The 50,191-nt window shown below is 71.1% G+C and carries 43 protein-coding genes, 1 tRNA gene and 1 pseudogene; 26 read left to right on the top strand and 19 right to left on the bottom strand.

Features of this window, described 5'->3' with window-relative positions; genetic code table 11:
• Positions 1–73: 73 nt before the first annotated feature.
• Positions 74–856, bottom strand: coding sequence for a trypsin-like peptidase domain-containing protein (locus ACPXBU_RS32155; RefSeq protein ID WP_425761071.1), 783 nt, complete (start codon positions 854–856; stop codon positions 74–76).
• A 224-nt stretch (positions 857–1,080) separates the two neighbouring features.
• Entirely contained in the window at positions 1,081–2,604 is a 1,524-nt protein-coding gene (locus ACPXBU_RS32150) for a hypothetical protein (RefSeq protein ID WP_425761070.1), read from the bottom strand.
• Between the two features lie 381 nt (positions 2,605–2,985).
• Here ACPXBU_RS32150 and ACPXBU_RS32145 point away from each other — a divergent pair, with 381 nt between their 5' ends.
• A complete protein-coding gene (locus ACPXBU_RS32145) occupies positions 2,986–3,159 on the top strand; it encodes a hypothetical protein (protein ID WP_425761069.1) in 174 nt (57 codons plus the stop codon).
• On the opposite strand, the gene ACPXBU_RS32140 is transcribed toward ACPXBU_RS32145, so the two are convergent.
• The gene (locus ACPXBU_RS32140; RefSeq protein WP_425761068.1) at positions 3,156–3,602 is read right to left on the bottom strand and encodes a nitroreductase family deazaflavin-dependent oxidoreductase; all 447 of its coding nucleotides are present in this window, start codon (positions 3,600–3,602) and stop codon (positions 3,156–3,158) included. The genes ACPXBU_RS32145 and ACPXBU_RS32140 overlap by 4 nt on opposite strands.
• Before the next feature lie 56 nt (positions 3,603–3,658).
• Complete coding sequence (map, locus tag ACPXBU_RS32135) at positions 3,659–4,477, bottom strand: type I methionyl aminopeptidase (protein WP_425761067.1); 819 nt, start codon at positions 4,475–4,477, stop codon at positions 3,659–3,661.
• 100 nt (positions 4,478–4,577) lie between these two features.
• Between map and ACPXBU_RS32130 the strand changes: the two genes are divergently transcribed.
• Positions 4,578–4,844 carry a helix-turn-helix domain-containing protein gene (locus ACPXBU_RS32130; protein ID WP_357374410.1) on the top strand — a complete coding sequence of 89 codons (267 nt, stop codon included), beginning with the start codon at positions 4,578–4,580 and terminating at the stop codon, positions 4,842–4,844.
• Positions 4,845–4,953: 109 nt separating this feature from the next.
• Here ACPXBU_RS32130 and ACPXBU_RS32125 read toward each other — a convergent pair whose 3' ends face one another.
• On the bottom strand, positions 4,954–5,943 hold the full coding sequence (locus ACPXBU_RS32125; protein WP_425761066.1) for an SEC-C domain-containing protein: 990 nt from the start codon (positions 5,941–5,943) through the stop codon (positions 4,954–4,956).
• A 108-nt stretch (positions 5,944–6,051) separates the two neighbouring features.
• On the bottom strand, positions 6,052–7,518 hold the full coding sequence (locus tag ACPXBU_RS32120) for an MFS transporter (protein WP_425761065.1): 1,467 nt from the start codon (positions 7,516–7,518) through the stop codon (positions 6,052–6,054).
• 206 nt (positions 7,519–7,724) lie between these two features.
• Between ACPXBU_RS32120 and ACPXBU_RS32115 the strand changes: the two genes are divergently transcribed.
• On the top strand, positions 7,725–8,300 hold the full coding sequence (locus ACPXBU_RS32115) for a TetR/AcrR family transcriptional regulator (protein ID WP_425761064.1): 576 nt from the start codon (positions 7,725–7,727) through the stop codon (positions 8,298–8,300).
• A gap of 111 nt (positions 8,301–8,411) precedes the next feature.
• Here ACPXBU_RS32115 and ACPXBU_RS32110 read toward each other — a convergent pair whose 3' ends face one another.
• Positions 8,412–9,770 (bottom strand): pentapeptide repeat-containing protein, encoded by a 1,359-nt coding sequence (locus ACPXBU_RS32110; RefSeq protein ID WP_425761063.1) that lies wholly within the window; start codon positions 9,768–9,770, stop codon positions 8,412–8,414.
• Between the two features lie 163 nt (positions 9,771–9,933).
• Here ACPXBU_RS32110 and ACPXBU_RS32105 point away from each other — a divergent pair, with 163 nt between their 5' ends.
• Entirely contained in the window at positions 9,934–12,138 is a 2,205-nt protein-coding gene (locus ACPXBU_RS32105) for a M48 family metalloprotease (RefSeq protein ID WP_425761062.1), read from the top strand.
• 12 nt (positions 12,139–12,150) lie between these two features.
• Positions 12,151–12,543, top strand: a complete 393-nt coding sequence (locus tag ACPXBU_RS32100) for an effector-associated constant component EACC1 (RefSeq protein WP_425761061.1) — start codon at positions 12,151–12,153, stop codon at positions 12,541–12,543.
• A 27-nt stretch (positions 12,544–12,570) separates the two neighbouring features.
• Here the strand turns inward: ACPXBU_RS32100 and ACPXBU_RS32095 are convergent, their stop codons facing one another.
• Positions 12,571–13,443: an aldo/keto reductase gene (locus ACPXBU_RS32095; protein WP_425761060.1), complete on the bottom strand. Its 873-nt coding sequence runs from the start codon at positions 13,441–13,443 to the stop codon at positions 12,571–12,573.
• A gap of 173 nt (positions 13,444–13,616) precedes the next feature.
• Between ACPXBU_RS32095 and ACPXBU_RS32090 the strand changes: the two genes are divergently transcribed.
• The 4 genes from ACPXBU_RS32090 (at position 13,617) to ACPXBU_RS32075 (ending at position 18,027) form a co-directional block, all read left to right on the top strand.
• Positions 13,617–13,982, top strand: a complete 366-nt coding sequence (locus ACPXBU_RS32090) for a YciI family protein (RefSeq protein ID WP_425761059.1) — start codon at positions 13,617–13,619, stop codon at positions 13,980–13,982.
• A 133-nt stretch (positions 13,983–14,115) separates the two neighbouring features.
• Complete coding sequence (locus ACPXBU_RS32085; RefSeq protein ID WP_425761058.1) at positions 14,116–15,498, top strand: FAD-binding oxidoreductase; 1,383 nt, start codon at positions 14,116–14,118, stop codon at positions 15,496–15,498.
• Between the two features lie 199 nt (positions 15,499–15,697).
• Positions 15,698–17,146, top strand: coding sequence for a pyruvate kinase (pyk, locus tag ACPXBU_RS32080; protein ID WP_425761057.1), 1,449 nt, complete (start codon positions 15,698–15,700; stop codon positions 17,144–17,146).
• Positions 17,143–18,027 carry an acyl-CoA thioesterase gene (locus tag ACPXBU_RS32075; RefSeq protein ID WP_393363162.1) on the top strand — a complete coding sequence of 295 codons (885 nt, stop codon included), beginning with the start codon at positions 17,143–17,145 and terminating at the stop codon, positions 18,025–18,027. Before pyk ends, ACPXBU_RS32075 begins: the two co-directional genes overlap by 4 nt.
• A gap of 101 nt (positions 18,028–18,128) precedes the next feature.
• Here the strand turns inward: ACPXBU_RS32075 and ACPXBU_RS32070 are convergent, their stop codons facing one another.
• Complete coding sequence (locus ACPXBU_RS32070; protein WP_393363159.1) at positions 18,129–18,797, bottom strand: YceI family protein; 669 nt, start codon at positions 18,795–18,797, stop codon at positions 18,129–18,131.
• 257 nt (positions 18,798–19,054) lie between these two features.
• Between ACPXBU_RS32070 and ACPXBU_RS32065 the strand changes: the two genes are divergently transcribed.
• The 3 genes from ACPXBU_RS32065 (at position 19,055) to ACPXBU_RS32055 (ending at position 23,374) form a co-directional block, all read left to right on the top strand.
• A complete protein-coding gene (locus ACPXBU_RS32065) occupies positions 19,055–19,519 on the top strand; it encodes an RrF2 family transcriptional regulator (RefSeq protein ID WP_357410768.1) in 465 nt (154 codons plus the stop codon).
• 254 nt (positions 19,520–19,773) lie between these two features.
• Positions 19,774–20,778: a sulfite exporter TauE/SafE family protein gene (locus ACPXBU_RS32060; RefSeq protein WP_425761056.1), complete on the top strand. Its 1,005-nt coding sequence runs from the start codon at positions 19,774–19,776 to the stop codon at positions 20,776–20,778.
• 310 nt (positions 20,779–21,088) lie between these two features.
• Entirely contained in the window at positions 21,089–23,374 is a 2,286-nt protein-coding gene (locus tag ACPXBU_RS32055) for a cellulose binding domain-containing protein (protein WP_425761055.1), read from the top strand.
• Positions 23,375–23,574: 200 nt separating this feature from the next.
• Here the strand turns inward: ACPXBU_RS32055 and ACPXBU_RS32050 are convergent, their stop codons facing one another.
• On the bottom strand, positions 23,575–24,597 hold the full coding sequence (locus ACPXBU_RS32050) for an LLM class flavin-dependent oxidoreductase (protein WP_425761054.1): 1,023 nt from the start codon (positions 24,595–24,597) through the stop codon (positions 23,575–23,577).
• A 60-nt stretch (positions 24,598–24,657) separates the two neighbouring features.
• Positions 24,658–25,137, bottom strand: coding sequence for an Lrp/AsnC family transcriptional regulator (locus ACPXBU_RS32045; protein WP_393363145.1), 480 nt, complete (start codon positions 25,135–25,137; stop codon positions 24,658–24,660).
• 102 nt (positions 25,138–25,239) lie between these two features.
• On the opposite strand from ACPXBU_RS32045, the gene ACPXBU_RS32040 reads away from it, so the two are divergent.
• Positions 25,240–26,400 (top strand): trans-sulfuration enzyme family protein, encoded by a 1,161-nt coding sequence (locus ACPXBU_RS32040; protein ID WP_425761053.1) that lies wholly within the window; start codon positions 25,240–25,242, stop codon positions 26,398–26,400.
• An 11-nt stretch (positions 26,401–26,411) separates the two neighbouring features.
• On the opposite strand, the gene ACPXBU_RS32035 is transcribed toward ACPXBU_RS32040, so the two are convergent.
• From ACPXBU_RS32035 to ACPXBU_RS32025, 3 genes are all read right to left on the bottom strand, one after another.
• Positions 26,412–27,062 carry an NAD-dependent epimerase/dehydratase family protein gene (locus tag ACPXBU_RS32035; protein ID WP_425761052.1) on the bottom strand — a complete coding sequence of 217 codons (651 nt, stop codon included), beginning with the start codon at positions 27,060–27,062 and terminating at the stop codon, positions 26,412–26,414.
• Between the two features lie 94 nt (positions 27,063–27,156).
• Positions 27,157–27,906, bottom strand: coding sequence for a transcriptional regulator (locus ACPXBU_RS32030; RefSeq protein ID WP_425761051.1), 750 nt, complete (start codon positions 27,904–27,906; stop codon positions 27,157–27,159).
• A 31-nt stretch (positions 27,907–27,937) separates the two neighbouring features.
• Positions 27,938–28,020: transfer RNA gene (locus tag ACPXBU_RS32025), tRNA-Leu, on the bottom strand.
• An 81-nt stretch (positions 28,021–28,101) separates the two neighbouring features.
• Here ACPXBU_RS32025 and ACPXBU_RS32020 point away from each other — a divergent pair.
• From ACPXBU_RS32020 to polA, 8 genes are all read left to right on the top strand, one after another.
• Complete coding sequence (locus tag ACPXBU_RS32020) at positions 28,102–28,725, top strand: ANTAR domain-containing response regulator (RefSeq protein ID WP_088991522.1); 624 nt, start codon at positions 28,102–28,104, stop codon at positions 28,723–28,725.
• 68 nt (positions 28,726–28,793) lie between these two features.
• Positions 28,794–29,981: a hypothetical protein gene (locus ACPXBU_RS32015; protein WP_425761050.1), complete on the top strand. Its 1,188-nt coding sequence runs from the start codon at positions 28,794–28,796 to the stop codon at positions 29,979–29,981.
• 365 nt (positions 29,982–30,346) lie between these two features.
• On the top strand, positions 30,347–31,498 hold the full coding sequence (locus ACPXBU_RS32010; RefSeq protein ID WP_393363131.1) for a branched-chain amino acid ABC transporter substrate-binding protein: 1,152 nt from the start codon (positions 30,347–30,349) through the stop codon (positions 31,496–31,498).
• A 66-nt stretch (positions 31,499–31,564) separates the two neighbouring features.
• Complete coding sequence (locus ACPXBU_RS32005; RefSeq protein WP_393363128.1) at positions 31,565–32,548, top strand: branched-chain amino acid ABC transporter permease; 984 nt, start codon at positions 31,565–31,567, stop codon at positions 32,546–32,548.
• Entirely contained in the window at positions 32,545–33,702 is a 1,158-nt protein-coding gene (locus tag ACPXBU_RS32000; protein ID WP_393363125.1) for a branched-chain amino acid ABC transporter permease, read from the top strand. Before ACPXBU_RS32005 ends, ACPXBU_RS32000 begins: the two co-directional genes overlap by 4 nt.
• Positions 33,695–34,636, top strand: a complete 942-nt coding sequence (locus tag ACPXBU_RS31995; protein ID WP_425761049.1) for an ABC transporter ATP-binding protein — start codon at positions 33,695–33,697, stop codon at positions 34,634–34,636. The genes ACPXBU_RS32000 and ACPXBU_RS31995 overlap by 8 nt, the downstream gene beginning before the upstream one ends.
• On the top strand, positions 34,623–35,336 hold the full coding sequence (locus tag ACPXBU_RS31990; protein ID WP_393363119.1) for an ABC transporter ATP-binding protein: 714 nt from the start codon (positions 34,623–34,625) through the stop codon (positions 35,334–35,336). Before ACPXBU_RS31995 ends, ACPXBU_RS31990 begins: the two co-directional genes overlap by 14 nt.
• 163 nt (positions 35,337–35,499) lie before the next feature.
• A complete protein-coding gene (gene polA, locus ACPXBU_RS31985; protein ID WP_393363116.1) occupies positions 35,500–38,199 on the top strand; it encodes a DNA polymerase I in 2,700 nt (899 codons plus the stop codon).
• Between the two features lie 389 nt (positions 38,200–38,588).
• Here the strand turns inward: polA and ACPXBU_RS31980 are convergent.
• The 4 genes and pseudogenes from ACPXBU_RS31980 to ACPXBU_RS31965 form a co-directional block, all read right to left on the bottom strand.
• Positions 38,589–38,933, bottom strand: a pseudogene (locus ACPXBU_RS31980) (DUF3140 domain-containing protein); the annotation flags it as partial.
• Entirely contained in the window at positions 38,920–39,138 is a 219-nt protein-coding gene (locus ACPXBU_RS31975; protein ID WP_393363113.1) for a DUF2945 domain-containing protein, read from the bottom strand. The gene ACPXBU_RS31975 and the pseudogene ACPXBU_RS31980, both read right to left, overlap by 14 nt.
• A 52-nt stretch (positions 39,139–39,190) precedes the next feature.
• Complete coding sequence (locus tag ACPXBU_RS31970) at positions 39,191–39,793, bottom strand: Uma2 family endonuclease (RefSeq protein ID WP_425761048.1); 603 nt, start codon at positions 39,791–39,793, stop codon at positions 39,191–39,193.
• A 56-nt stretch (positions 39,794–39,849) separates the two neighbouring features.
• Positions 39,850–40,656, bottom strand: a complete 807-nt coding sequence (locus tag ACPXBU_RS31965) for a class I SAM-dependent methyltransferase (RefSeq protein WP_425761047.1) — start codon at positions 40,654–40,656, stop codon at positions 39,850–39,852.
• 458 nt (positions 40,657–41,114) lie between these two features.
• Here ACPXBU_RS31965 and rpsA point away from each other — a divergent pair, with 458 nt between their 5' ends.
• Positions 41,115–42,626: a 30S ribosomal protein S1 gene (gene rpsA, locus ACPXBU_RS31960; RefSeq protein WP_357069728.1), complete on the top strand. Its 1,512-nt coding sequence runs from the start codon at positions 41,115–41,117 to the stop codon at positions 42,624–42,626.
• Positions 42,627–43,236: 610 nt separating this feature from the next.
• On the top strand, positions 43,237–44,418 hold the full coding sequence (gene coaE, locus ACPXBU_RS31955; protein ID WP_425761046.1) for a dephospho-CoA kinase: 1,182 nt from the start codon (positions 43,237–43,239) through the stop codon (positions 44,416–44,418).
• Positions 44,419–44,427: 9 nt separating this feature from the next.
• Here coaE and ACPXBU_RS31950 read toward each other — a convergent pair whose 3' ends face one another.
• Positions 44,428–46,194 (bottom strand): hypothetical protein, encoded by a 1,767-nt coding sequence (locus tag ACPXBU_RS31950; protein ID WP_425761045.1) that lies wholly within the window; start codon positions 46,192–46,194, stop codon positions 44,428–44,430.
• Positions 46,195–46,494: 300 nt separating this feature from the next.
• Here ACPXBU_RS31950 and uvrB point away from each other — a divergent pair, with 300 nt between their 5' ends.
• From uvrB to ACPXBU_RS31935, 3 genes are all read left to right on the top strand, one after another.
• Positions 46,495–48,603 carry an excinuclease ABC subunit UvrB gene (gene uvrB / locus ACPXBU_RS31945; protein ID WP_393363097.1) on the top strand — a complete coding sequence of 703 codons (2,109 nt, stop codon included), beginning with the start codon at positions 46,495–46,497 and terminating at the stop codon, positions 48,601–48,603.
• Between the two features lie 74 nt (positions 48,604–48,677).
• A complete protein-coding gene (locus ACPXBU_RS31940) occupies positions 48,678–49,613 on the top strand; it encodes a helix-turn-helix domain-containing protein (protein ID WP_425761044.1) in 936 nt (311 codons plus the stop codon).
• A 111-nt stretch (positions 49,614–49,724) separates the two neighbouring features.
• Positions 49,725–50,093 carry a VOC family protein gene (locus tag ACPXBU_RS31935; protein WP_425761043.1) on the top strand — a complete coding sequence of 123 codons (369 nt, stop codon included), beginning with the start codon at positions 49,725–49,727 and terminating at the stop codon, positions 50,091–50,093.
• The last annotated feature ends 98 nt before the right edge of the window (positions 50,094–50,191 follow it).

The following is a 50,191-nucleotide window of genomic DNA, read 5'->3' as shown; positions in this document are numbered from 1 at the left end:
GTCGGTCGTCACAAACTGATCCTCAACACCCTTCGTCTATCTCCACCACCCAGGGCCGTTAGGACTTACTCGTCTAGAGGGGCTTGACCGGCATCGGTGTGGAGTTGACCGGGACCGGTGGCCCGCTGCGCTCACTCACCACAACGGACTCGACCGCCTTGCCGCTGGCCCCGAACACCGGCAGCCAGGCTCCGAACCGGTTGAGGACGTTCTCGATGGGCTTGAAACACATACCGCTTCCGTCCTCTGGCCCGGCAATCACGATCCCGATCGCCATCACTCCGTTGCCGTCCAGTCTCCACACCGGCCCTCCGCTGTCGCCCGGTGCCGCCGGGACGGTCGAGCACAGGAGGTATTCCCGTGCACCGTTGTACGTCACCTGCTGCCAGCTCGTCACGCGGCCTTCGGTCCAACCAGTTCTCCGGCCCATTTTGCCGATGACAAAGCCCTGGCTCAGAGCGCTGTTGCGGTAGTAACCCATGACCCGTCCGCTACCTGGTGACCTGCCGCTGAGCGGGTCGACAACGATCTGCTGGGCATCGTTGCCCGCGTCGAGCTTGACCAAAGCACTGTCAAAACTGTTGTGGGTAATCCAGTCGCCGACGTAATCATTTCTGATCATGGTGCCGTAGCGGCTGTCCGTGCCGTAGACAACGCGCTGATCCGCCTGCGGCATGCCGAAACCGAAGCAGTGACCTGCGGTCACGACGAACATGCCGGACGTGCCCCGAACGGCGTAGCCGCCGGTGCAGATCCCTGGACCGTTGGGTCCTCCGAGGAACATCGGGTGTCCTGGCTTGAACATGTAGCCGGCGGCAGCCGCAGGTGACGAGACCGAGACCAGGAGCAGGGTCACGACCGCCGCGGACAGGGCGATGAGTCGCCTTAACATGCGAACCTCCAGAGGTAATACGACGAGATGATCTGTTCCAAGGCCGAGAAATTTCTTTTCCTCGGCCCACGTTGCGTCGCTGACCCTCCTTTCGGGCAGGCTTCACCACAGCCGGAGGATGCCGGCCGAGAGAGATGTGAGGCGGCACGACCGAGGCCCCCGCCGCGGTCAGCCGGTGGACAGACTCGCTACGCCGCCGTTAGTGCGGCGTCGAGCGCGTTGATGAGAATCTGCTCCACCCCGTCGGGAGAACTCGCAGTCGGCTTTCCTCTGAAATGCCCGAGCCAGCCGTAGACCGTCATCGAACCACCGGCGATGCCCGGAAAGTCGCTGTCGATGCCGCCGGCGTACGTTGCGGGCCTGCGAAGCAGTTCATCACTGGGCAGGTACGCGGGTACCTCGTTCGCGTACCCGGCGAAAAGCAGCCGACTCGACGTGCCGTATCGCGCCCGGAAGTAGGCGGCGTACCCGGAAACGATCTCGCCACCGGCCAGCAGCAGCCGCAGACTTGGGGTGCCGGCGAACGTCCAGGACTGGATGGGGAGGGGGATCGACGTAGCGAACGTGCCGGCCTCAACCTGCGAGATCATCTGTTGTGCGTGCCGCCGGTAGTAGCCCGGCAGGCCAGCGTTGGCCATCCGCGCGGCGTAGACCGCTGACAACTGCCGAAGGTTGTCCGGGGTCGGTGTCACGTCCAACGGCAGGCTCACCTCGCGGTAGTGGGTCGTTGTCGGGCCGGTGAGCGGACTGCCGGGCCGGGCGACTGCGCTCGTGACGGACTGCGCGAGTTCACCTCCCCGCCTGCTTCGCTCTGCCCAGCCTCGTGTACCGGACGGGTCTTGGTCGCCGGCCGGTCCCAGCAGGAACTGTGCGAAGGCGCCGGTCGCAGCCTCAACCCGGGTGACCGCGTCGCCGGGGTAGTCCGGGTCGAACAGAGCCTGCCTCCCTGCCGCCACGGGGTGGCACCCGTAGCTGAACAGCACGGCCAGGGGTGCGCCGCCGGACGAACGGGCAGTCAGGATGGGCACGTCCGACTCCACGTACGGCAGCCCCTCCCGGTTGTACGAGAAGTGCTGGCTGACGGTCTGGTAGTCGAGGGTGCAGGGCGTCCGCCGACCACGGAGTGTGTCCCGGACGAGTTGCACGATCCGGGTCGCCAGTCCGTCGCTGTAGGTGCGCACCTGTGCCTGCTGGGCGGTGTTCATCGCGTACGCGATGAACGGGTCCAATTTGTCGCTCAGCACGGGGCCGTTGTGCGTGTGGGTCGCGGTCAGCGCGAAGTTTGCCGAGGCCACGCCAAGGTTGAGCACCTGGCTGCGGATCGACCGGTGCATGCCGCGCGCGAAGCCCAGGACGTCCACACTGACGATGACGTGTGGCACAGCCGCGTACCACCAGATGGTGCACCGCGCGAACAGCGCGGCCGCGGTTCCGGTCGACCTGCGTGGCGCGTCCACGCTGTAACCGGCCAGATAGGTGCCTGCCGCCGGGGTGATGTCAATCTTTCCGGTCGAAAGTTCGGTGCTCGCCGCCCCCCGCGCGGAGCTTCCGACGAGGCCTTGGCCCAAGACCGACGCGGCAACGAGGGAACCGCCGGTGATTATGCGGCGCCGGCTGACGGGCCGGTCATGCGGATCGTCAAGATTATTGACAGGGGATGCTTTCGGCAGGGAGTTGGGTGGGTTGACGGCATCCATCGCGGACGTGGTCATTTGGCAACGATCTCCCCCGTTGGGCGCTGACGTACGGCTAGCCGCAGGTCTGTTTATGCATGACAGCCAGGCATAAATCTCAGTTGAACGAATCGTGGCGCAGATTGCGGCTGCGGTCAATGCCTAAACCTGGGCGCGTCTGTCGCGGGTCCGGCCGGGCCGTCGATCATCGGTCTCCACGAATCGCTGCAACAAGGGTCGTCCCCTGTCTGAACAGCAGGCATGTCACGTCGGGCGCCGGTCGGCGAGGAGCCGTGGAGACAAAACTCTGCCCAGACGAGGACCGCGCCGTGCGGGTCGCCGCCATCGCGGACGCCTCGTCATCGCGTGCCACCCAGCAGACGGATACCTGAGCGGACACCTGAGGGCATCGGAAGTGAGGTGGCCGCGCGCGAGGACTGGCAGGAGTTGGCGTACTGGCGCGTGGTCACCGGTCGAGTTGACCTAGCCGCTGCCGTGACGGCTGTCCTGGAGCACGACGCCTCGGTGCTGACCAGCGAGGTCAAGGCGTACGGCGATGGCGGTGACCTGCCGGTCATCCAGTTCCCTGGCTAGGGCGCACGCTCGATGACGACCACGGGGATCTCTCGGACGGTGCCCTTCTGATAGCGGGCGTACGTCGGGAAGACCTTCGTCATGACCGGCCACAGCCGGGCCCGCTCCTCGCCCGTCGCCGTCCGGGCCCGCCCGGTGAACCGTTCCGCGCCCACCTGCACCTCGACCGTCGGATCGGCGCTCAGGTTCAGATACCAGGCCGGGTGCGTGTTGGCGCCCCCGTTGGACGCCACCAGCAGGTGGTTGTCGCCGTCGCGGCCGTACATCAGTGCGGTGCGGCGGAGTTTGCCCGTTCGGCGTCCGCGGGTGGTGAGCAGCAGCGACGGTACGCCGTAGAAGGTGTCGCCGTCGGCGCCGTCGGTCGTCACGTAGCGCCGGATGTGCTCGGCGACCCACCCGACCGGGCTGTCCTCGATCGTCTCGTGCTGCTCCTGCGCCGTCACGGCATTGTCTCCTTCGTCGGGCCAGGTCGGAGGTAGGCCGGGTGAAGCCGAGCCGGTCAAGACGTCGCGGTGGACTGTCCGCTGCGGTTGGCCGGGCGGGTGCCCTGCCCGGGGCGGGTGGTCAGCACCTGGGGGCCGGCCTCGGTGATCGCGACGGTGTGCTCGGAGTGGGCGGTGCGTGAGCCGTCCGCGGACCGGATCGTCCACCCGTCCTTGTCAAACTTGATCTTGTCGGTGCTGCGGCAGAACCACGGCTCGATCGCGATCGTCAGGCCGGGCTTGAGCTTCATGCCCCGGCCGGGCCGGCCGCTGTTGGCGACGTGCGGGGCCTCGTGCATGGTGCGACCGATGCCGTGCCCGCCGAACTCGTTGTTGACCTGGTAGCCGTAGCGGTGGGCGACCTCGCCGATCGCGGCGGAGACGTCGCCGAGTTGGTTGCCGGGCTGCGCGGCGTCGATCGCGGCGGTCAGCGCCACCTCGGTGGCCTCGATGAGCTTGAGGTCCTCCGGGGTGGGGGTGCCGACGATGACGGACAGCGCGGAGTCGGCGACCCAGCCGTCGATCCCGACCGCCATGTCGATGCTCAGCAGGTCACCGTCGCGCAGGACGTAGTCGTGCGGCAGACCGTGCAGCACGGCGTCGTTGACCGAGAGACACAGGACGTTGCGGAACGGGCCGCGGCCGAACGACGGCGCGTAGTCCCAGTAGCAGGACTCGGCGCCCCGCTCCTTGATCCGACGGCGCGCGTGGCGCTCAAGGTCCATCAGGTTGACCCCGACGGCGGCGACCTCACGCAGCTCCGCCAGCAACTCGCCGACGAATTGGCCGGTCACGGCCATCCGTTGGATCTCCTCGGGGGACTTCAGCTCGATCACGACCAACCCTCCCTGTCCGTAGCGGTATATTTATACCACGCCTCGGCGCGCCCGCCCGGATGGCGTTGCCGCTCCGCCGAGGCAGATCTATCCTGCTCACATGGTTCGCCCACCGCTCACCCCCGCGCAGATCGCCGCGGGTCAACGTCTCGGTGCGGCGCTTCGGGTCGCGCGAGGTGGCCGTCCCCTCGTCGAGGTGGCCCTGGCGGCCGGCATCTCGCCGGAGACGCTCCGCAAGATCGAGGTGGGTCGGCTCCCGGCGCCCGCGTTCGGCACGGTGGTCTGCCTCAGTGAGGTCCTCGGCGTCCAGCTCAGCGACCTGGCCGAGGTGTGGCTGGCCGACCTGCGGGTCCGCGAAGCCTCCTGAACGACCGCCTGCGACGGCACCCGGAACGAACCGCGGCACCACGAACCGCGGCACCACGAACGAACCACTGCGACGGCGCCCCGGGGAGCGCCCGCAGCGTCCGGGCCGGTCAGACGCGTGAGCGCGGCAGGCAGCACTTCTTGTACTTGGCGCCCGAGCCGCACCAGCACGCGTCGTTGCGGCCGGGCGGCCAGGCCCGCAGGTCGTCGGGGCCGGTCAGCGAGTCGGCGTACGCGTCCTGGGTCTCCTCGTCGGTGGGGTCGATGCCCTCGCGTTCGGCGAAGGCCGCCAGCCCGGCGACCGTGCCGACTGCCACACCCAGGTCCGTGCCGCCCATCTCGGAGGTGACGACGAGTCCGCGTTCGGTCTGGGCGCGGTGCTCGTCCCAGGTGGCGGGGTAGCTGTCGACGAGGGCGGGCCAGCGCAGCAGCAGCGCGGTGAGCTCCGTCGGCGGCCAGAACAGCAGCGTCGCCGGGCCGTCGTCGAGGGCGTCGAGCGCGTGGTTGCTCGCGGCGTGCAGCCGGTCGGCGAGGTTGTCGTACTCGTCGTGGGGTAGGCCCTGCTTCTCGCGCAGGTCGTGTCGGTGCTGGGCCAGGCCGAAGATCATGGCGGCGGCCGCGTCCTGGGCGTCCTCGGACGCGTGCTGCTGGGCGCGGGTCCGTTCCAGGATGGCGTCCAGCGCCCCGGTGAGCCATTCCACAGCCGTGTCGGCGTGGCCGGACTCGGCCAGCTCGTCGATCAGGTACATGGAGTCGGGGTCGGTTTCCAGCAGCGGACGCAGGGCGGTCAGTTCGGCCATGCCCTCGTCGGTACGCCCGAGGCGCAGCAGCAGGCCGCCGCGTACCCCTCGCGCGTACGTGTTGTCGTCGGGCTGTTCGGCGATGGCGCGGGTGGCCAGCGTGAGCGCGTCGGCCAGGTCGCCGGCCTGCTCCAGGATGTCCACGGCGACCAGCAGGGCGTACCCGGTGTCGTCGGGGTCGGCGACCCGCCCCTCGTCGACGGCGCTCACCAGCTCGGCGACGAGCGCGGCCGGGTCGGGGCTCTTCGAGCCCAGATTGTCGATCTCGTCGATGCGGTCGGCGGTCAGCAACTCGGACATGGGCGCATCCTGAAAGACGACGGGCGGTGGGTGGGGGAGCGGCCAGCCTACTCCCGGACACGGCGCGGCCCGGGCGGTGAACCGCCCGGGCCGCGCCACGTTGTTCCCTCAGCGGGTCGCGGGCATGGTGGCGAACTCGCCGGCTAGCTCCGACTCGACGATCGTCGCGGTGGTCGGCCGGCGACCGGCCGACGCCCGCCGGGCGGACGGGACGGCGAGGGCCGCGAGCGCGGCGGCCAGGGCGATGGCCGTGAGGACGAGAAACCCGGTCGTGAAGCCGGCCTCCCGGGGCAGGCCGTTGGCCTGCGGGTGGGCGGTGATCACGCCGCTGACCACGGCGGCGCCGATCGCGCCTCCGATGGTGCGGATGTTGGCGTTCATGCCTGTCGCCACGCCGGTCTGGCTGGCCGGGACGCTGGCGACGATCAGGTTGGCCATCGACGCGAAGGCCAGACCGATGCCGAGGCCGACCAGGCCGCCGGCGATGGCGACCTCCCAGCGGGTGTCGTGCGCGGCGGCGAGCATCGCCGAGGCGGCCACGTTGAACGCGGCACCGGTGGCGAGCTGTGCCTTGGCGCTGAACACGGCCTGGAGCCGGCCGGCGACGAGACCGGCGACGAACATCGCGACGAGCATCGGCAGCATGAGCAGACCGGCCTGGCTGATGCTCGCCCCGAAGCCGTAACCGGCGGCGGTCGGGGTCTGCACGAACTGCGGGAGGAACGCGTACACGGAGAACATCGACGCGCCGTAGAGCAGGGCGACCAGGTTCGTGGTCCAGACTCCGGGCAGCCGCATCATCCGCATGTCGATGAGTGGGTTCTTCGACCGCAGTTCGGCGACCAGCCAGCCGGTCAGCAGCACCACGGCGAGCGCCAGCAGCGCGAGCACCCGGGTGGAGGTCCAGCCCCAGGTCGCGCCCTGGCTGATCGGCAACAGCAGCGCCACCAGCCAGCCGGAGAGCAGCAGGGTGGCGCGCCAGTCGATGCGCCCGGGGGTGCGGACCGGCGACTCGGCGACGAACAGGTGGGCGGCCACGGCGGTCAGCCCGACCACGACCATCGGGATCCAGAACAGCCAGCGGTAGTCGAGCGTGGTGACGATCGGGCCGGCCAGCACGATGCCCAGGCCACCGCCGACGGCGACGATCGCCGAGATGGCGGCCACGGCCGTGGAGACCCGCGCGGCGGGGAACTCGTCGCGGATGATGCCGAACGACAGCGGGAAGACCGCGCCGCCGATGCCCTGCACGACCCGGGCGAGGATGAGGACGCCGATGTTCGGCGCGATGGCGGCCAGCAGGCAGCCGAGCGCGAGCGCGGCGAGCGAGACGACGAGCATCCGCTCCTTGCCGACCATGTCGCCGACCCGTCCGAGGATCGGCGTGAAGATCGACGCGGAGAGCAGGTAGGCGGTCAGGACCCAGGTCACGGTGTTCTGGGAGGTGTGCAGATCCTGCTGGATGGTCGGTAGCACCGGGGTGATCAGCGACTGGAGCATCGCGAAGAACCCGGCGCCGGCCGCGAGCACGGTGAAGGTGAGCCGGCGCGAGCTGCGCCGGGAGGTTACTGCCACGAGAGAAAACTCCCTGAGTACGTGCTGAGCCCGTCGCATGCGACGGGCAGGGCTGTCGGTCCGGGCGATCGGGTGGCCAGGCGGCGATCGGGCGGATCCCGAGGTAAGCTAACCGGAGGCAGGCCTCCGGCGTTTCCGGAGGGGTGCCTCCACTAAGCTAGCGGAGGGTTGCCTCCGGATGCAACCGGTTTGAGGTGACGCACGTCATGACCAGTGCGGGGCAGGCGCCCGAGGTCTTCGCCCAGCGGCCCAAGCGGGCCGATGCGCGGCGTAACTACGACGCTTTGGTCGCGGCGGCGCGCGAGGCGTTCGCCGAGAACGGCGCCGCCGCCTCCCTGGAGGACGTGGCCCGACGCGCCGGCGTGGGCATCGGCACGCTCTACCGCAACTTCCCCAGCCGACGGCACCTCTTCGAGGCCGTCTACGTCGAGGAGGTCCGGGCGCTGAGCCGCTCGGCCGAGGACCTCGCCGAGCTGCCCCCGTGGGATGCGCTCGTCGCCTGGCTGCACCGTTTCGTCGCGTACGTCGCCACCAAGCGGGCGCTCGCCGAACAGCTGTTGCACGACTCGGAGATCTTCGCGAGCTGCCGGACGGAGATCTACGCCGCCGGCGAGCCGCTGATGCGCCGCGCCCAGGAGGCCAGCGTGGTCCGTGCCGACGTCAGCTTCGACGACGTGATACGCCTGATCAGCGGCCTGACCATGGCCCAGTTCGCGTCGCCCGAGCAGCGTGACCTGGTGCTCGGCGTCGCCCTGGACGGCCTACACGCCCCCGCCCGCTGACCAGCGCCCCACCCGCCGCCCAGAGCACCCTCGCCTGCTGACCGGCGCGGCCCCGCCCCGCTGACCAGCGGCCCGCCCCGTCGACAAGCGCCCCCGCCCGCTGACCCGCCGTCAGCGGTCGACCAGCAGCAGCCACTCGTCGTCGAGCCGTTCCACCACCGTGCCCGCCGGCCAGCGGTGACCGAGATCGACGATCGCCCGGGCCTGGTCGACCTGCGGTGGCCGGCTGAACTGTGCGTCGCGGAAGCTGGCCATGCTGTGGAACCGGGCCCGGCCGAAGTTCGCGGCGTCGGTGAAGCGGGCCCGGTCGAACAACGCCTCCGCGCCGAACACGGTCCACCGGAACAGCGCCATGCTCCGGAAGCGAACGGAGTGGAAGTCGGCCGACCGGCCGAACTCGGTGTGTTCCATCGACAGGGAGGCGTCGAAGACAGCCTCCCGGAACGTGGCGGCGTCCTCGAAGCGGGTCGCGTCGAAGCTGGTCGGCTGACCGAACGTCGCCCGGCGGAACGAGGTCAGGCCGGCGAAGGCGGACCGCCGACAGGACAGGCCACCTGTGAACGCCGCCCCGTCGAAGCTGACCAGACCCCCGACGCGAGCGCCGTCCAGCATGACCTCACCGTCGGCCGTGAGACCCTCGAAGGCCACGTCGCCGAAGGTCGCCGCCCCGAGCAGGAGCCGCCCCCGGGTCGTCGCGCCCGCGAAGGTGGTCGTGCCGGTGAACGCCGCCGCCGTGAAGGTCGCGTCGACCAGCGTGCAGCCCGCGGCGTCGAAGTCGACGAGAGTGGCACCGGTCAGGTCGAGCGTCAGCTCCGGCCAGTGGGTCGCGTCGTCCGCGCGCAGATGTCGGGTGAGCACGCGCTGCGCGGTGCGCCGGACCTCCGTCTCGCGCGGCTCGCCGTCCGGCGCCGGCATCCGCAGGTACGCGCAGAGCACCGCGGCGATCGTCGCGCGCTGCCGAGGGTTGTCCTGACCGAGGCGTTCCAGGGCGTGCAGGCCGCCGAGGCGTACCGCCCCGCTGTCGTTGCCGAGCAGCTCGACGGCCCGGGTGTAGAGCTCGGTCAGCCGGCGCTCCGCCGCGTCGTGCTCGGCCGCTGCGGACTGCCGGTCCTGCTGGCGTTGGGCCGCCTCGGCCACCGACTCGGCGTGCGCCTGCACCCGGTCGCGGTGGGCCTGGTCGCGGGCGGCGACGCTCTCCTGGTGCCGTTGCGCGCGTTCGGCGATCCACTGGCGTCGGGCGGCCAGCAGCAGGGCCAACCCTCCGCCGGTGCCGGCGACCACGGTCAGGCCGGTGCGGATCGCGTCGATGCGCAGCGTGGCGCGGGTGTCCGGCTGGCTGGCCCGGTCGGCCTCGGCGAGCAGCAGGCCCAACACCAGCCAGCCCAGGGCGGCGGCGACCAGCAGGCCGACAAGCACCAGCCACCACGGCATCACCCGTAACTGGCGCTCGGGGGGTTCGTCGGCGACCACGGCCACAGCATGCCATTCGCACTCACCACCCCGGGGGTGCGCGACGGTGAATGTCGGGTGGGCGACGTTCCTGGGAAAGGGGGTGCCGGACATCAGACGTGCTCGATAACCTGCTGCCGCTGTCCAATCGCGACAGACGTGACGTCCCAGAGGAGCAGCGCGCATGACCGAGCCGCACACCGTGCCGCCGGAGGGCACGCCGCCGACCGTGCCGCAGCTCGACGTCCGGGCGGCCGAGCCACCGACCACCGCCGCCCCACCGACCACCGGCGGCTTCGCCGACCGGCCGCCCGGCTATCCGAGTGCGCTGGTCTGGCTGCGCGCCGGGATCCTGCGGGACTGGCGGGGCGTGCTCGGCGCGTTCGTCGCCACCTGGTTCTACCTGCCGCTCGCGTTGCTCCTGGCGTTCTGGGGCGGTCTCACCTTTGCCGTCACCGGGCTCTTCGCCGGCGCGTTGGGCGCCGACGACCAGGTGCCCCAGGTGCTGCGCGACGCCCCGGTGATCGGCTCCCTGGTGGAGGCGTTCCTGACCCGCTCCGGCGGGGTGCTCGGCGGCGTGACCGGTTTCGTCGTCGGGTTCCTGATCGGCTTCCTCTCCGTGCTGGTGGTGCCCTGGCTGGGCACCACCGACGGGCCCATCGCGCTGGCCACCGGCCTGGTCGGCACGGTGGCCGCGGCGGCGCTGATCGGGGTGCTCTACACCCTCTACCGGGTGCTGCTGGAACCGCGCCTGCTCGTGGTCTCCGGCGCCCGCCAGCCCAGCCGCCGGGAGTACGCGCGGCTGCGCCCCGTGCTGGACGAGTGCGCCCGGCGGCTCGGCCTGACCAGCGTGCCCCGGCTGCTGATGGAGGACGACCCGGTCCTGAGCAACGCCCGCACGTACGCGCGGCACGTCGTGGTCACGACCGCCGTGCTGACCGAGCCGGACGACGAGGTCGCCGCGCTGCTCAGCCACGAGCTGGTGCACTGGCGCACCGGCGACGAGATCACCAGCGCCTTCGTCCGTGGTGTCGGCCTGCCGCTGACCCTCGCGCACGCCCTGCCGACCTGGCTGATGCGGACGTTCCCGCACCCGGGCACCAACTTCGTGGTCTTCCTGTTCTTCTGGCCGGTGCTGCTCACCATGCGCTACGTGGTGCTGCCACTGCACGCCCGCGACGTGCGGGCGGCCGAGTACCGGGCCGACCTCGGCGCCGTGCTCACCGGGCACGTCGACGGGATGCGGCGCGTCCTGGAGCGGCGGCTGTCCTTCGAGACCGGCCGCAGCGGCTGGGACGAGGCGGTCTGCGCCACCCACCCGCCGCACGAGCTGCGGCTTGACGCGCTGGATCGGGCGTCGGTGGCGGGGGTGCCCGCCGGCGCGGACGAGCCCGTCACCGTCGAGCGGCTGTTCGGCCACTCCGGCCCGGTCGGCACCCGTCGCACCTGGCTGCTGGTCGGCGTCCTCGTGCTGGCGGCCTGCGTCGGCACCGGCGGGCTCGGCGTGGTGCAGTGGGCGTTCTTCCGACCGCAGGCGGCCGTCGACGGATACTTCTCCGCGCTCGCCGACCGGGACAGCGACGCCGCGCTCGACTTCCTGAGCGGGCAGGGCGGTGTCACCGACCGCAAGCTGCTCGCCCAACTGCTGCGCGCCAAGGGCTACCGACCACCGACCGACGTCAAGATCACCAAACTGGACCGGGACGGCGACAGCGCCACCGCCACCGTGGCGTACCGGTTGGCCGGTGAGCGGCGCACCACGGAAGTCGCCCTTCGCCGCGACGACGAGACCACCCTCGGGCTCTTCCACGGCTGGCAGGTGAGCGGCGGGCTGACCCCGCTCGACACCCCGATCGCCGGCCCCGGGGCGCAACTCAACGGGGTGGCGCTGCCGGGCGCCGCCGAGGGCCCCGCGCTGGTGCTGCTGCCCGGCGAGTACACCGCGACCGGCCCGGCCAGCGCGCTCAGCGAGACGCCGAGCGAGACCGTGGCGGTCGGCCCGGGGCAGAGCGCGGCGACCCTCCAACTGGCCCCGGTGCTCAAGCCGACGGCCGGCGAGGCCGTCGAGGCCCAGGTACGCGCCTGGCTGGACGAGTGCGCCAAGCAGACGATCGCCGCGCCGCCGGGCTGCCCGTTCCGCTACTACGGCGGCGCCGCGCAGAAGGTCACCTGGAAGATCCTGGAATACCCGAAGATCGCCGTCGAACTGACCGGCCCGGCCAGCGCGCAGGTCACCACCCCGAGCGAGACCCGGGGCAGGGTGCAGGTCAGCGGCACCACCACGTACTTCGGCACCAGCACACCGTTCACCGACGAGGACACGGTGACCGTCGGGGGCGTCGCCACCGCCGACGGGGACACCATCGCCTTCCGCCCCGCCACCGACTGACCGGGAGCAACAGTGACCGACAGTGACACCGCCGCGCGGCAGCCGGTCCGGCTGACCATCAGTCCGCGGCACCGGCAGGCGCCACCTGTCGCCCTGCTCGACTGGATCCAGCGCAACCCGCAGTACCGGCCTGTCGTCCGGCAGGCCGGCGGCGGCGGTGGACGGCCGGGCTTCACCGACGCGGTGATCATCGCGGTGCTGGCGCAGGGGCTGCTCCCGGGCCTGTTCAACCTGCTGCAGTCCTGGGTCGACCAGCAGCGCACCGAGGCCAGCGTGCGGATCCAGGCCGGGGACACCGAGGTGGAACTACAGGTGAGTGGACGCACCGACTCGGCTCGCCTGCTGGCCCAGGCGACCGAGGCGCTGCGGGCCGCCCGGGAGCCCGGTCCGGACGCCGCCGACTGACACCGGCGGCGTCCGCGCCGCAGACCCTTAGCTCGCCTTGGCCAACGACTCGAACTCGTCGTCGGTGAGCCGTACGTCGGCCGCGCCCACGTTCTCCTCCAGGTGCGCCACCGAGGACGTGCCGGGGATCGGCAGCATCACCGGCGACCGGCGCAGCAGCCAGGCCAACGCGAGCTGCGCGGGCGACGCGCCGTGCGCGGTGGAGATGGCGTCCAGCGGGCCGCCGGGGCGGGCCAGCTCACCGGTGGCGATCGGGAACCACGGGATGAACGCCAGGTCGTTGCGCTCGCAGTACTCCAGCACGTCCTCCGCGCTGCGGTTGGCGAGGTTGTACAGGTTCTGCACCGACGCGATCGTGGTGATCGCGCGCGACTCCTCGATCTGCGCCACGCTCACCTCGGACAGCCCGATGTGTCGGATCTTGCCCTCCTGCCGCAACAGCGCCAGCTCGCCCAACTGGTCGGCGAGCGGCACCTTCGCGTCGATCCGGTGCAGCTGGTAGAGCGGGATCGTGTCCAGGCCGAGGTGGCGCAGGCTCAGCTCACACTGCTGGCGCAGATACTCCGGGCGGCCCACCGGACGCCAGTCGCCCGGGCCGGAACGGGTCAGCCCGGCCTTGGTCGCGATGACCAGGTCGTCGGCGTACGGGTGCAGGGCCTCGCGGATCAGCAACTCCGAGACGAACGGCCCGTACGAGTCGGCGGTGTCGATGAACGTCACGCCCAGCTCGACGGCCCGGCGCAGCACCCGGACCGCCTCCGCCGGGTCCTTCGGGTCACCCCAGACACCGGGGCCGGTGATCTGCATCGCCCCGTAACCGAGCCGGTTGACGGTGACGTCCCCGCCGATCCGGTACGTGCCGGACGCCTTCGCGGGCTGCTCACTGATGTTTGTCGCCATCGGTAGATCATCCCCCGGAATTCGGCCGGTATGCCGGGCGTCACCCGACTGTGTGCGCGGACACGTCACCCGGCCGCCGGGGCCAGATGACGGCAAGCGCCCGGTACGACAGGGACGTCCGTGCGACGCTGGCGGGGCCGGTGCCGTTCGGCGCGACGGCGGAGGGAGCACCCATGGCGGGAGTGCCGCAGGTCAACTTCGCGCTCGACACGTACGAGTGCATCGTGATCTATCCCGGCGCGGCCGGACGGGCGCTGCCCGCCGAGACCGTGCAGCGGTTGCAGGCCGAGCACGCCGAGCACATGCAGGCGCTCCAGCGAGGCGGCATCATCCTGGTCGCCGGTTCGGTGGACGGGCCGGCCCGCGAGCCGGAGCCACCGATCGGCTTCGGGCTGGCCCGCACCGGCAGCGTCGACGACGTCCGCAGCGTGTTGGAGGCCGACCCGGCGGTGCAGGCCGGGCTCTACCGGGTGGACGTGCTGACCTTCCTCTGCCCGGCCGGGTCGCTGGAGTTCCCCCTGGTCAAGACCGAGAGCTGAGCTGTCGGTCAATCGGCGGTTGTCGTGATGACGACGGCGCTCGGCGCTGTGTCGGTGTTACGGTCGCGCCCTGCGAGGGCCGCCACCGGGGCGTACCCGGAAGCGTGGGGGCGGCCCCGGTCGAGGAGTCGCAATGATCTCCGCCGCCACCCCCGATGTCGCGAGGGCCACCGCCCGGCTGCGTGCCCTGCTCGGCCACCGGCTGTACGAGCCGGGTGATCCCGCGTACGCCACCACCACCCGGCTCTGGAACGGCGCGGTGCACCGCACGCCCGCCCTGGTGGCCCACTGTCGGGACGCCGACGAGGTGGCCCACGCGGTCCGCATCGCCGCCCGCTGTCACCTGCCCCTGTCGGTCCGCTCCGGCGGGCACGACTGGGCCGGTCGGGCACTGCGCGACGGCGGCCTGGTGCTCGACCTGACCGGGCTGAACGCCGTCCGGATCGACCCGGACGCGGCCACGGTGACCGTCGGCGGTGGCGCCACGACGGCCGAGCTGCTCGCCGCCGCCCGCCCGTACGACCTGGTGGTGCCCACCGGCGTGGTCCGCGACGTGGGCGTGGCCGGGCTCGCCCTCGCCGGAGGGTACGGCCCGCTCTGCGGCCGGTTCGGTCTGACGCTCGACAATCTGCTCGGCGCGGAGGTGGTCCTCGCCGACGGCCGCCGGGTCACCGCCGATCCCCGGCACGACGCCGAGCTGTACTGGGCGCTGCGCGGCGGCGGCGGGAACGTCGGCGTGGTCACCGAGCTGCGCTTCCGCGCGCATCGCCTGCCCGGCGTGCTGGCCGGCATGATCATGTTCGCACTGGCCGAGGCGCCGGCCGTGCTGCGCGGCTACGGGGCGATCATCGCCGAGGCCCCGGACGAGCTGACCGTCATGACCGGCTTCCTGCCCGGCCCCGCCGGCGAGCCGATGATCTTCGTCTGCCCGTTCTACAGCGGGCCGGACCTGGACGCCGGGTTGCCGTGGATGGACCGGCTGCGCGACCTGGGCACCCCGCTCGTCGACCAGATCGCCCCGATGCCGTACGCGGACGCGCTGCGGATGTTCGACGGCGGCATGGTCGACGGCAACCACTACCTGTTGCGGACGCGCTGGCTGCCCGCTCGCACCGACGGTGTGGCCGACGTGCTCGTCGACGCGGCCCACCAGGTCAGCTCGCCGTTCTCGGCGCTGGCCGTGCACCACTTCCACGGCGCGGCCACCCGGGTCCGACTCGCCGACACGGCGTTCGGCCTGCGCGGCGAGCACCTGCTCACCGAGATCATCGCGGTCTGGGCGCCGGGCGAGCAGTCCGGGCCGCACCGCGAGTGGGCCGAGCGCACCTCGACGGCGCTCGCCCCGCACGCCCTGCCCGGTGGCTACCCCAACCTGCTCGCCCCCGAGGAGACCGACCGGGTCCGGCTCGCCTACGGCGCGAACTGGGCGCGGCTACGCCGGGCGAAACACCGCTACGACCCCCGTGACCTGCTGACCGCGGTGCCCACCCTGCCCCCGTCGGCGCACCCACGGTGAGCCTTCCTCGGGAGCACCCCGACAGCGCACCCCGACGGAGGCGTACGATTCCCGGCGCGCGGTCGCCGTTGCCCGTCGCCACAACGTTCCCGGTGCGGTTCCGCCCGCCGGCCCGACGCGCGCCGCGCGTCGTTGGACACCTGTTCCGCTGCCTGCAAGGGGTCGGCCACGAGTCCGACCTGAAGGAGAGACTAGCCTGATGGGCGTGACACGCCGCGTAAAGATCGTCTGCACTCTGGGTCCCGCCACCTCGTCCCCGGAGCGCATCCGGGGTCTTGTCGAGGCCGGCATGAACGTGGCGAGGCTCAACTTCAGCCACGGCAGCCACGCCGACCACGAGGCGGTCTATCGACTCGTCCGGGAGGCGTCCGAGGCGGCAGGTAAGCCGGTGGCCGTCCTCGCCGACCTGCAGGGCCCCAAGATCCGGCTCGGTAAGTTCGCCGACGGCCCGCACGAGTGGCGTACCGGCGACTCGGTCGTGATCACCGGCGATGACATCCTCGGCACCAAGGAGCGGGTCTCCTGCACCTACACCAAGCTGCCGCACGAGGTGAAGCCCGGTGACCGGCTGCTGATCGACGACGGCCGCGTCGCCGTCGAGGTCACCGACGTCACCGGCAACGACATCCGCTGCCTGGTCACCGAGGGCGGCCCGGTCTCCAACAACAAGGGCGTCTCGCTGCCCAACGTGGCGGTCAGCGTGCCCGCCATGTCGGAGAAGGACGCCGAGGACCTGCGCTTCTCCCTCGGCCTGGGCGTCGACCTGGTCGCGCTGTCCTTCGTCCGCTCGGCCGAGGACATCAAGCTCGTCCACAACATCATGGCCGAGGAGGGCGTCTACCGCCCGGTGCTGGCCAAGGTCGAGAAGCCGGAGGCGGTGGAGCACCTCGAGGCCATCGTGTCGGCCTTCGACGGCGTGATGGTCGCCCGCGGTGACCTCGGTGTCGAGATGCCGCTGGACCAGGTGCCCCTGGTGCAGAAGCGGGCCGTGCAACTGTGCCGGGAGAACGCCAAGCCGGTCATCGTGGCCACCCAGATGCTCGACTCCATGATCGAGAATTCCCGCCCCACCCGGGCGGAGGCCTCCGACGTCGCCAACGCGGTGCTCGACGGCGCGGACGCGGTCATGCTCTCCGGCGAGACAAGCGTCGGCAAGTACCCGGTGCTGACCGTCAGCACCATGGCCAAGATCGTGACGACCACCGAGTCCGGCTCGATCGGGGTGCCCCGGCTGCAGCACGACCCGCGTACCCACGGTGGCGCCCTCACCGTCGCCGCCTCGTCGATCGCGCGCGCCATCAACGCCAAGGCCCTGGTCGCCTTCTCGCAGACCGGTGACACCGTCCGACGGCTGTCCCGCCTGCACTGCGACCTGCCGCTGCTGGCGTTCACGCCGGTCCCCGAGGTGCGCGACCAGCTCGCCCTCACCTGGGGCGTGGAGACCTTCCTGATGCCGTTCGTGCAGCACACCGACGACATGTTCCGTCAGGTCGACCAGGCGCTGCTCGGCCTCGACCGGGCCAACCCCGGTGACTACGTGGTGATCGTGGCGGGCAGCCCGCCCGGCACCCCCGGCTCGACGAACACGCTGCGCGTACACCAGCTCGGCTCGCTCGTCGACGCCGCGTCGGCGCGGGCGCTGCAGTGAGCGACGGTCGGGTCGCGGTCGGCCAGGCGGCTGTCGACCAGCTGCTGGAAGTGCTGGACCTCGACCCGACCGGGGACATGGCCTTCCGGGGGATGAGCCCCCCGGTCGGCCCACAACGGGTGTACGGCGGCCAGGTCGCCGGTCAGGCCCTGGTCGCCGCCGGCCGCACCGTCGACCCGGAGCGGTTCGTGCACTCGCTGCACGGCTACTTCGTCCGCCCCGGCGACCCGGCCGAGCCGATCGCGTTCCAGGTGGAGAACATCCGCGACGGCAGGTCCTTCTCGGTCCGCCGCGCGGTCGCCCTCCAGCACGACAAGCCGATCTTCTTCATGTCGGCGTCGTTCCAGCGGGCCGAGGAGGGCCTGGACCACCAGGTCACGGCTCCCCTGGACGTGCCGCCGCCGCAGGACGTCCCGACGATGTCCGACCGGCTCTCCCGTTACCCGGAGCGGCTGGGCATGTGGGGTCAGATCCCGCGGCCGATGGACGTGCGGTACGTCGGCGAGCCCGGTTGGGTCCGTCCCGGCGACCGGCCGGCCGACCCGCACCAGCGCGTCTGGATGCGCATCGACGGCAAACTGCCGGACGATCCGCTGCTGCACGCCTGCGCGCTCACCTACGCCTCGGACCTCACCCTGCTGGACTCGGTGCTCTCCGCGCACGGCGAGGTGTGGGGGCCGGGCGGGTTGGTCGGCGCGAGCCTGGACCACGCGCTCTGGTTCCACCGGCCGTTCCGCGCCGACGAGTGGTTCCTCTACGACTGCCTGAGCCCGTCGGCGTCCGGCGCTCGTGGGCTGGCCACCGGCCGGATGTTCACCACGGACGGCCAGCAGATCGCCAGCGCCGTCCAGGAGGGCCTGCTGCGCCGCGTGGGCGCCTGACGCTGCGCTGGGCCTCGTGGGCGCCTGACGCTGCGCTGGGCCGCGTGGGCGCCTGACGCCTGCCTGCCTCCCCACCAGACCCCGGGCGGTGCCCACACCGCTCAGGCCTGGTGGATGGCCTCGCCGGCGATCTCGATCTGCACCGTCTTGCCGACCAGGACCCCGCCGCTCTCCAACAGGACATTCCAGAGCAGGCCATAGTCCTCGCGGTCGATCTCGGCCGTCGCGCTGAAGCCGAAGATGTTCTGCCCGTACGGATCACGACGAGCGCCGCCGAAATTCACCTCCAGGTCGACAGCCCTGGTGATTCCCTTCACGGTCAACTCACCGGTCAGCACGAATCGCCCGGGTACGCCCTCGGACTGCGGCGGAACAATCGGACTCCGGCCGCGCCCACCGAGCCGGTGGCTACGCAGGCGGGCCCATTGGAAGATGGGATCCTCCTGGCCCTGCCATTTGATGCCGGTGCTTCGATATTCGAGGGTGGGATAGCGCTCCACGTCGAGGAAGTCGGCACTCTTCAGATGCGTGTCCCGGTCGATGCTGCCGGTGGTGATACTCGGCGTGGAGATGGTCGCCGTCACCGAGGAGAGCAGCGGGTCCTCCGCCACGAAGATCTGTGCGGTGGCCTCGGCGAACTCGCCACGCACCGGGCTCACCATCATGTGCCGGGACAGGAAACCGATCCGCTTGTGCGCCTGATCGAGAAGATAGGTGCCAGCCACCGGGATGGTCATGCCATCCCAGGTGCGTGTGGCGATATCGGTCATCGTGTTGCCTTCCCCCCGATGTGTATCAATGTGCTGCCCGGCGCCGCCGCAACGGACTGCCGGTCACGCCCCCGCCCAGCATAGGGACGTCCCATACCGCCATTCCGGCCCCCACCTTACGGTGGATCATGACGCACATTTACTGGTCCTCGACGACGGCCGCAACCGGCACGAATTGCGCGGATCCCATCGATGCCTAATCCGATCGGCCGAGGGTGGCCCGCCCGGCCGGTTGACCGGGGGCTAACCTTGCCGACATGCGCCTCTCCGCCCGGGTCGACTATGCCCTCCGCGCGGCCGCCGAGCTTGCCGCGACGGCCAGTGGTCCTGGGCGCGGCCGGCCCGTCACGGCCGACCAGATCGCCCGTGCCCAGGAGATCCCGCCGAAGTTCCTGGAGAGCATCCTGTTGCAACTGCGTCGGGGCGGCATCGTGCACGCCCAGCGCGGCCCGGAGGGTGGCTACTGGTTGGCCCGCCCGGCCGAGGAGATCTCGCTCGCCGAGGTGATCCGGGTGATCGACGGGCCGCTCGCCCACGTCCGCGGGCAGCGCCCGGAGCAGCTCGGCTACCACGGCCCCGCCCGCGCGCTCCAGGAGGTCTGGATCGCCCTGCGGGCCAGCGAACGGGAGATCCTGGAACTGGTCAGCGTCGCCGACGTGGCCGCGGGCACCCTGCCCGCGCGGATCACCGAGCTGGTCGCCGACCCCCGCGCCTGGATCTGAGCGCCGGCCCAATCCCCAGCCCGGCGCTGTCCGCGTCATGCCGGTCGCGTCCGTCGCACGGCTCGCGCCCCGCACGTAGGCCGCGCGCTGTGCGTGCGGGCCGTGCCTGTGGCCGTAGGTCCTGAATGGAGGCCGCGCGCCCCCGTCGCGTCGCCGGTGGCGTCCCATCCACCGATCTGATGCTTGACCCCGGCCGTCCCGTGCCGCATTGTCGACCAAGTCGATAGGAGATGCCGAAAAGTCAGGGGGCGCTCGTGCGCAAGCTACTGGTCCTCGCTCTGGTCGGGCTCGTCGCGCAGCTGATCGACGGCTCGCTCGGCATGGCGTACGGGCTGACCTCGTCCACTCTGCTGCTGGTCGCCGGGGTCGCTCCGGCTGCCGCCTCGGCCTCGGTGCACCTGGCCGAGATCGGCACCACGCTGGCCGCCGGGGTGGCGCACTGGCGCTTCGGCAACGTCGACTGGCGGGTGGTCACCCGCATCGCCCTGCCCGGCGCCATCGGTGCCTTCGCCGGTGCCACCCTGCTCAGCTCGATCTCGACCGAGGCAGCCGCCCCGTGGATGGCCGGCATCCTCTTCACGCTCGGCGCGTACCTGCTGGTCCGCTTCGCCCGACCGCTGCGTACCGACCGGGTCGGCAGTCGGCTACGCGGACGTTTCCTCGGACCCCTGGGCCTGGTTGCCGGCTTCGTCGACGCGACCGGCGGCGGCGGGTGGGGCCCGGTGGCCACCCCGGCGCTGCTGGTCTCCGGCCGCCTGGAGCCCCGCAAGGTGATCGGCTCGGTGGACACCGCCGAGTTCGTCGTGGCCGGTGCGGCCAGTGTCGGCTTCCTGATCGGGTTGGGCTCCGAAGGATTCCTGCTCCCGACCGTCGCCGCGCTGCTGATCGGCGGGCTCATCGCCGCCCCGCTGGCCGCCTGGTTGGTGCGCATCGTGCCCGCCCAACTGCTCGGCGCGGCGGTCGGCGGCGTGATCGTGCTGACCAACGCCCGCACGCTGATCCGCTCCACCGGACTCGACGGCCCGGTCCGCCCCGTCACGTACGCCCTGTTGGCCGCCGGCTGGTTGGCCGCCCTGGTGCTGGCCGTGCGCGCCCTTCGCCGCACCCGCCGGGTCCGCGCCGAGGCTGCCGTAGCCGCCGCGACCGCTTCCCCCGCCGCGACCGCGCCCGCCGAGTCGCCCGCCGAGTCGCCCGTCGTTGCTTCCGCCGGCGCGGTCGAGGCCGATCTCGCCGCCACGGGTACGCCCACCCCACGCTGAACCCCGTCCCGCCCCGCCCCGCCCCCGCCGACGCTGAACCCGCCCCGCCCCGCGCGCCTGCAGCAACCAGGGCGGGGCAAGGCGGGGCAAGGCAAGGCAGCGCCGGTACGGAATCCAGCAACGGTCATCGATGTTGCGCGGCGGAAAGCGCTTGCCCTACGATGCGCGGTGAGTCGGATCCGCGAGTTCCAGGGCGTTCACCCCCGATCAGATCGCCGTCCGCCGCCGTAGCGGCGGGACGGGTCCACCGCGCGTCCCGGGCAGGGCCGGTGGGCCGCCGCGATCATCCGCGGATCCTCGGAGGCAGTCCATGCACCCGTCCAGACATCGGCTGATCCTGCTCGCTGGCACGACGGCGGCCGCCGTCGTGGCTGGCACCCTCGGCACGGTGGTCGCCTCGGCCGCCGCCGTCGGCTGCCGGGTCGACTATCAAGTAACCAACCAGTGGCAGGGCGGCTTCGGCGCCAACGTCACCGTCACCAACCTCGGCGACCCGGTCGACGGGTGGGCCCTCACCTGGTCGTACGCGGCCGGGCAACAGGTCACCCAGGCGTGGAACGCCGTCGTCACCCAGTCCGGTGCCCAGGTCACCGCCCGCAACGTCGACCACAACGCCGGCATCGCCACCAACGGCACCGCCGCGTTCGGCTTCAACGGTTCGTGGACCGGCAGCAATCCGGTGCCGACCAGCTTCGCGCTCAACGGCACCGCCTGCACCGGCACCCCGGCCACCGACGGGCCGACCACCCCGCCGCCGACCACGCCACCCCCGACCACCCCGCCGCCGACCACCCCACCACCCACGACACCGCCTCCGACGACCCCGCCACCCACCACTCCGCCGGCCGGGGCGAAGCAGATGGAAAACCTGGACCGGGGGTTGATCAGCGTCCGTTCCGGCAGCGGCAACCTGGTGTCCTGGCGGCTGCTCGGCACCGAGACCTCCGGGGTGGCGTTCCACCTCTACCGGGGCTCGACCCGGGTCAACGCCAGCCCGATCACGGGTGCTACCAGCTACCTCGACAGCGGCGCGGCGGCCGGCTCGGCGTACACCGTGCGGGCCGTGGTCGGCGGCGTCGAGCAGGCGGCGTCGGCGCCGGCCCTGCAGTTCGGCGCGGGCTACCTGGACGTGCCGTTGCAGGTCCCGGCCGGCGGCACCACGCCCAGCGGGGAGGCCTACACCTACAGCGCCAGCGACGCCTCCGTCGGTGACCTCAACGGTGACGGCACCTACGAGATCGTGCTCAAGTGGGACCCGTCGAACGCCAAGGACAACTCCCAGTCCGGCTACACCGGAAACGTCTACGTCGACGCGTACACACTGACCGGCACCCGGTTGTGGCGGATCGACCTGGGTCGCAACATCCGCGCCGGCGCCCACTACACCCAGTTCCAGGTGTACGACTACGACGGCGACGGCCGCGCCGAGGTGGCCATGAAGACCGCCGATGGCACCCGCTCCGGCACCGGCCAGCTCATCGGCTCGTCGTCGGCGGACTACCGCAACTCCAGCGGCTACGTGTTGTCCGGCCCGGAGTACCTGACCATGTTCAACGGGCAGACCGGCGCGATCGCCTCCACCGTCTCGTACGACCCGCCGCGCGGCACGGTGTCGTCCTGGGGCGACTCGTACGGCAACCGGGTGGACAGGTTCCTCGCCGGCACCGCGTACCTGGACGGGCAGCGCCCCTCGCTGATCATGGCCCGGGGTTACTACACCCGCGCGGTCATCGCCGCGTGGGACTTCCGCAACGGCACGCTGACCAAGCGCTGGACGTTCGACTCGAACGCCTCCGGCAACGGCGCCGCCGCCGGCCAGGGCAACCACCAGCTCTCCGTCGCCGACGTCGACGCCGACGGCCGCCAGGAGATCGTCTACGGCGCGGCCACCATCGACGACAACGGTCGGCTGCTCTACTCGACCGGGAACGGGCACGGCGACGCGATGCACGTCGGTGACCTCGACCCGGGTCGCGCCGGCCTGGAGGTGTTCAAGGTCGACGAGGACGCCAGCAAGCCCAGCTCCTGGTTCGCCGACGCGCGTACCGGTCAGATCCTCTGGTCCACACCGGCCTCCGGTGACAACGGCCGGGGGGTCTCCGCGGACATTTGGGCCGGCAGCCCCGGTGCGGAGTCGTGGTCGTCAGCGGTCGCCGGCCTGGCCAACACCAGAGGTCAGAACATCGGCCGCAAGCCGTCGTCGGCGAACTTCCTCGCCTGGTGGGACGGTGACCCGGTGCGGGAGCTGCTCGACGGCACGAAGATCGACAAGTACGGCACCGGTGGCGAGACCCGGCTGCTCACCGGCAGCTCGGTGGCGTCCAACAACGGCACCAAGTCGACCCCGGCGCTCTCCGGCGACATCCTGGGCGACTGGCGGGAGGAGGTGATCTGGCGAACCACCGACAGTCGGGCCCTGCGCATCTACAGCACGCCCACGCCGACAAGCACCCGGATCCACACCCTGATGCACGACCCGCAGTATCGGGTGGCGATCGCGTGGCAGAACACCGCCTACAACCAGCCGCCACATCCGGGGTTCTTCATCGGCGACCAGATGGCCAGCCCACCCACCCCGAACATCTACCTACGTTGATCTGGCCCCTGGCGGTCCCGAGCGGGGTCGCCTAGGGTGGCAGGCACCGGGCCGCAGCCGCGGAATCCGCTCAGCTCCGGCCCGGTGCGCCACACCGCGGCATTCCCGACCCGTCCCGACCGGGAATGCCGTACCACCACCGGAACCAACATTAGGCAGCGTCGGGGTCGCCAGGGTGACGCTGACGTGAAGATCGTGTTTCATGCGTCCCGGTGCAGACCGCCCGCCACCTGCTCGGCGATCAACTCGTACGACCGCACCCGGTCGGCGACGTCGTACACGAGCGTGGTCAGCATCAGCTCGTCCGCGCCGGTGCGTTCCACCAGTTCGGTGAGCTGCCGGCGCACCGTCTCCGGCGAGCCCATCGCCTGACCGTCGCGGCGCTGAAGGACGAACTCCCGCTCGATCTCGGAGTACGGGTACGCCGCCGCCTCGTCGGGTGTCGACAGCGGCTCCGGCCGGCCGGAGCGCAGCTTCAGAAACGACAGCGCGCTCGGCCCCGCCAGCCACTCGGCCCGCTCGTCGGTCTCCGCGCACACCGCGTTGACCGCCACCATCGCGTACGGCTTGTCCAACCACTGCGACGGCCGGAAGTTCTGCCGGTACAGGGCCAGCGCCGGCAGGGTGTTGGCCGAACTGAAGTGGTGCGCGAACGAGAACGGCAGACCCAGCAGGCCGGCGAGTTGGGCGCTGAAACCGCTGGAGCCCAGCAGCCACACGGCCGGCTGCTCACCGCGACCCGGCGTGGCGATGATCTGCCCCGGCTTCGCCCCGCTGAAGTAGTTCATCAGGTCGGCCAGCTCGCGCGGGAAACCCTCCGCGGACAGGCCCTCCATGGTGCGCCGCAACGCCAGCGCGGTCACCTGGTCGGTGCCCGGGGCCCGCCCGATGCCCAGGTCGATCCGACCGGGGTGCAGGGCCTCCAGGGTGCCGAACTGCTCGGCCACCACGAGCGGCGCGTGGTTGGGCAGCATCACCCCACCCGACCCGAGGCGGATCGTCGACGTGTTCGCCGCGAGGTGCGCCAGCAGCACCGCGGGGGCGGAGCTGGCGATCGCCGGCATGTTGTGGTGCTCGGCCACCCAGAACCGGTGGTAGCCCAACTCCTCGGTGCGGCGGGCCAACTCGGTGGTGGCCTCCAGGGCCGCGCCAGCGGTGGTGCCCTTGGCGACCGGGGCAAGATCAAGAACAGACAACGGTACGGTGATCACACGGTCAGCCAACCCGCCACCGATCGGATTTGTTCCAGCATGCGGGTTTTCGTCGGCCACCTCACCCGCCGCTCAGCCCATCCCGCGCGCCTGTTCGAAGATCAGGCTGGTCTGCGTGTGCTGCACCACCGGATCCACCGCCAGGTGGTCCAGCACGAAGTCCCGCAACGCATCGCCGGACGCCGCCCGCACGTGCAGCACGTAGTCCTCCGCGCCGGCCACGTGGAACACCGACACCACCCCCGGCAGCCGCACCGACCGGGCCCGGAAGGCATCCACCGCCGCCCGCTCGTGCGCGGTCAGCCGCACCGACACCAGTGCCTGCAACGGCAGGCCGAGCGCGGCCGGGTCCACCTCGGCGTGGAAACCGCGGATCGCGCCCCGCTCCCGCAGCGCCCGGGTACGCGTCAGGCACGTCGACGGCGCCACCCCCACCCGCTCGGCGAGGGCGTTGTTCGGCAGGCGGCCGTCGGCGGCCAACTCGCTCAGGATGGCGCGGTCCACCTCGTCGAGGGCCGGATACGGCCGCACATCGTTCGGCTCAGGAGACATCCGACCATCCTCGCCCGAATCCTTTGCTGAAACCACTCCCCCCGACAGAATCATCTGCCGACCCATTGCTTCCCAGGCGGAAGATGTTCGACGCTACCCGGCATGACAACGATGGACACCCGGGCCGTACACGCCGGTCGCGACGACCTCCGCACCCTCGGCGTGCACGTACCGCCCATCGACCTGTCCACCACCAACCCCCTGCCCTCGGTCGACGACGGCGGCGCCGCGTACGAACAACTCGCCACCGGCGGCACCCTCCCGAGCGAGGGCGGCGCCGTCTACCAACGGCTCTGGAACCCCACCGTCGCCCGCTTCGAAAGCGCCCTCGCCGAGCTGGAAGGCACCGCACAGGCCGTCGCCTTCGCCAGCGGCATGGCCGCCCTCACCGCCACCCTGCTCGCCGCCGCCCGCGACGACCGCCGGCACGTCGTCGCCGTCCGACCCCTCTACGGCGGCACGGACCACGTCCTCGCCACCGGCCTGCTCGGCACCACCGTCACCTGGGCCCGCCCCGACGAGGTCGCCGCCGCCATCCGCCCCGACACCGCGCTCGTCATCGCCGAGACGCCCGCCAACCCCACCCTCGACCTGGTCGACATCGCCGCCCTCGCCGCCGCGGCCGGCGACGTTCCGCTGCTCGTCGACAACACCGTCGCCACCCCCGTCCTGCAACAACCCGCCCGGCACGGCGCCACCCTCGTCCTGCACAGCGCCACCAAGAGCATCGGTGGGCACGGCGACGTCCTCGCCGGCGTCGTCGCCTGCGACGACACCTGGGCCGTGCGACTACGCCAGGTCCGCGCGGTCACCGGCGCGATCCTGCACCCACTAGGCGGCTACCTGCTGCACCGCGGCCTACAGACCCTGCCGCTGCGCGTGCGCGCCCAGCAGGCCACCGCCGAGAAGCTCGCCGGCTGGCTCGCCGGCCGCCCCGCCGTACACCGGGTGCACCACCCCTCGGCGCACGACCCGGCGGCGCTGGTCGGGCGTCAGATGTCCGGACCCGGCAGCCTGCTCGCCTTCGAGGTACGCGGCGGCGCACCCGCCGCGGCCGCCGTCGCCGGCGCCTGCCAGCTCATCACGCACGCGGTGTCCCTCGGCGGCGTGGACACCCTCATCCAGCACCCCGCCTCGCTCACCCACCGCCCCGTCGACGGCGACGCCAAACCCGCCGCCGGTCTCCTGCGCCTCTCGGTCGGCCTGGAAGACCCCGAGGACCTGCGCGCCGACCTCGCCCAGGCCCTCGCCACGATCGCCTGACCGGCGGCCGGTCACCGCAGTTCGCGGTTGCCCAACACCCGGGTCGGCGAGCCCTGCCGGGCCACCCGCAGCATCGCGCGACCGATCCCGTCGGTGGTGGTGACCTGGTTCGGCAGCAACCGCCGCAGCACCGGAACGAGTGGGCGCGTGACCGCGTACGCCAACCGGTACCACCGGGTCTTCGACACCGCCCCGTACGTCGGCTGGATGAAACCCGGTCGCGCCGCGTAGCCGTTGGGCAGCAGCTCGATGATCGCGTTCTCGGCGCGACCCTTGACCCGCGCCCACATCACCCGGCCCCGACCCGACGAATCGGTCCCCTGACCCGAGACGTAGACGAACGTGACCTGCGGGCTCACCTCGGCCAACAGCCGCGCCGCCGCGAGCGGGTAGTCGTAGCTGACCTTCGTGTACGCCGCCTCGTCGAGGCCCAGCGAGGAGACCCCCAGGCAGTAGAAACAGGCGTCCACGCCGGTCAGCTCGCCGCGCACCTGGTCCAACTCGCCCACGTCCGCGACCGTCAGCTCCCGCAGCTTCGGATCCTGCCGGCCGGTCGGCCGCCGGCCGACGGTCACCACCTCCCGCACGTCCTCGGCGAGCAGGCACTCCCGCAACACGCCCTGGCCGACCATGCCTGTCGCACCGAAGATGACCACCCGCATCAGTTCCCACCCCTGTCGTCGACCCGGTAACCGGCCATCCGCCCGCGCGTCGATCAGGCTCCCACGATCGGCACGACCCACGCGAGGCGGCGGCTCAGGTCTTCGGGCCGACGTGCCGGTCCAGCGTGGCGACCGCAGCCCGCCGCGCCACCGAGAGCGAGTTGCGCCGGTTCATCCGCCAGGCGATGCCCAGCAGGTCGAGCGCCCACTGGCACAGCGCCATGATCTCGGCCGACTCGTTGACGAACATGTAGCGCGGATAGACGTACGCCCTGCCGCGCACGGTCACCCGGTTGGCGAACCGGCAGCCGTCGGAGTGGAACAGCCCACGCAGGAAATCGCCCGGGTGTCGTTCGAGGATTGGTCGCTGCCAGTCGGTCAGGACGATGGGGCGCTCGTGCTTCTTGCCGGGGCCGTGCTGCGGGAGCAGGCACGGCCAGTGCGCACCGCTGCTCTCGATCGAGATGCAGCCCTGCTTGGGGATCCTCTGCACACGCGCGGCGAGCACGGCGAGCATGGCGGCCTCGCACGCGTCGGTGAGATTCGGATAGATGGCCGTGCAAGCGATTCGGAGCACCGGGACCTTCGGTGACATGGCCAGATGACCGTCGCCCAGGTAGAGACCGAGCAGGTAGGCATAGGCGGCGGGCTCCGTCGGATTCTCGACATCCGGCCGGCATCGGAAGCACCGTAGCTCCGTGCCGCGCTTCACCGGTTCGGGCCGATCGACGCACCAGTGCCAGACCGTGGCGTACGGCAGGGAGAGGGTGCGGGCTACTGCGTGGATGGTGTCTCCGCGAGCGCGGAGAGCGCGGGCCTGCGCCCGCATCTGCGGTGGATGCACACCCGCATCATCGAACAGGTGTATGACAGAGTGCCGGGAGCGGGATTCGAACCCGCAAGCCCTTTCGGGCAGAAGTGTTTGAGACTTCCGTGTATGCCGTTCCACCATCCCGGCGGGTGGCGCTTACTGTACCCGACTACTCTCATGCGGGAGCATGGGTGGTAGCCGTGCAGTGATCGATGGTGGGAGTGGCTGGTGGCTGAGATGCCGACGGATGCCGAGCGCAGGCGCGTGTTGATCGCCGAGGATGAGGCGCTGATCCGGCTGGACCTCGCCGAGATGCTTGTCGAAGAGGGTTACGAGGTGGTGGGGGAGGCCGGTGACGGCGAGACAGCCGTCCGCCTCGCCGAGGAGCTGAAGCCCGATCTGGTCATCCTCGACATCAAGATGCCGATCATGGACGGGCTGGCCGCCGCCGAGCGGATCGCCGGCGCCCGGATCGCTCCGGTGATCATCCTGACCGCGTTCAGCCAGCGTGACCTGGTGGAGCGGGCGCGGGCGGCGGGCGCGATGGCGTACCTCGTGAAGCCCTTCCAGAAGAGCGACCTGGTCCCGGCGGTGGAGATCGCACTGTCGCGCTACTCCGAGGTCGCGGCCCTGGAGGCGGAGGTCGCGAGCCTGACCGACCGCCTGGAGATCCGCAAGGCGGTGGAGCGCGCCAAGGGCGCGTTGATGACCACGTACGGGATGACCGAGCCGCAGGCGTTCAAGTGGATCCAGCGCACGGCGATGGACCACCGGATGACCATGAAAGAGGTCGCCGAGCGGATCCTCGCGGAGACCGCCGGCGGCGAGGTGTCGCAGCAGCCGACTGTCTGAGTCCCCGACCCGCGCGAACCGGCCGCGCCGGGCCACCGCGCGCGGTCCCCGGTGGCTAGCATCGGCCGATGTCCGTCCGACGGGTGATCGCGGTGTCCGGCCTCTTCGCGCTGCTGCTCGCCGGGTGCGACGGGCCGAGGGCGCCGAGCGACGCCGAGTCGACGCCGGCCGCCGCGCCGGCGCTGCGGCCGGATTGGCAACCCCTGGCGCTGCCGGCGCCGCCCGGTGGCGCGGGCCGTCTTCTCATCCGCGACGCGACGGCGTGCGCGGGTCGCTGGTTCGTGGTCGGTGGCGTGCTCGACGCCCAGGGTGGCACCCGACCGGCGGCCTGGACCAGTGTGGACGGTACGACCTGGACGGTGCAGCCGGTGCGGCCGGATTCCTTCTACGGTCGGCAGAACGTGTTCCTGTCGGTGGCCTGCCGGGACGGGAAGGCGGCGCTGATCGGGGCCAAGGTCGGCGGCGCGCACGGCTATCCGCGGGTGAGCACGTGGCGGCAGGTGGCCGATGGCGCGCTCGTCGAGGTGCAGGCGTCGTTCGAGACGTACGGCGGGCCGAAGGCGGTGAACGTCTCCCGACTGACGGCCGGTGCGGCGGGTTGGTTGATCGTCGGTAACCGTTCGGCGGGTGCGGCCTCCTGGGTGTCGTCGGCGGACGCGGCGGAGTTCGCGTTGGTCGAGGGCGCGCCGGAGCTGGCCAGTGACGCGGTGGGGGTGACCTGGGCGTTCGACGCGGTGGCGACGTCTGCGGGTTGGCTGGCGGTGGGGGGAATGCTGCCGGCCGGTCGGATCGACCGTGACCCGGCGGTGTGGTCGTCGCCGGACGGGCGCTCGTGGCGGCGCACGGTGTTGCCGGGCGGGTCGGAGTACGAGGAGTTGCAGCGGGTGACGCTCGTCGGCGGGGTGCCGGTGGCGGTCGGGCTGCGTGGGGGGACGTTCGGCGCGTGGCGGCAGGAGGCCGGTGGCTGGGTGGCCGGTGGGACGTTCGGGCGGTGGGCCGGGGCCGGGGTGCAGGCGGTGGCGTCGCTGGTGTCGTCGGGGGATCGGCTGTTCGCCGCGGTGACCGACGGGGCGCGGCACTCGGTGTGGGTGTCGACGGATCGGGGTGGGTCGTGGCGGGAGGTCACGATGCCGCTCGACGTGCCGGCGGGCGTCGATCGGGACGTGACGCTGGTGGCGGTGGGTGACCGGTGGTGGTTGGCGGCGGATGACGGCACGCGAGCCGGGTTGTGGTGGGCCGCCGGCCCGGGAGTCTGAAAGCCGACGGTGCCCCGAGGCGCCACCCCCGGCTGCCGGAGATGGCGCTGCTTTCGCTGTTCACCGGGGGTTTTTTCGGCGGGTAGGGGTCCCGGTGAGCGCGGGCGGACTGCGCCCGGGCGCGGGCTTAAGGACCGATTGACGGATTCACCTGTTACGGGCATCGACATGATTGCCCACGTCTTCGTAACGGTTTCGCAGACCCAGCCTTCAGGCCTTCCGGGACGGTATGTCGTGTCGGTACGCTCCGCCATCACGAGCCGTAACGCAGGGGGAGTCCCTGCGGGGTGGGTGGAATTGCGGTCTGCTGCTGTCGCCGTCGCAACGGGTCAGTCGCGTCCGCATCTGGAGGAGGTCAGGAAGCCGTGAGGCGAAGCTATGTACGGGCGCTGGGCGCGGTTGCGCTCGCCGCGACCCTGGTGGTCTCGGCTGGTTGCCAGGATTCTGGTGGCGGCGACGATAAGGCCGCGTCCGGTGACTGCGGTGGCAAGATCGCGATCTTCGGCGCGTTCACCGGTGACAACGCGGGTCTGGTGATCCCGTCGCTCAACGGTGCGAATCTCGCCCTGGAGCAGTTCAACGCGGCGAACCCGAACTGCAAGGTCACCATGCAGCAGTTCGACACCCAGGGTGACCCTGCGGTGGCGACCCCGTTCGCGAACCAGATCGCGGGGGACAACTCGTTCCTCGGTGTCATCGGTGGTCACTTCTCCGGTGAGTCGGACGCGACGATGCCGATCTACCAGGCCGCTGGCCTGGCCATGGTCAGCCCGTCGGCGACCCGCACGGACCTGACCCAGAAGGGCAACACGTCCTTCTACCGGGTGGTCGGCAACGACGGCACGCAGGCCGGCGCGGTGGCGAGCTACCTGAAGACGCAGAACGCGCAGAAGGTCTTCCTGGTCGATGACGCCAGCGCGTACGGCGCGGGCATCACCGAGGAGCTGGGCAAGCAGCTCGGCCCGCTGATCGTCAACAAGGACAAGATCCAGGAGCGGCAGGCGCAGTTCGACGCCACCATCTCCAAGATCAAGTCGGCGCAGGCGGACTTCGTCTTCTACGGCGGTTACACCCGTGAGGCCGCTCCGCTGGTGAAGCAGATGCGTGCCGCAGGTGTCCAGGCCAAGTTCGTCGGCCCGGACGGTCTCTACGACCCGGCGTTCCCGGCGGGTGCCTCCGGCGGTGCCGAGGGCGCGATCATCACCTGCCCGTGCCTCCCGGCTGACAAGGCCGGCGGCACCTTCTCGGCGGACTACCAGAAGAAGTTCGGCATCCCGCCGGGCTCCTACGGTGCCGAGGGCTTCGACGGCGCGACGATCTTCCTGGACGCCTTCAAGGCCGGCAAGAAGACCCGCGCCGAGATCCTGGCGTTCGTCAAGGCGTACGACAAGCAGGGTGTGTCGAAGTACATCAAGTTCGACTCCAAGGGCGACGTCGACCCCTCGAAGGTCGTCATCTGGGCCTACCAGATCAAGGGCACGGCTATCGAGGCGCTGCAGGAGCTCAAGCTCAGCTGACGCCCACGAAATGGAGTGCGGCCGGGGTGTCTCACCCCGGCCGCACTCGATTCAAGGAGACCCCCGGTGCATTTCGATGAACTGATCGGCCATCTCGGCCAGCACACGGTCGATGGCCTGTCCAAGGGCGCCATCTACGCCCTGATCGCCCTTGGTTACACCCTCGTCTATGGCGTCCTTCGTCTGATCAACTTTGCGCACTCCGAGGTCTTCATGGTCGGCACCTTCTCGGTGCTGATCCTGTGGACCCAGCTCGGGGTGCAAAATAACCCGCCCATCGGCCAGGCGATCCTGTTCCTGGTGCTCGGCCTGGTCGTCGCGGCAGTCGCCTCGGGCGGCACCGCCCTGGCGCTGGAGCGGATCGCGTACCGGCCGCTGCGGCGTAAGAACGCGCCGCCGCTGATCTTCCTGATCACGGCGATCGGTCTGTCGCTGGTCTTCGTGGAGCTCTTCGGGCAGGTGCTGCCGAAGTTGCTCGGTGGCGTGCTGCCGGAGGCGTTCGGCCGGCCCCGGCAGATCGTCGGTATGCCGACGATCATCCAGCAGGAAACCCTGTTCACCATCGGCAACACGGCGATCACGAACATCCAGCTGATCGTCTTCGTCGCGGCGGTGGCGATGATGGCGGTGCTGGACTGGTTCATCAACCGCACCCGGTACGGCCGGGGTGTGCGGGCGGTGGCCCAGAACCCGGAGACCGCCGCGTTGATGGGCGTCAACCAGGAACGCGTGATCATGCTGATCTTCGTGCTGGGTGGCATCATGGCCGGCGCCGCCGCGCTGTTGTGGAGCATGCGGTTCGGCTTCACCCAGAACAGCATCGGCTTCGTGCTGGGCCTGAAGGCGTTCACCGCCGCGGTCCTGGGTGGCATCGGCAACCTGCGCGGCGCGCTGCTGGGTGGCCTCTTCCTCGGCATCGTCGAGGTGTACGGCGCCACGCTCTTCGCGTCCAACTGGGAGGACGTCATCGCCTTCGTGGTGCTGATCGTGGTGCTGATGTTCCGGCCCACCGGCCTGTTGGGTGAGTCGCTCGGGAGGGCCCGCGCATGATCGACAAGATTCGCTCCGCAGACCGCCGCCGCGTCGGCATGCTGACCTCCATCGGCGACCGCTGGCGGGCGCTCACGAAGTGGCAGCAGGCCCTCGGGCTCGCCGCCTTCGTGGCGATCCTCTACTACCTGCCACTGCTCGGCATCCCGGGCCTGACCTGGTTGCGTACCGACTCGATCGAGGGCGGTAACAACTGGGCCGGTGTGCTCTTCATCTGCGCCATCTACGTGCTGGTCGCGATCGGCCTGAACGTGGTGGTCGGCCTCGCCGGCCTGCTCGACCTCGGCTACATCGGCTTCTTCGCCATCGGGGCGTACAGCGTTGCGCTGTTCGGTTCGGTGAACTCGCCCGTGGTCAAGTGGATCCAGCAGGAGTTCAACCTGCCGCCGACCTGGGCGGTGACCTGGGCGATCTGCCTGTTCATCGCGATCGTGCTGACGATGATCTCCGGGGTGCTGCTGGGCTGGCCGACGCTGCGCCTGCGCGGTGACTACCTGGCCATCGTGACCCTCGGCTTCGGCGAGATCATCCGGATCGTGGCCCGCAACGCCACCGGCCTGACCAACGGCCCGGTCGGCATCTCGGCCATCCCCGGCCCGGAGGGCGCGCCGTCGCCGGACAACAAGGTCTTCGGTCTGATCGACGCGAAGCCCTGGTACTGGTTGGCGATCACCTTCGTGCTGGTCATGGTGTTCCTGGTCCGTCGGCTGGAGCACAGCCGGGTCGGTCGGGCCTGGTTGGCCGTCCGGGAGGACGAGGACGCCGCCGCGGTGATGGGCGTGTACCCGTTCAAGTTCAAGCTCTGGGCGTTCGCCATCGGCGCGGCGCTCGGCGGCCTGTCCGGCTTCCTGTTCGGCAGCCGGAACGCGTTCATCGACCCGACCCAGTTCAACGCGAACCTCTCGATCCTGTTCGTCGCCATGGTCGTGGTCGGTGGATCCGGCAACATGATCGGCGTCTCGCTCGGCGCGGTGCTGCTGGCGTACCTGCCGGAGCGGTTCCGCGACTTCGCCGACTACCGGTGGCTGGTCTTCGGTCTGGCCATGGTCCTGGTGATGATCCTGCGTCCGCAGGGCCTGGTCCCGAGTCGGCGGCGTGCCCGCGAGTTGAAGGACCGCGCGGCAGATGCAGAGGAGGTGCCCGCTCATGTCTGACCAGCCCACCAGCACCGCGACGCCGAAGATCCCCACCCAACCGGGGCCTCGGTCGGTGCTGCTCGAAGTCGACGACGTCACGCTCCGCTTCGGCGGTGTGGTCGCCCTCGACAAGATTAATTTCCAGATCTACGAGGGCGAGATCCTCGGCCTCATCGGGCCCAACGGCGCCGGCAAGACCACCAGCTTCAACGTCATGACGGGGGTCTACAAGCCGACCTCGGGGGCCGTTCGGTTCCGCGGCCAGCGGGTGACCGGCCGCAAGCCGCACCAGATCAGCCAGTTGGGCATCTCCCGCACGTTCCAGAACATCCGTCTCTTCCCGGAGATGACGGCACTGGAGAACGTGATGGTCGGCACCGACTCGCGGCACAAGACGAGCGTGCCCGGGGCGCTGTTCCGGCTCTACCGGGTGCGCCCGAAGCCGGAGGAGTTGCCGCAGGTCACCGCCGCGTCCGGGATCGTCCGGACCTGGCAGCAGGTGCGCCTGTCGGCGGCGAAGATCTTCGGTCTGTCCCGGCACATCCTGGAGGAGCGGGCGGCCGAGCGTAAGGCGCTCGAGCTGCTGCGCTTCGTCGGGATCGCCGACCGGGCCAACGACGAGGCGCGCAACCTGCCGTACGGCTACCAGCGCCGACTGGAGATCGCCCGAGCGCTGGCCACCGAGCCGAAACTGATCTGCCTGGACGAGCCGGCCGCCGGCTTCAACCCGGCGGAGAAGGAGGAGCTTCTCGCCCTGATCCGGCAGATCCGTGACAAGGGCCTGACCGTCCTGCTCATCGAGCACGACATGCGCCTGGTCATGGGGGTCACCGACCGGATCGTGGTGCTGGAGTTCGGCCGCAAGATCGCCGAGGGTGCGCCCGCGGAGGTCAGCCGCGATCCGAAGGTGATCGCCGCGTACCTGGGGGAGCCCGCCGATGACGCTGCTTGAGCTGGAGAACGTCGCCGTCGCGTACGGCCGGATCGAGGCGTTGCACGGCATCAACCTGACCGTCAACGAGGGTGAGGTGGTGGCCCTGATCGGCGCGAACGGCGCCGGTAAGACCACCACCATGCGGGCCATCTCCGGGACCCGGTCACTCGCCGGCGGGAAGATCACGTTCAACGGCGAGGACATCACCAGGCTCCGCGCCGACCTGCGGGTGGTCCGGGGGCTGTGCCAGTCGCCGGAGGGCCGGCAGATCTTCCCCGGCATGACGGTGCTGGAGAACCTGGACATGGGGGCGTACACCCGGCGGGACTCCGCTGGCGTCGCCGCCGACCTGGACCGGGTGCTGACCCTCTTCCCGCGGCTGGCCGAGCGGCGCAAGCAGGCCGGTGGCACGCTCTCCGGCGGCGAGCAGCAGATGCTCGCGGTCGGGCGGGCGCTGATGAGCCGGCCGAAGCTGCTGCTGCTCGACGAGCCGTCGATGGGTCTGGCCCCGTTGGTGATCCGGCAGATCTTCGACATCATCACGGAGATCAACCAGCAGGGCATGACCATCCTGCTGGTGGAGCAGAACGCCCAGCAGGCGTTGTCGCGGGCGCACCGCGGCTACGTGCTGGAGACCGGTCAGATCGTGAAGGAGGGGTCCGGTCAGGACCTGCTGCACGATCCGTCGGTCAAGGAGGCGTACCTCGGCGTGGCCTGAGGTCGCGTGACGACGGGGCCGGCCGGCGAGGATCACCTCGCCGGCCGGTCTCGTTTCGCGTGGGCGGGCCGGGCGGCGGTGTCCAGCGCGACGCCGAGGGCGCGCTGTGCCCCGCGCGAGGCGGCGAGCGGTTCTGTCGGGCGTACGGACTAGAGTCGCTGCCGTGACAGCTACGACACCGCGCCTGCTTCTCGTCGACGGACATTCCATGGCATATCGGGCATTCTTCGCCCTGCCCGTGGAAAACTTCTCCACCACGACGGGTCAGCCGACAAATGCGGTGTACGGCTTCACCTCGATGCTGATCAACGTGCTGCGCGACGAGCAGCCCAGCCACATCGTGGTGGCCTTCGACGTCTCCCGCCACTCCTTCCGCACCGACAGGTACGCGGAGTACAAGGCCGGCCGCAGCGAGACCCCGACCGACTTCAAGGGCCAGGTCAGCCTGGTCAAGGAGGTCCTGGCCGCACTCCAGATCCCGGTGGTGGAGAAGGAGGGCTTCGAGGCCGACGACGTCATCGCCACGCTCGCCTGCCAGGCCCGTGACCAGGGCATGACGGTGCTGATCAGCAGCGGTGACCGCGACGCGTTCCAGCTGGTCGACGACCAGATCACCGTCCTCTACCCGCGCAAGGGCGTCTCCGACCTGGCCCGGATGGACCCGGCGGCGATCGAGGCGAAGTACGGCGTTCCGCCACAGCAGTACCGGGACCTGGCCGCGCTCGTCGGCGAGACCAGCGACAACCTGCCCGGCATCCCCGGCGTCGGCCCGAAGACCGCCGCCAAGTGGATCACCACGTACGGCGGTGTGGAGGGCGTCATCGCCCGCGCCGACGAGATCAAGGGCAAGGCCGGCGACAGCCTGCGGGAGCGGCTCGCCGACGTGATCCGCAACTACGAGATCAACTGCCTGGTGTCCGACCTGGAGCTGCCGCTGCGCCCGGAGGACGCCCGGTGGACCGGATGGGACCGGGAGGCGGTGCACCAGGTCTTCGACACGCTGGAGTTCCGCATCCTGCGCGACCGCCTCTACCAGTACCTGGAGGCGGTCGAGCCGGAGGCCGAGTCGGGCTTCGACCTCACCGGCGAGGTGCTCACCGAGCCCGGCGCGTTGGCCGGCTGGCTGAGCACGCACGCGCCGACCGGCACCCCGGTCGGGCTGGCGGTCAAGCTCGACACCGGCCCCAACCGCCGGCACACCGCCTCGATCACCGGTCTGGCGCTGGCCACCGCCGGCGGTGCGGCGGCCTGGGTCGACCCCACCGGCCTCGACGCCACCGACGAGGGCGCCCTGGCCGGCTGGTTGGCCGACGCGCAACGGCCCAAGGTGCTGCACGACAGCAAGCCGGCGGTGCTGGCCTGCGCCGCGCACGGCTGGCAGCTCGCCGGCATCGTCCGCGACACCCAGATCGCCGCGTACCTGGCCCGCCCCGACCAGCGGTCCTACGACCTGACCGACCTGGCGCTGCGCTACCTGCACCGCGAGCTGCGGGTCGACGTCCCGGAGACCGGTCAGCTCACCCTCGACGGGCTCGGCGACGAGAGCGTGGCCGAGCAGAACCTGATGCTCCAGGCCCGGGCCACCCTCGACCTGGCCGACGCGATCGACGCCGAGTTGTCCCGCGACGGCGAGCAGTCCGCCCGGCTGATGGCCGGTGTGGAGCTGCCGCTGATGCGGGTCCTCGCCACCATGGAGAGCACCGGCATCGCGGCCGACAACGACTATCTCCACGAGTTGGAGGCGCACTTCGCCGGTGAGGTCAAGACCGCAGCGCAGGGCGCGTACGAGGCGGTGGGTCGGGAGTTCAACCTCGGCTCGCCCAAGCAGTTGCAGGAGATCCTCTTCACCGAGCTGGGCCTGCCGAAGACCAAGAAGATCAAGACCGGTTACACCACCGACGCCGACGCCCTGCAGTGGCTCTACGCGCAGCAGCCGCACCCGGTGTTGGCCCACCTGCTGCGCCACCGGGACGTGGCCAAGCTCAAGTCGACGGTCGACGGACTGCTCAAGTCGGTCTCCGACGACGGCCGGATCCACACCACCTTCAACCAGACGGTGGCGGCCACCGGGCGGCTCTCCTCCACCGAGCCCAACCTGCAGAACATCCCGATCCGCACCGAGGAGGGCCGGCGGATCCGTCGGGCCTTCGTGGTGGGAGAGGGCTACGAGTGCCTGCTCACCGCCGACTACAGCCAGATCGAGATGCGCATCATGGCGCACCTGTCGTCGGACGACGCGCTGATCGACGCGTTCAACTCCGGCGCCGACTTCCACGCCGCGACCGCCTCGTCGGTCTTCGAGGTGCCGCTCGACGAGGTCACCCCCGACCAGCGTCGCAAGATCAAGGCGATGAACTACGGCCTGGCGTACGGGTTGAGCGCCTTCGGTCTGTCCCAGCAGCTCGGAATCAACACCGAGGAAGCCCGTGCGCTGATGGAAAACTACTTCGCCGGTTTCGGCGGAGTGCGCGACTACCTGCACCAGGTCGTCGCCCGGGCCCGCCAGGACGGCTACACCTCCACCATCCTGGGTCGCCGCCGCTACCTGCCCGACCTGGTCAGCGACAACCGGCAGCGCCGCGACATCGCCGAGCGGATGGCCCTCAACGCCCCCATCCAGGGCTCTGCGGCCGACATCATCAAGGTGGCGATGCTGCACGTCGACACCGCGCTCAGCGAGGCCGGGCTGCGGTCACGGATGCTGTTGCAGGTGCACGACGAGCTGGTCTTCGAGGTCGCCCCCGGTGAGCGGGAGGCGCTGGAGGCGCTGGTCCGGCGGGAGATGGGCGGAGCGTACCCGCTGTCGGTGCCGTTGTCGGTGTCGGTCGGCGACGGGCGCGACTGGAACAGCGCCGATCACTGATCTGTGGTTTCGGTGAGGGGTCTGGGGCGGCCCGACCTTCTCCCGGCGGCTCGATCCCTGCTTTGTGGTTGCGGTGGGGGTTCCGGGGCAGCCCGACCCACTCCGGGCGGTCAGGCGTGATCCCTGCGTGGGTCGGGCTGCCCCGGAACCCCTGACCAGGTCGCCGTGGTCGCCGTGGTCGCGGCGGTTGGCGCGGTGGGTCGGGTGGTCGGGCTGCGCCGGAGCCTCACCGGGTTGTCCTGATCGCGGCCGTTGGCGTGGTGGCCGGGCACCGGGCCCGGCGGCACCGTTCCAAGATCTGCGCAACTTCGGGGAAAGTGCTGTGTCGCGGCGTTGTGAGGCATCAAGTTCACCGAAGTTGCACGGATCTTGCGGCGGTTGACCGGCTACTTCATCGGGTCGTGGCCCCAGTTCATCAGGGACCAGCGCCACTTGGTGTCGCGGACGTTGCCGGAGGGGCGCTGCGCCATGTGTCGGCGTACGTAGCCGACCACCTTGCGCATGTGCTTGTAGTCGCCCTCGGACAGGTCGCCGCGTTTGCGCCGGAGCAGGTTGATGATCTTCCGGCCGGATTCGTGTCCGACGGACTCGCCGCCACCGGAGCGGCCGCCCTTGTGCCAGCCGACCTGCTTGGACTCGTCGGTCTCCAGCCACGTGGACAGCTCAGCGGGCTTCATGTTCACCGCCTCGGTGAACTCCCGATAGGTGTCCCGGCCTTCGTTACTTCTGCTCATGACGCAGCGCCTCGGGTCGGTGGGCCACGTCGCGGCCCGTACCGTCACTGCGGACCAGGTACTGCGGGTCGTCGGGAGCCGCGTTCACGGCCCGCCCACTGATCCGCGTCCGCTCGGTGATCGTCTCCTGCACCACGCCGTACGCGCGGCTGCCGTGGGCCGACCAGGAGACCTGGTCGCCCTTGCGGAATCGCTGCTCGGCCATGCTCCTCGGCTACCCGACGTCGGCGCGGCGAAACGGCCGTGCCGGGGAGGCGCTACGGGGTGATCTCGGCGATCGGCAGCTTGATGTCGAACGGCTCGGCCAGCTCGATCACGTCGGCGCCGTCGGCGACCAACTCGTACTGCCGCTCACCACCGGGTCCCACCCGGTCGCCGATCCGGTACGCGTAGACGTGCACCGGGTCCTGCTCGATGCGCCAGTAGAACGGGATGCCGGCGGCGGCGTACTCGCCGGGCTTCGCGAACCTGTCGATCCGTCGTGTCCCGGGCGAGACGATCTCCACGGCGAGGACCACGTCCACCGGACGCAGCAACGACCGGCCGGATGGCACCTCGGCCTGGCACAGCAGGACATCCGGTTGTCGGCTGGTGTTGAAACTGAGCCCGACTCCGAGGGCCTGGGCGACCCGAAGGTTGCCCGGGGCGTGCCGTAGCAGCCAGCCGGCGAGTAGGAGGGAGATGGTTTGATGGCCCAGGGTGGGGGAGGGTGTCACCTGGATTACTCCGTCGACGAGTTCGACGCGGGGGGCGTCGTCCGGCAGGGTGAGCAGGTCCTCCAGCGTGTAGTCGGCACGCTGCTGCCGCATCGGGTCCGGACACCAGGGGCCAGGTGATGTCGGGATGGGCTCGGCGCTCATGGGACGAGCCTACCGGCGGTCGATGCGACGCAGGGCGGACTGCGGGTGCGACGCGCTCACTCCGCGGGCTTCTCGGTGACGAAGATGGCGGTGCCGGGGAAGAGCCGACCGCGTAACGGGCTCCACTGCCCCCAGAGGCCCTCGTGCCCCTCGGGCCATTCCGGCTCCACCAGGTCCAGCAGCCGGAACCCCGCGCCGACCAACTCCCGGATCCGGTCGCCGAGGGTGCGGTGCTGCTCCACGTAGGTCGCGACGCCGGACTCGTCCTGCTCCACGTAGGGGGACCGGTCGAAGTACGAGTGCACGGCGGTCAGCCCGCCCTCGCCGGGGTCGTCGAGGAAGATCCAGCGCATCGGGTGCGTCACCGAGAACACCCACCGCCCGCCGGGGCGCAGCACCCGGTGCACCCCGGCGTGCAGGGCCGCCGAGTCGTCCACGAACGGAATGGCGCCGAAGGCGGTGCAGGCGAGGTCGAACGCCTGGTCGGCGAACGGCAGGGCGAGCGCGTCGGCCTGCACCAGCGGTACGCGTACCCCGGTGCGGTCGGCGGCCTCGGCGGCGTGCCGCAACATGCCGGCGGACAGGTCGAAGGCGACCGGCCGGGCTCCCTGGGTGGCCAGCCAGCGGGCGGCGGCGGCGGCGCCACAGCCGACCTCCAGCACTCGTCGGCCGGGCAGGTCGCCGAGCAGTCGGGCGTCGGCCTCGCGCAGACCTTCCGGGCACCAGACGAAGTCCACGTCGCCGAGGAACGCGCCGTGCTCAGCCTGGTAGTCGTCGGCGTCGGTGTCCCACCAGCCACGGTTGGCCCGCCGGGCCTCGGCGTCACCCACCCGGCGCCGGGTGACCCGGCTGTCGTCATCCACGCGCTCACGCTAGGCCCCACCCACCCGTCGGGTGCGGCGGCGCGTCCAAGATCTGCGCGACTCCTCGCGCGGCACCGTGTGATCGACTCGGTTTCCGTGCGCCCGGGGTGCCCGGGCCGTGGGGACACGCCGGTTTCCAGGAGATCGAGGCAACGACTGGGGCTGCTGTGACGCACGAGACAGCAGGGGTGTTTTCCGGGCGATTGTTCGTCTTTCGCAGGTCACCGCACACAGAGAAGCCGGGAGGGCTTGCACGCTGTGGTAATGCGCACGGTAGGCTAGACGATGCGCTCGCGGATCGCGTTGCCTCGGCAGGGAGCAGGCACGCGGTCGACGGAGCCACATCATGATCTCACTAGGCGATCGTTCGGTGTGCCCGGCGACGGATCCGTTGGCGCGAACAGGTCACTGCGACACCAGCCTGCTGTGACAACCCACCGACCGGAGCAACCGCCCACATGACGAGCAGCATCGAGGCCCCCTCGAGCGCCACCCGGGTCACCCACGACGATCTCGGTTCCGAGGAGGCATTCCTCGCCGCGATCGACGAGACCATCAAGTACTTCAACGACGGCGACATTGTCGAAGGCACCGTCGTCAAGGTCGATCGGGACGAGGTCCTGCTCGACATCGGCTACAAGACCGAGGGTGTCATCCCCTCTCGGGAGTTGTCGATCAAGCACGACGTGGACCCCGCCGAGGTTGTGACGGTTGGCGACCACATCGAGGCCCTGGTCCTCCAGAAGGAGGACAAGGAGGGTCGTCTGATCCTCTCCAAGAAGCGGGCACAGTACGAGCGGGCCTGGGGCACGATCGAGAAGATCAAGGACGAGGACGGCGTCGTCCGCGGTTCGGTCATCGAGGTGGTCAAGGGCGGCCTCATCCTCGACATCGGGCTGCGCGGCTTCCTGCCCGCGTCCCTGGTCGAGATGCGTCGTGTGCGTGACCTGCAGCCGTACGTCGGGCGGGAGCTCGAGGCCAAGATCATCGAGCTGGACAAGAACCGCAACAACGTGGTCCTGTCCCGCCGGGCCTGGCTGGAGCAGACGCAGTCCGAGGTGCGCACCGAGTTCCTCAACAAGCTGCAGAAGGGCCAGGTCCGCAAGGGCGTCGTGTCCTCGATCGTCAACTTCGGCGCCTTCGTCGACCTTGGCGGCGTCGACGGTCTGGTGCACGTCTCCGAGCTGTCCTGGAAGCACATCGACCACCCGTCCGAGGTTGTCGAGGTGGGCCAGGAGGTCGAGGTCGAGGTCCTGGACGTCGACCTGGACCGCGAGCGCGTCTCGCTGTCGCTGAAGGCGACCCAGGAGGACCCGTGGCGGCAGTTCGCCCGCACCCACGCGATCCAGCAGATCGTGCCGGGTAAGGTCACCAAGCTGGTGCCGTTCGGTGCGTTCGTCCGGGTGGACGACGGCATCGAGGGCCTGGTCCACATCTCCGAGCTGGCCGAGCGCCACGTGGAGATCCCGGAGCAGGTCGTCCAGGTCGGCTCCGAGGTCATGGTCAAGGTCATCGACATCGACCTGGAGCGTCGCCGGATCTCGCTGTCGCTCAAGCAGGCCAACGAGGGCTTCGTCGAGGGCGAGGAGCACTTCGACCCCACCCTCTACGGCATGGCCGCGACGTACGACACCGAGGGCAACTACATCTACCCGGAGGGCTTCGACCCCGAGACGGGCGAGTGGCTCGAGGGGTACGACAAGCAGCGCGAGACCTGGGAGAACCAGTACGCCGAGGCTCGTCAGCGCTGGGAGGCCCACACCAAGCAGGTGCAGACCTCTCGGGCCGCCGACGCCGAGGCTGCCGCCAACCCGACCCCGGTCGTTCCGGCCGCGGGCGGCACCGGTGGCGGTGGCACCACCTCCTCGTCCAGCCCGGCCCCGAGCCGGCAGGCCGAGGAGCCGGCCGGCACCCTGGCCACCGACGAGGCGCTCGCCGCACTGCGGGAGAAGCTCGCCGGCGGTAAGTGACCCGCTGAACGACTGAACGACGACGGGCCCCGCCCCCACGATCTCCGGATCGTCGGGGGCGGGGCCTTCGCCGTACCGCCGTACGCCCCCGGGCGCGAGTCACGGACGCGGCATCCCGGGCGGGTCGCGCGGGCGGGGTATCCCGGTCGAGTTGCGGGCGGGGCATGGTCCGGAACCGAGCCCATGAAGCCCCAAACCCGGCACCAGGACCAGGTGATTGCCAGCCCCAGACTGCCCCCGCTTCGCGATCTTGCACTTTCTGTCCCGACACAAGGGGCATATCACCTATATGGACAACCGAAACTGCAAGATCGGCGCGAACTTCTCGCGAGACACGCCCTGACCTAGCTGCACTCCCAGGAGTCCCTTATCCAGCACGTGCTGACCTGCCGGCCACAGCCCTGACGCAACGGTGTTGGCATCCTGGTTCGAGCACGATCTTGGCGCGGGGGCGCGGGGGCGCGGGGGCGCGGGGGCGCGGGGGCGCGGGGCGTCGGTCGAAGCCGAGTGCGGTCGAAGCCGGGCGTTGTCGGGGCCCGAGATGGGCTCGGAGGTCACCGGGCTGTGGGTGGGTTTGGCGGCGGGCTTGTGGATCCGGTTGACTGGTCGGGTGCTGAGGGTGGGATTGACCGGCGGGATCGGGTCGGGCAAGAGCGCGGTGGCGGCGCGGCTCGTCGAACGGGGAGCGGTGCTCATCGACGCCGACCGGGTGGCCCGGGAGGTCGTCGCGCCGGGCAGCGACGGGCTGGCCGAGATCGTCGCCGCCTTCTCCGACGCGGTGCTGGACGCCGACGGCGCGCTGGACCGTGCCGCACTGGGCGCGGTGGTGTTCGCCGACGAGGCCGCCCGCCGACGGTTGGAGTCGATCACGCATCCTCGGGTGCGGGCCCGCACCGCGGAGTTGGCCGCCGCGGCACCTCCCGACGCGATCGTCGTCAACGACGTGCCGCTGCTGGTCGAGGTGGGTCTCGCGCCGACGTACCACCTGGTGATCGTGGTGCAGACGACCGTGTCGACCCGACTGGAACGGCTGGTGCGCGACCGGGGGATGGGTCGCGTGGAGGCCGAGCGGCGGATCGCCGCCCAGACCGACGACGCCCGTCGCCGGGCGGCTGCCGACGTGGTGCTCGGCAACGACGGGAGCCTGGCGGCGTTGCACGACGCCGTCGACGCGCTCTGGCGGCAACGGCTGCGGCCCTACGAGGACAACCTGCGTCAGCGGCGGGTGGCGCAGCCGGACGGGGACGACCCGACGGGGACCGACGCGGGCTGGCCCGAGCAGTACGCGCGGCTGGCCGCCCGGATTCGGCACACCCTGGGCTCGGACGCCCTGCGGATCGACCACATCGGCTCGACCGCGGTGCCCGGCCTGGCCGCCCAGGACGTCATCGACGTACAGGTGGCCGTGTCCAGCCTGACGGACGCCGACGGGGCGTTGACCGACCGGCTGGCGAACGCCGGGTTCCCGCGGGTGCCGGGGCAGTGGTGGGACGATCCGCGCCCGGCCGGCAGCGGTCGGTGGGAGAAGCGGCTGCACGGCAGCGCCGATCCGGCCCGTCCGGTTCGCCTGCACGTGCGGCTGGAGGGGTCGCCCGGCTGGCGGTACGCGTTGCTGATGCGCGACCACCTGCGTGCCGACCCGGATCAGCGGGCCGCGTACCTGCAGCTCAAGCGAGACCTGGTCGACGCGGCACCGGCCGCCGGCGGCTCCGGCACGGCCCGGGACCCGTGGTTCGACGAGGAGTACCTGCGGGCCGAGCAGTGGGCCACGCAGACCGGCTGGCGGCCCTGAGCGCACCGCTCAACGGGCACCGGGCCGAACGGGGGAGGGCCGAGGTTTGGCAGCCGGTCGGGGCACCGGGGCCAGTCGGGGCACCGCGGCCGGGTGGAGATCCAGTTGGGCCCACGCGTTGCCGCTGGTGCGCAGCTCCAGCCGCCGCAGCGACCCGTCACGGTCGATCCAGTAGCGCAGCCGCGCGGCTGCCGCACCCACCTCGACGACGTCCACGGTCCGTCCGGCGGTGACGTCCTCGCGTACCCGCACGGCCGTGCCGAGTGGCCCGACCGACCCGGCGGCCAGCGCGGCGTCGACGAGCAGGCCCACGTCGTCGCCGGCGGATCGGGACACCCGCCACGCCCCGGCCGGGGGCGGCAGCGGTGGCCGCCCCGGCGCCTCCGCCGTGCCGCCACCGGCGACCGCCGCCGGCAGGTCCGCTCGGGCCAGACCTGCGGCGTCGCGCCGCAGCAGGCTCCGGCGATCCGGTACGCCCAGGTCGGCAACCGCGAGGTACGCGGTGCGCGTGGTCCAGCTCATCCAGCCGGTGCCCCGCAGGTTCGTGTCCGTGCCCGTCGGCGCGGTGAGCGTGACCGCCACACCGCCCTGGGCGCGTAGCCGGACCGGCAGCCGGTCCAGTCGACGCTGTTCGGCGTCGCTCAGCGCGCGGGGGAGGCCCGGCCGGCCGCCGAGGGCGTCCACCGGCCGCAGGGTCGGCCGGTCCGCCCGGTGCAGGGTCACCGTGACCGGGCCGACGCCGGGCAACCGGGTGACGAGCTTGTGCAGCCGAGCGTCCTGGTCGAGCCAGTACCGGGTCTGCCCGTCCGGCTCGGTGCCCGCCGACGAGTAACCCGGCACCCGCGCCGGGCTGCTGCCCGCCGGGGTGCTGCTCGCCGTGGTGCTTCCGGCCGGGCTGCTGCTGGCCGTGGTGCTGCCGGCCGGGGTGCTGCTCGCGGCCGGTGCCCCGGCGGGTAGCGGTGCCTGGAGAACGTCCACCGGGCCGCCCGCCACGGTGTCCCGGGCGATCCAGCGCGCGGTGCCGCCCGACACCGCCGGGGCCGCGTCCGGGCGGTCGGCCGCGAGGCCGAGGAGCAGGTCGAGCACCGGCGCCAGGCTCGCCTCGGGCGGCAGGCGGTGCAGCCGCCACCGATCGGTCGGAGGCACCAGCGGAGGCGCGGCGGGGGTGGGCACCGCCGCCGGGTCGGGCCGGATCACCAGCACCGACCCGGCCCTCTGCACCAGCCCGCGTTCGGCACCCGCGCCGGGCCCGCCCACGTCCAGGTAGAGCAGGGACCGCGACCAGTCCACCCAGCCCACCAGCTCGATCCGGGCCGCGTCGACGCCGGCCGTGACGCGGACCCCGGCGCGTAGATCCCGCAGGTTGGTGACCCGCAGGGCGGCCAGTCGCTCCCCCTCGGCGGCGGTCAGCGGCCGGGCGGGCTCGGGTGGGTCGGGCGCCCAGCTCAACAACCCGAACACCAACGCCGTCGCGGACGTCACAGCGGTCAGACCGAGCACCATCAGCACGGTACGTCGCCGGCGGCGGCCGGCCGGGCCGGGACCTGCGGTGTCGGTGGTGTCGGCGGTCGAGTCGGTGGTGTCGTCGGGCCGGGTGGTCCTCGGGGTCCTGCCGGAGCGCCGGGCGGTGGCGCCGCGGCGACCGGCGCCGAGCGGTCCGGCGGCCGGGTTGCCGTGCTTGCCTGCCGCGGAGGTGCTGCGCCTGCCGGTGCCGCCCGGTCGGGGCGTGGCCGTGGGGGTGGTGGCGTCGGGCGGCGGGGTCGCAGAGGTGTCCACGGATGTGAAACGGGCGGGGAGGCGCCGGGGTGACGAGCATGGGGCGCTCGCGGCGGCCGGTCTGCGCCTCGAGCGCGACCACACGGGTGCGCACGCCGGACGAGCCGGGTGCTGCGACCGCAGTGCCGGGGGCAGCCGGCCGTGATGACGGCCTGGCCACCGGCCCGGTCGGCCGCCGCGAGCGGCCTACATGGAGAGGGTAGTCCCGGTGACATGGGCCACACAATGGGAATATTGAAGCTGATCACGTACCTGGCGTGACGGCCAAACCTGTCGGACCTCCGGCGTACCGTTGACGGCATGGCGCTCGACATTCCCCGGCTCGACAGCCGCTTCCAGGTCGTCAGTGAGTTCCAGCCGGCCGGCGACCAGCCGGCAGCCATCGACGACCTTGAGCGTCGGGTTCGACGCGGCGACCGCAACACAGTGCTGCTCGGCGCGACCGGCACCGGCAAGAGCGCCACCACGGCGTGGTTGATCGAGCGGTTGCAGCGCCCGACCCTGGTGCTCGCCCCGAACAAGACGCTCTGCGCGCAGCTCGCCAAGGAGTTCAGCGAGCTGCTGCCGCACAACGCGGTCGAATACTTCGTCTCGTACTACGACTACTACCAGCCCGAGGCCTACATCCCGCAGACCGACACCTACATCGAGAAGGACTCCTCGATCAACGAGGAGGTGGAGCGGCTGCGGCACTCGGCGACGATGTCGCTGCTCACCCGCCGCGACGTGATCGTGGTGGCGACCGTCTCGGCGATCTACGGCCTGGGCACCCCGGAGGAATACCTCAATCGGGCGGTGAAGGTGCAGGTCGGGCATGAGCTCGACCGCGACCAGTTGCTGCGCCGGCTCGTCGACATCCAATACACCCGCAATGACATGGCCTTCCAGCGCGGCACGTTCCGGGTCCGCGGCGACACGCTGGAGATCATCCCGGCGTACGAGGAGCTGGCGATCCGCATCGAGCTGTTCGGTGACGAGGTGGAGAAGCTCTACTACCTCAATCCGTTGACAGGTGACGTGGTCCGCGAGGTCGACCAGTTGGTGATCTTCCCCGCCACGCACTACGCGGCCGGCCCGGAGCGGATGGAGCGGGCGATCCGTGACATCGAGGTGGAGCTGGCCGAGCGCCTCGCCGAGCTGGAACGGCAGGGCAAGCTGCTGGAGGCGCAGCGGCTGCGCATGCGCACCACCTACGACATCGAGATGATGCGGCAGGTGGGCTTCTGCTCCGGCATCGAGAACTACTCGATGCACATGGACGGGCGGCTGCCCGGCAGTCCGCCGCACGCCCTGCTCGACTACTTCCCCGACGACTTCCTCACGGTGGTCGACGAGTCGCACGTCACCATCCCGCAGATCGGCGGCATGTACGAGGGCGACGCGTCCCGCAAGCGGATGCTCATCGACCACGGTTTCCGGCTGCCCAGCGCGGCCGACAACCGACCGCTGCGCTTCGACGAGTTCCTGGAGCGGGTCGGCCAGATGGTCTACCTGTCCGCGACTCCGGGCACGTGGGAGATGGAGCAGGCGCAGGGCGAGTTCGTCGAGCAGGTCATCCGGCCCACGGGTCTGGTCGACCCGGAGGTCGTGATCAAGCCGACCAAGGGTCAGATCGACGACCTGATGCACGAGATCAAGCTGCGTACCGACCGCGACGAGCGGGTTCTGGTCACCACCCTGACCAAGAAGATGGCCGAGGACCTGTCCGACTACCTGCTGGAAAACGGCATCCGGGTGCGCTACCTGCACTCGGAGGTCGACACCCTGCGCCGGGTGGAGCTGCTGCGCGAGCTGCGCAAGGGCGACTACGACGTGCTGGTCGGCATCAACCTGCTCCGCGAAGGCCTCGACCTGCCCGAGGTGTCGTTGGTGGCGATCCTCGACGCCGACAAGGAGGGCTTCCTGCGCAGCGGCCGGTCGCTGATCCAGACCATCGGGCGGGCCGCCCGTAACGTCTCCGGTCAGGTGCACATGTACGCCGACAAGATCACACCGTCGATGGCGGCGGCGATCGACGAGACCGATCGGCGTCGGGCCAAGCAGATCGCGCACAACGAGGCGCACGGGATCAGCCCGGAGCCGTTGCGTAAGAAGATCCACGACATCCTGGACGACATCTACCGCGAGGCGGAGGACACCGAAAACTCCCGGGTCGGTGGCGCGGTGCGTCAGCTTTCCCGGGGCAAGGCGCCGGTCAAGGAGACCCGGAGCCGGAGCCGGGGCGCCGCCACGACCACCTCGCGGGAGGGGATGGCCCGCGCCGACCTCGCCCAGCTCATCCAGGAGCTCAGCGACCAGATGCTGGCCGCCGCCCGCGAGCTGCAGTTCGAGCTGGCGGCCCGGATCCGTGACGAGGTCTCCGACCTGAAGAAGGAGCTGCGCGGCATGGACGCCGCCGGCGTGAAGTGACGACAATCGGCGGGGCGTGACCGGCGCCCCGCCGAGGAGGCGGCCGACCCGGGCGGGCGAAGGGTGGGGCGAGGATGACCGCTGTGGCACCGGTCGGGGAGATGGTCCTCGGGCTGCCCGAGATCAGCCTGCGCCCGTTCGTCGACAGGTACGTCGGCTATCGGGAACGGGCGGACCTCCCACTGGTCCGCCGGGAGTCGGCGGGCGTCTTCGTGGTGCTGATCCTGGGCTGGGGCGCCCCGCTGGAGGTGACCGACCCGCGCAGCGCGGAGCGCGGCGCCAGCGGGGTCGACTCGTTCGTGGCCGGCACCTTCGACGGCTGGTGCACCACGCGCACGATGGGTGTGGGGGAGGGCGTCGAGCTGCTGCTCGCTCCACTGACCGCCCGCCGGCTGCTCGGTCTGCCGCTGAGCGAGCTGACAAATCGTGCCGTGGGTGTCGGGCAGCTCCCGGGCCGTTGGCTGGATCGGCTGCGGGGCCAGCTCGCCGAGGCGGCAACCTGGCCGGAGCGCTTCGCCCTGCTCGACCGGGTGCTCACCGGCCGCCTGGCGGCGTCGCCGCCGGTGGACGCCCAGCTCGACTGGGCGTGGCGGTGGCTGGTGGCCAGCGGTGGCCAGGAGGGTGTGGGTCTACTCGCCGACGAGCTGGGCTGGAGCCGGCGGCACCTCGCATCCCGGTTCCGGCAGGAGATCGGGCTGCCACCCAAGATGGTCGCGCGGTTGCTGCGCTTCCAGCACGCGTGCACGGCGCTGAGCGACGTGGGGTCGCACGCCGTGCTCGCCCCGGGCGCCAGACCGCCGAGCGACGCCGGCCCGTCCGCGGCCGACGCGGACCCGTCCGGCCCGGGACCGTCGGCGACCTCATCCGGCAGGGCGCACGCCGTGGACTGGGCCGCGGTGGCGGCGCGCTGCGGCTACTACGACCAGTCGCACCTGATCCGGGACTTTCACCAGTTCGCGGGGGCGACCCCGACCGCGCTGCTCGCCGCCCGGTCGACCCTGGCCGGCTGAGGCACCGCCCGGTCGACCCTGGCCGGCTGACGCACCGCCCGGTTCCCGAACGACCCGCCGAGGTCACATTCGTCCAATCCGGTTTCGGGCCGGCGGCCGCACACTGTGGTCATGCGAACCGTCTACCCCGTCTTCCGTTACCCCGATCCCCGCGCCGCGATCGACTGGCTCTGCTCCGCCTTCGGTTTCCAGGTGCACGCCGTGCACGACGCACCGGACGGCAGTGTCGCGCACGCCGAACTCGTCCTCGACGACGGCATGATCATGTTGGGCGCTCGGGCCGACGCGACGCCCAGTCCGGCTCACGACCACTGGTCGGTGTACGTGGCCGTGCCGGACGTCGACGCCCACTGTGCCCAGGCCCGTGCGGCCGGGGCCGAGATCACCCAGGAGCCGTTCGACACCGACTACGGCTCCCGTGACTACGCGGCCCGCGACCTGGCCGGCAACGTCTGGGCCTTCGGCACCTACCGGCCCTGAGCCCCGGCCCGGCCCTGAGCCCCGGCCCTGAGCCCCGGCCCTGAGCCCCGGCCCTGAGCCCCGGCCCTGAGCCCCGGCCCTGAGCCCCGGCCCTGAGC

The sequence above is a fragment of the Micromonospora sp. DT231 genome (assembly GCF_049847025.1).
Lineage (GTDB): Bacteria > Actinomycetota > Actinomycetes > Mycobacteriales > Micromonosporaceae > Micromonospora.
The sequence above is the reverse complement of the archived record's forward strand: the minus strand, read 5'-3'. Positions and strand labels throughout refer to the sequence as shown.

Excerpts from the sequence above, each read along its gene's own strand:
- ACPXBU_RS32150 (WP_425761070.1), bottom strand. The coding sequence starts at position 2,604 with ATGACCACGTCCGCGATGGATGCCGTCAACCCACCCAACTCCCTGCCG.
- ACPXBU_RS32130 (WP_357374410.1), top strand. The coding sequence starts at position 4,578 with ATGGTTCGCCCACCGCTCACCCCCGCGCAGATCGCCGCGGGTCAACGT.
- ACPXBU_RS32125 (WP_425761066.1), bottom strand. The coding sequence starts at position 5,943 with ATGTCCGAGTTGCTGACCGCCGACCGCATCGACGAGATCGACAATCTG.
- ACPXBU_RS32115 (WP_425761064.1), top strand. The coding sequence starts at position 7,725 with ATGACCAGTGCGGGGCAGGCGCCCGAGGTCTTCGCCCAGCGGCCCAAG.
- ACPXBU_RS32105 (WP_425761062.1), top strand. The coding sequence starts at position 9,934 with ATGACCGAGCCGCACACCGTGCCGCCGGAGGGCACGCCGCCGACCGTG.
- ACPXBU_RS32095 (WP_425761060.1), bottom strand. The coding sequence starts at position 13,443 with ATGGCGACAAACATCAGTGAGCAGCCCGCGAAGGCGTCCGGCACGTAC.
- ACPXBU_RS32090 (WP_425761059.1), top strand. The coding sequence starts at position 13,617 with ATGGCGGGAGTGCCGCAGGTCAACTTCGCGCTCGACACGTACGAGTGC.
- ACPXBU_RS32085 (WP_425761058.1), top strand. The coding sequence starts at position 14,116 with ATGATCTCCGCCGCCACCCCCGATGTCGCGAGGGCCACCGCCCGGCTG.
- pyk (WP_425761057.1), top strand. The coding sequence starts at position 15,698 with ATGGGCGTGACACGCCGCGTAAAGATCGTCTGCACTCTGGGTCCCGCC.
- ACPXBU_RS32070 (WP_393363159.1), bottom strand. The coding sequence starts at position 18,797 with ATGACCGATATCGCCACACGCACCTGGGATGGCATGACCATCCCGGTG.
- ACPXBU_RS32065 (WP_357410768.1), top strand. The coding sequence starts at position 19,055 with ATGCGCCTCTCCGCCCGGGTCGACTATGCCCTCCGCGCGGCCGCCGAG.
- ACPXBU_RS32055 (WP_425761055.1), top strand. The coding sequence starts at position 21,089 with ATGCACCCGTCCAGACATCGGCTGATCCTGCTCGCTGGCACGACGGCG.
- ACPXBU_RS32045 (WP_393363145.1), bottom strand. The coding sequence starts at position 25,137 with ATGTCTCCTGAGCCGAACGATGTGCGGCCGTATCCGGCCCTCGACGAG.
- ACPXBU_RS32040 (WP_425761053.1), top strand. The coding sequence starts at position 25,240 with ATGACAACGATGGACACCCGGGCCGTACACGCCGGTCGCGACGACCTC.
- ACPXBU_RS32035 (WP_425761052.1), bottom strand. The coding sequence starts at position 27,062 with ATGCGGGTGGTCATCTTCGGTGCGACAGGCATGGTCGGCCAGGGCGTG.
- ACPXBU_RS32015 (WP_425761050.1), top strand. The coding sequence starts at position 28,794 with ATGTCCGTCCGACGGGTGATCGCGGTGTCCGGCCTCTTCGCGCTGCTG.
- ACPXBU_RS32000 (WP_393363125.1), top strand. The coding sequence starts at position 32,545 with ATGATCGACAAGATTCGCTCCGCAGACCGCCGCCGCGTCGGCATGCTG.
- ACPXBU_RS31995 (WP_425761049.1), top strand. The coding sequence starts at position 33,695 with ATGTCTGACCAGCCCACCAGCACCGCGACGCCGAAGATCCCCACCCAA.
- ACPXBU_RS31990 (WP_393363119.1), top strand. The coding sequence starts at position 34,623 with ATGACGCTGCTTGAGCTGGAGAACGTCGCCGTCGCGTACGGCCGGATC.
- ACPXBU_RS31975 (WP_393363113.1), bottom strand. The coding sequence starts at position 39,138 with ATGGCCGAGCAGCGATTCCGCAAGGGCGACCAGGTCTCCTGGTCGGCC.
- ACPXBU_RS31970 (WP_425761048.1), bottom strand. The coding sequence starts at position 39,793 with ATGAGCGCCGAGCCCATCCCGACATCACCTGGCCCCTGGTGTCCGGAC.
- rpsA (WP_357069728.1), top strand. The coding sequence starts at position 41,115 with ATGACGAGCAGCATCGAGGCCCCCTCGAGCGCCACCCGGGTCACCCAC.
- uvrB (WP_393363097.1), top strand. The coding sequence starts at position 46,495 with ATGGCGCTCGACATTCCCCGGCTCGACAGCCGCTTCCAGGTCGTCAGT.
- ACPXBU_RS31940 (WP_425761044.1), top strand. The coding sequence starts at position 48,678 with ATGACCGCTGTGGCACCGGTCGGGGAGATGGTCCTCGGGCTGCCCGAG.
- ACPXBU_RS31935 (WP_425761043.1), top strand. The coding sequence starts at position 49,725 with ATGCGAACCGTCTACCCCGTCTTCCGTTACCCCGATCCCCGCGCCGCG.